This window comes from Pseudomonas sp. AK181, from assembly GCF_051122975.1.
In the GTDB taxonomy this organism is placed as follows: Bacteria; Pseudomonadota; Gammaproteobacteria; order Pseudomonadales; family Pseudomonadaceae; genus Aquipseudomonas; species Aquipseudomonas lactis.
Map to the genome: position 1 here is coordinate 3,428,079 of NZ_CP146348.1, position 57,671 is coordinate 3,485,749.

Genomic DNA, 57,671 nt, shown 5'->3' on the forward strand with positions numbered 1-57,671 from the left:
GCGCCGGTATTGCGCGCATTTTCACGGCCGGTGGCCTTGATCAATCGCGACAGGCTGTCGTATTCGAATGTGCTCACCGCCTCCACCTGCGCGTTGCCGGCCCAGCGGGTCGGCTGCGCCGCATCGCGGATGCGCAACACATTGCCGACCCGGTCGTAGCTGTAGAACAGGTCTTGCAGGCGCTTGCCTGCCGAATCTTTCAGGTGGGCGCTCAAGCGGGTCAAACGCCCATCGCTATCGGAATACTCCGCAACGCTGACCACGCCATTACCCAAGCGCTCACTCAACACTTGGGCCGAGGCGTTGACGCTGCGTTGATCCACCAGGGTCTTGCGCGTTCCGCTTTTGAACAGGATCTCGCTTTTCGTCAACTGGCCATCGACACCGTACTGGGACTGCTGGCGATTGCCGCGCGCGTCGATTTGCTCCAGCCGTTGCCCCAGCGCATCGTACTGCCAGGCGGTGGTGAAGGCTTCGGCTTGCAACTGCGCATCCCGCTCACTCACGGGCAGCGGCCAGTCGGGCGCGGTGTGCGACTTGCACAGGCGCCGGGTTTGCTCGGTGACGTTGCCTTGCACGTCGTAGCGATCCACGAACAGCGTGCCTGCCGGGTCATCGTGCCGAATCATGCGGCCACAGCGATTGCGCGCCGCCTCAGCGGACGTCATGCCCGCATAGGTCATGCGCTCCACGCAGTGTTCAGCCGCAGCCTCCTGGGCGCGCTCGAATACCGCCACGGGGCGTAGCAACGGGTCGTATTCGAACCGCTGGCGCGTGCCCCGGCTGTCCCACTGTTGCACGACCTGGCCGCCGCTGCCGAGCAAGCGCGTCTGGCGGCCTGCATCCACGCTGTCGGTGCTCAGCAGTTGCCCGCCCAAGCTATAACGATGAGCGAGATTGGGCAGCACGTCGGGATCGGCAGCGTGCAACTCAAACAGCCTGGGGTCCCACTGTTGCTGCAACAGGCCGCGAGCGTCGAACACCTGCCGCGTGACCTGGGCGGTGGGCGATTGCTGCGCGGTATTGCGATGGTACGCCACGCTGCGCACGGTCAACCCTCGCGGGTCGACCACCGTCAGCGTGGGCGTGTTGTGATGCAAAGAAGACATAACCTGATGACCTGAAAAACCAAAGAAGCCTAGAGCCTAGTCATCAGGTCGCTGCCAGCCTGCGGGCCGCGCACGCTGCGCCGTGTGCGGGGCTTCCGAGGGTGTCGTGAGGCTTACCGGGCGCGGCGCTTCATGGCACCGGCAGCCAGCCGCTGAATGCACCCTGCTCACTCAATGGGCACCAGGCAAAATCCCAGGCGGGTGGCGACAATGCCGGTCGCGGCGCGGCAATCGAAGGGTGGCCCTTCCAGTCGAACAGGGTGCAATCGCGCCAGCTCAGGACAACGCCTGCCGCCGGGCTGTCGTCGGTGAGCACCCAACGCGCGGCCGCGGCGGCCATGAAGGCTTCGATCGGTTCCTCATCGATCTGCGTGCGGTACGCCGAACTCAGTAACCAGCGGCATACGTTCAGATGGTAGGTCCAGTCCAGCGGCGGCTGGTTGCGATAGGCCCAGGTCATGAAGGCGCGAAACAGGTTCAAGCCCTCCGGTGGGTCGAGCTTGAGCAACGCCGGGCAGATGTCGAACAAGGTATGCCAGTGAGGCAGCAGGCGTGCATCCAGGTGCACGAAGCAGCGCGAATTACTCGGGTAATCAGACAGCGCCGGTTGCGCACGCAGGCGCCGCGACGCCTTGCTGACCAGGCGGCCGGCGCCGGCAGGCAATTGAGGGTTCATAGAGTGTTCTCACAATCGTGACGAGAGAATGCCTCCTGGTGACAGGAAGCCCAAGGCACACGTCAGGATGCGGGAGAAGCGCGAGGGTTGGCCGAAGGCCAGGAATAGCGCGGAGGCGCCTTGTTGCGCCGTTCATGGGCGACACGTGGGGTTTGCGTAAGACCGAGCAGCCAGGCCAGGCCGATCAGGAACACCAGGGCGACGGTAACCGCGTTGCACACCGGGCAGGCAAAGTAGTTCGAGATGTTGCTGGAAGACGGGTTTGCCAACCCTTTGTCGGAAATGGGCGACTGGCCGCCGTCCACCGAACAGAACAGCCCGCCGATGCCGTTGAGCTGCTGGCCCATCATCTGACCATGCCCCAAACCGCAGGCGAACAGGTTCATCAGCACGCAGAAGTACAGGGCCCAGGCGATCAGTGAGCGGTCAGAGTGGCACAATTTCATGGCGGCGACTCTACCACCGAAGCCACAAAAGCACGAAATGCGCCGCCCCCCTGTGGCAGAACGTCGCAGATTACGCGCACGGGCCAGGGTTGCTAGACTCTGCACCCTTCTCGTTACTCCTTTTCAAAGCCTGGTGGGGCAGCTCTACTGCCTTGCAGGCGTTTCACAGGATGCACAGTTGATGAGTACGTTATTCACCCGCCGCAAAGTGCTGACCGGCATGGGCCTGTTGGGCCTGGGCAGCCTGCTGGGCGGCTGTGACTACAGCCCCAAGCTGAACTTCAAGTACGGCAAGGACCTCAGTGACAAGATCATGGGCCGCACCTTCAAGCTCAAGAACACCGACGGCGAAACCGTCACCCTGAGCTCGTACCGCGGCCTGATGCCGGTGGTGTTCTTCGGCTTCACCCAGTGCCCGGCGGTCTGCCCGACCGCCCTGGCCCGCGCCGCCCAGGCCAAGAAACTGATGGGCCGCGATGGCAAGATCATGCAGGTGGTGTTTATCACCCTGGACCCCGAGCGCGACACCCCCGAGATTCTCAACAATTACGTCAAGGCCTTCGACCCCAGTTTCGAAGCGCTCTACGGCACCCCGGAAGAAATCGCCGTAGCCGCGAAGGAGTTCGGGATCTTTTATGAAAAGATCCCCGCCGGCGACACCTACACCCTCTCCCACACCGCCACCAGTTTCGTGTTCGACACCCGTGGCAACCTGCGCCTTGGCTTGCAGGCATCCCTTACCGCTCAAGAGTGCGCAGAAGACCTGCTCACCGTCATGGAGGTCTGCTAATGACTGCCGTTCAACACCTCAAGCGTCTCACCCTCGGCCTCACCCTGCTGGGCCTCGCCGCGCACGCCAGCGCCCAAGTACAAGTGACCGACGCCTGGGTTCGCGCCTCCGTACCGGGCCAGCCATCCAGCGGTGCCTTCATGACCCTCACCGCCGACAGCGACAGCAAACTGCTGAGCGTCGCTTCGCCAGTGGCCAAGGACGTGCAGATTCACGAGATGAGCATGAAGGACGACGTGATGCGCATGGGCCCGGTGGATGCGGTGGCCCTGCCGGCAGGAAAAGCCGTCAAGCTCGACCCGAACGGCTACCACGTGATGCTGATGGGCCTGACTGGCCAGATCAAGGAAGGCGACCAGGTGCCGCTGACCCTGACGGTGCAAGATGCCAAGGGTGAAAAGCAGGCTGTCGAAGTGAAGGCAACGGCGCGTGGCTTGGATGGCATGGACCATAGCAAGATGGACCATAGCAAGATGCATTGAGTAGGCCGCTTTTTCTCCCACGTCACCACGATGCGAAGCGAGCCGCTCTTGATCTGCTCTTGATCTGCTTTTGATCTTGATCTCAGGCGCCCCGTTAAACCACGCTGGCCGGAATTCGACAGGGATTTGGGGGGTAAACCGGCAGGGATGCCGGTTTAGCCGCCCCGCGCCATGGATGGCGCGTGGCGGCGGCCCCCCAAATCACTGGCGGATTACGGGCACACCGAGCCTAAGCGAGGTGCCGAGTGGTGGGGCAAGAGCCCTTTGGTTACTTTGGGGCTCTTTTCCAAAGTGACCCGCCGTCAGGCGGAACCCTAAGTAGCCGTTACCGCAGCAATGGATATGTACACAATCCAACTGCGTTGACTGCTAGGCCGCCTTCGCGAGCAAGCCCGCTCCCACAGGTTGATCGCAGGGTGTCAGGTAGATAGGTGTTGGCTGGCAGGCCGCTATCGCAGGCAAGCCAGCTCCCACAATTGGATCGTGCGGTATCAGGTAGATTGGTGTCGGCTGGCAGGCCTTCATCGCAGGCCAGCTCCCACAGTTGGATCGTGGGGTTGAACGCTTTCGGTACGCAATCCCTCGATCCCATGACCGATAACGCTGAACTGACCCAATTGCGCACTGCATTCAAGCGGGATTCATAACCCGCAACCGCTTCACCATCGGTACACACGCCAGCACCAACCCGGACGGGGAGCGATACACCGCCTGCTCATCGCCCACATACCCGCACGCTCTATAAAAACTCACCGCGTTCAGTGTCGCATCCAGCACAACCTGCTCAACCGCCTGCTGCTGCGCGTCGTCCGGAGTGGCGCGTTTTATCTCCAGCATCGCAAGCTCCTTCCATGACCTCAAACTGCCATTAGCCCATTTGTGCTAATCGACCCTACCTCATGGCGGCGCTATATTCCGCGGCACTTCCAACGTTCTCACCCACACCGCGCATTCAGTGCGCGTGGGTTTATTGCGCGCTGGAAAAACCAAAACAACCCCAAGGAAGAAGCACCATGAAACTCCTCTCCCCTGTCACTCGCCTTGCCCTGCTGGGCGCCTTGATCATCGGCGTCGCCGGTTGCAGCAATATCAAGCCCACCGAAGACCATCTCAAAAAACTGTCGGAAACCAATCTGGGCGAGCCCGTGAAGCGTATCTCCAATGTGCGCAGCGATTCCATGAGCACCTACTATGTAGCCAACACCGCGTCCGGCGAATACAACTGCTCCGTACCCAGCGGGGCCAGCGGCGGCCTATTTGCGGTCGCCAGTTTTGGCCTGATGAAGCCTGCCGCCTACTGCCAGCCAAAAGGCGCGCGTGGCAACGCAATGACGCCGTTCATGCAGTAATTTTTTCCTGGCTGAGCTCACGCAAGGTGCCGCGCAGTTCCGCAGGGCGTACCGGTTTGGACAGGATAGCAATCTGACGGTCGTGCAACGCCGCCTGGATTTTCTCCACGTCGTGCCCGGTGAGGATCAGCGCTGGCACCGCCCAGCCACGTTGCTCGCGTAGCTGGTCGATGCATTCGATGCCGGTGGCATGGTTGCCCAGGTCATAGTCGGCGACGATGATGTCACAGTCGCTGACCAAACCCTGTCCCGTGGACTCGGCCTGCACTTGGCACCCCCAGCGCTCCAGCAGGGCCTGGGTGGCGAGCAGCACGTTGTAGTCATCTTCCACCAGGCACACCTTAAGGCCGGTGAGCAGGCCGGCTTGGCGTGCATCGTCGCGCAACGCCGGTTGGCGCGGCGCGGCCGCCAGGGCCAAGCCATGCAAGCTGACAGAAGTGCCATGGCCAACGCGCGAGCGCAGGCTCACCTGCAACCCCATCAATTGCCCCAGGCGCTTGACGATGGACAGCCCCAGGCCCACGCCTTCAACGTCCTTGTCACGCAGTTGACGCACGCGATAAAACTCTTCGAAGACTTTTGAAAGATGCTCCCTGGCAATCCCCCGCCCCTGGTCGTGTACCTCGACTACCAAGCCGTTATCGCGCACACGCACGCCGATCAGCACCGGTCGCTGCGCGCCGTATTTGAAGCAATTGGAGAGCAGGTTCTGCACCATGGTCGCCAGCATGCCCGGATCGACCAACACCCAATGGGCGCAGGGGCGCAAGCGCAACTCCACCCCCGCCCAGCGCGCCGCCTCGGCGTTCTGGCGCACCAGGTCGGCCAGGAAGTCGCCCAGGTGGAGCACTTGGTATTTGGGCAACAGGCGTCCGTTGTCGAGGGTGTAAAGGTCGAGAATCGAACGGAACAATTGCGACACGTTAAGCAGCGAACGGTCGATATTGTCCACCAGGCGCTGTTCGTCATCTCCCAAGCGGGCTTCGCGCAGGCAGGCGGTGAACAGGCCGATGGAGTGGATCGGCTGGCGCAGGTCATGGCTGGCCTGGGCGAGGAAGCGCGACTTTTCCAGGTTTGCGGCGATGGCTTGCTCGGAGGCCTTGCGCGTGCGCTCCAGCAGAATATGCGCATACACCGGGATCACCGTGCTGGTGATCATCAGCATCAGTACCATGAACGGCTGCGCCTGCCACAGCGGCGTAAGCTGGTACACGATCAACAACGCCAGCAACGCCAGCGCCGTGGCTATCGCCAGGTAGCGCGAACCGTAGCGCATGCCATTGCCCAGGTTCACCCAGACCATCACCGCATACAGCGGCAGCGCCGCTTCCCCCCCCACCACCAGGCCGAACGACGTACCGGTGTAGTCGTGGATCATGCCGAAGATCCGCCGCGCCGGATAATGCCCGGGCCAGCGTGCGATCACCTGGCGAAGCACGATGGACGCCAGCAGGAACACAAAGATATAGAGGATCACCGGCAGGTAGGTGTCCAGCGATTGCCCAGGTAGGAAACCCAGTAGGCTTATATACACAATGGCGATGGTGGCCACCACAATGCGCAGGTTAGCCTGATCGAGTTCAGAGTTGGTCTCAAGACTCATCGTCATATCCCTGACCTATCATCTGTAGGAGCGAGCTTGCTCGCGAAAGCCGTTAACGATAACGCGTGTTGCCTGAATGAACGCAGCGCCTGTGAGTTCTTCGCGAGCAAGCTCGCTCCTACAGGCCCGGTGGTAAATTAGCATGCCTGGATACAACCTTGCCCCAGGAAGGAGCACACAATGACCGGCCGAATCATCATCGCCGACGACCACCCCATGTTTCGCGAAGGCATGACGCGCACCGTGCAGCGCCTGCTACCGGGCGCGGTGGTGCAGGAGGCCGGCGACCTGGCCACGGTGAATGCACTGCTGTGCGAAGCGGGCGAGGTCGATACCTTGATCCTCGATCTGCGTTTTCCCGGCCTGACCTGCATCAGCCAACTGGCCGAACTGCGCCAGCAACTGAAACGCACCACCTTGGTCCTGGTGTCGATGGTCGACGACCCCGCGCTGATCGAACAGGTCATGGCCCTGGGCGCCGACGGTTTTATCGGCAAGAACATCGCCCCGGATGAGATCGGCCAGGCCCTGCTGGCGATCCGCGAGGGCGAAGTGCTGGTCAAGTTCGCCCCTTCAGGCCTGCTGCCCCTCGACACGCACACCCTCACCCCACGTCAGCAGGAAGTGCTACGCCTGATTGCCCAGGGCAAGACCAACAAGGAAATTGCCAAGGCCCTGAATATCTCGCCGTTTACCGTGCGTATCCATGTGTCGTCATTGTTGCGCAACCTGAATGTTCCCTCACGCGCTGCAGCTGCGGTGAAGTATTCCGGCGAGTTCTAGGCGCCTGCGCGGCTCAGCGCTGCGTGGGAATACGAATATCGCCCCCACGGCACTGGCTTTTCACACTGCGCGGGCAACCCGCAAACGCCAGATCCTTGGTCAGGCACACCCGCACTTCCGACAGCACCTGACCCTTGCAGATCACCGCCATCCCGTGGTTGCCCATGCGTGGGTTGCTCTCGCGAAACAGCGCTTCGATCTCTTTGGCCTGCAATGACGGCGGCGTGTTGAACGGTTGCAACTGCTGCGGGATCACCACCGCGCCAAGCGCCACATCGGTCTTCTCCAGGTACTCCAACGGCTGCAGCCCACTGCAGGTGCCATGCTTGGCCCACTCATGTTTGAGCAATGCACGAGTGGGAAACAACACCGCGCCCTTGTCCATTTCTGCGTCGCTCAAGTGCGTTTGCGGCGTGCAGGACGCCGGCCACCCTCCCCGCGCGTATTGCGGCCACAAACCGTGCAGCACAAAGCCGTAGCCCTTGCCCGAACATTGCTCGTTGCCTGGGTGCGTCAGGCAAAACGTGGGTGACCACGATAGCGACAGCACATAGAAATCAAACTCGCCCGACTGCCCTTGGCTGCGTGGCGCCGCCGTTGCCGCGGTGGCGATCAGCAGCCACAACACCATCCAGTATTTCATCCCGGTATTCCTTTAAAAGAGTGAAGCCTTACGCTATCGCCACGACTAGGGATGCTGGGAGTAACGGTGTAACACCTTATCCAGGATGATATCGGTCTTCAGCGCCTCGATGGCCAGCGAGGGATGCTCGGCCTCGCCACGAATATGCGCGTTCATGTTCAGCACATGGTGCCATTGAATATGGGTGTGACACGGCACTTCCAACACTTCGGTGGTCTCGCCTTCAAGCCGCAGCGGCTGGTCGTCGAACACCGAAAATTGAATACGGCCGCGACTGCCGATCAGTTCGACCCGGTCTTCGCGGCGGTCTGCCACAAAGTTCCAGCAGCCCATGCCCAGCGCACCGCTGGCGAATGTCCAACAGGCTGTCACTGCGTCTTCTGCCGCGTAGCGTCCCGCCTGTCGCGCCGAAAAGCCTGAGACCTCAACGATATCGCCAGCCAGGTACTGGAACAGGTCAAACCCATGGCTGGCCAGGTCGGCAAAGTAACCGCCACCGGCAATGGCCGGATCGGTGCGCCAATTGGCGGCGTCGGTGTCTGTTGCGGCAGCTGGCTTGCACAAGGTCCAGGTCAGGTGGCGCAGCTCACCGATACGGCCTTCCTGCAGCCAGGTGCGCACTTGCTCAAAACGCGGCAATGAACGCCGGTAGTAAGAAACAAACAGGTGCAGCCCGGCGCGCTCAAAGGTGCGCTGCATTAACGCGCTCTGTTCAGCATTGAGCGACATCGGCTTTTCGACGCAACAATGCTTGCCCGCCGCGGCCACCCTCAGGGCGTACTCAAGGTGACTGTCGGGCGGGGTGGCGATGTAGACCGCCTCCACCTCGGGGTCATCGATCAAGGCCTGGGCGTCGGTATAGCAGCGGGCAATGCCATGGCGCGCCGCATAATCGCGCACCGCCTCGGCACGCCGCCCCATCACGGCGACCAATGCCGAACCTGACGCTTTATAGAAAGCCGGTCCACTCTTTAACTCAGTGACACTGCCACAGCCGATCATGCCCCAGCGTATGGTCTGCATTAAATGCCCTCGTTCAAATTCGTCAATCGGGCAGTATCCACATACCGACCCTGGCGCGCCATAACCACTTAGCATGACAATTGCATTACACTTTTATGACATTCATCCGGCGCGGGGGCACATTCGATGAAAACTAGGGCAACCGTCATTTGCGAACATGAGGGGCATATCCTCTTCGTGCGCAAGGCCAGATCAAAATGGGCATTGCCCGGCGGGAAAGTGGAAGCAGACGAGCGCCCAGTCGGCGCGGCGGAACGCGAGCTGGAAGAAGAAACCGGGTTAAACGTGGACGGCTTGCTGTACCTGCAGGAGCTCAAGGCCCGCGACACCGTCCACCACGTGTTTGAGGCCTCGGTAGTCAATATCGACGAGGCACGGCCGTGCAACGAGATTGTCGATTGCCAGTGGTATGCCTACAGCGCCCTGGATGAGCTGGACACCACAGACGCCACGCGCCACATCGTCAAATCCTTCCTGCGGCGCCTCTGACGCCCTGCACAGAACCCACCGCAGCAAACCCACGGCGCCCGGCCTTTATCTCGGTACGCAACTCACCAATCAGGTTGGCGATGGCACGGATGCTGTCCAGGCCCTCGGGCGATACGCGGGTCAGCAGCAAGTCGACACGACCGGACGTGGGCTCGAACACGCTGATGCGCAATGAGCCGTCGCTGTTAACGCAGCACTCACACGCAAGCGGCAGGAAGCCTGAGGCCATGATGCGGTTGAATTCGGTGATGGAAATCATGCTCAGCCCCCCGTCCCTGGGTTCTACCCTATTAAGGTGATGCAAGCAGCATAGATAAGGTTTTGCAGGCCACCGGACAATTAATGCAAAAGTGTTAGCCAGCCCTCATTTTGTCGGGCGTAACCGGCCATGAACGGGGGGCCGAGATTAAATCGCGGGCAAAAAAAATCCCAAGTAGCTGATGGAAACTTGGGATTTAAAAATGCATAAACCGTGGGAGGTGAACGCCCGGCTATAGTAACGACTGTAAAAACCTGTAACAAGATTAATTTAATCCTTTCGTCGGATTGAAAGCGTTGTAAGTCATTCAATAACCACATGTTTTTTAAGGTAGAAGGCAATAGCCGTGCTACTTTTTGGTGCAAGTAGCGCGTATAACCCTACCTATAAAAAGGGTTATTAGTCCGGTGCAGCACTTTCAAGTAACTGTTCACTTAACTGCTTGCACGTTTCTTCAAGGGCCTCACGACTGGAAGCGGTGGCACCCACCACGGCCTCCAAGTGACGACACAGCGTCAGGCGTTCAGCCGCCTCTGCACGTTGGCGGTCGACCTTGGCGTTGAGCTGAACAAAATAGAACCCCAGTAACACGGCGACAACCAGCACCCCCACCGCGAAGTAGCGCAAGCTGTTGGGCGATGGAGGCTCTGGGGCATTCATAGGATTATGGCGCCCTGCTCTTTTCATAGCGAACGTCATCACCATCGACAGGCCCCACGACGGACCAGCCCAGGCGCTGATAGAACCCATTGGCGCGGATTTCATCACGCCCATCAGTCACCAGGTACAGCGTGTCGTGGCGCGCAAACAGGGCCGCCTCGGCCACTGCCATCAGTTGACGGCCCAGGCCAAGCTTCTCGTGCGTGGGCAACACGAACATCGCGAATACTTCGCCTTCATCCAGATCGACCATGGAAAACCCCGCCGCCTGGCCGTCCACTTCCGCGATCCAGCCACAAGGGCCTGCGCGCAACGTATCGCTCAATACCTGGGGGGTAATCCCCAGGCCAGCCATCTGTTCCAGGCTCAGGTGGTTTTGCACCACCGCGGTGCGAATCGTGCACAGTGTGTCGACATCATCGGGTGTCGCCGTTCGAATCAGCACTTGCATATCGGCCTCCATGAAGAAGTGCGCAATTGTATGCAAATACTTACATAGGGTTTGTCGTGGATTTGTAAACAGCTCTTTGGAGAACTGCGATTGACCCTACGCTCACCACCTTCGATATCAACGGGATTCATCATGCCCGCTGTTCGTGTCATGGACGACCTTCAAACTATCAGCGCGTTACCGCTCGTCGCCACTGTCAATTCTCACAGCTAGACGCCCATGTCTCGTAGCGATTTGATTTCCTGGTTGACACGCACCACTGCGCGTACGTGTCCTCCTACCAGGAGTGTTCTTTATGTCTGACTATCCTCTTGATCCAGGCAGTGCTAGCGACCGGTCTCTCACTGACGACGCTTCGTCCCCGGTCGCCTGCCTGCCTCGCCAGAGAGAATCCATTGCCGCCGGCCCACAACGCGTGGAGGACCTGGACCATCCTTACTCGGCCTATCCGCATATACCTCTTCGGCATGTGCCCGGTGAGGTTGCGGTCTATGGCTTGGGCATCCGGCATGTGCGCCCTTACGCGCTCTATTCCTTTGAGAAGTGGGCCACTTTTAGTTCCAATGACTACTTCGCCATCTACTTTGACGATTTGGTTTACGCGGCCGCTGACGATGTCGTTGAGGATACCACCCTGGTTCGCCAGAACCTGGCCATTCCCGAGGAGCGTATGCCCGAGGGTGAGGTGGTGACCTATGGTCGAGTACGGCGGGCAGGCAGCGGCAACGAAAGCACATCCCCCCCGCAGATTATTCTGATCAAGACCACCCGGCCGGGTGGCACCGATACCGACCCGGGAAGCCCATGGCATACCGGGCTGGAGATGGAAGTCGAAGGGTTACCAGAAGGCGCTACCCTGCAGTGGAAAGATGTCGGGCCAGGCCTCGATTGCCTGATTTACCCGTACGAACACATCCGCAAGAACGATGTGATCGAATTGTCCTGGGATGGCATTTTTGTTGAGCATACCGTGACTCCCGATGAAGCGGACGGAGCGGGGCCGATCCGCGTGTTTGTGGATAAATCGATCATCGCGCAGGGCGGGCAACGGGGCATATTGACCCTGCGTTTTCGTGTGCGGGATGTGGTGGAGAATTTCTCCGGCGAAAAATATCAGTACTCCAAACCCTATTTCCTCAAAGCCGAACTAGACCCCAACCTGTTGGACGCGCCGATTTTTCTCGTGGATGACAAAGAGCTTGATCCCATCACGCAACAGATCGACTTCGACACCCAGAGCGGCTCGACCTTCGAACTCATCGCTCTGACAGAACGGCAGTTTCCAGCGCCTAAACCCGAGTATGAGATCACCGTTTCCTTGCTTTGCACGCGAGACGACGGCACCAGCGAGACTATCCTGTTGGGACCTGTGCCTGATTTGAACCGAGGGTTTACCTATATTCCTATTGATAACAAGCTCATTGAGCCGCTGGTGGGGGGCTCAATTCGGGCATCATTTATCTGGGAAACCGATGCGCCGCTACCGCGCGAGTCCGGTAGCATCACGATTACCGTGGTTGGCACCAAGGTTTCAATGCCTGTGCCCAGCGTCAGCCCTATCGAGTTGGGTTTGATTCCCGTAGGCGAGGACATCACGGTCACCATCCCGGCTTACGAGCCGCATAACCCCGGCTGGCTGGAAACGTTGTACATCACCCATGTACCGCCGGGAGGGGGGAGCCCAACTATCTTTCGTACAGAACAATTTGCAGGTTCGCAAGGTGGCACCTACACGGTCAAGGCCGCTGAGTTAGAGCAATTCAACGGGCGGGGTCCAATCCAGATTCATTACACCACCAATGACGGCGCCGCCCATATCCTGGGAGGCGGCGCGTTGGCGGTTCGTTCATCGGCGATACTCGGGGCGCAAGTCGGTGAGCGCACCGCCGACATGCCGGCGCCACGCTTGCAAGGCGCTATGGGTAACAACGTGGACCCGGCTGACGTGCCTGGCAAAGATGTGCTGGTGACCTTTACCTACTTGGGAACACAAAACGGCGACACGCTTCACTGGTCGTGCATTGGCTCGAGTCTTGACGGTTCGGCCGATGGCACTATCGAGATCAATAACGCAACCGCCGGCAAAGAGTTGCCCTATCCGGTCAGCCGCGACATTCTTGATAAAAACCTTAACGGTAGCCTGCGCATTTCCTACAGTCTGGAGCGCACTGGCCCGCCGAAAGTCGTGCTGCGTTCAGAAGTACTGATGCTCACCGTGGGCAAAGGTGTGGAGTTGGACCGGCCGATCATCGAGGGCGCCTCCACCTCTCCCGATGAACTCAACCCGTTGGCGGCAATAAGCGGCACACGGGTAATCGTGAAATTCCGGCCGATGTTGGCCAGTGACTTTATTACCGTGGACTGGATCACTGCCGATCATCACGGTAGCTTCGCAGATAATGTCGCGGGCGACCCAAGTACTCATGAAGTCAGCGTGTGGATCGATGCTCGCACCATCGCCCGCGGGATCCGTGAGGGCGGCAACACCATCAATGTGCAATATCACTTCCATCGCGGCACGTTACCGTACGAGTCCGTGATCGTGCCCCTGCGGCTGCTGCCGCTGACCGGATTGCCGACGCCGACTATCGAAGGTATCAGCGGGCCAATTCTGGACTTTTCACAACTGAGCCCCACCGCGCGGACCTACATCCCAGTGTGGAGCTTCATCCATGCCGAGCAATTGATGTGGATGACGTACGAAAGCAAAGGCGTTGTGCTTGAAGACACCTATACCGCCAACGAGGTCACGGAGGACGGCGTGTTGAAGGGTATCAACCCGCCCACCCCCGTGGATAAGATCAAGCTGCTGGAGGACGGTGCGGATTTGACAATCAAGTTCTGGGTCAGCCTGGCGGAACGCTCTGACAAGAACACCGCCGTGCTGTTCGGTATACGTTCTTACACCATAAAAAAATTACCGGAACTGGATGACCACACTAACTTCGAGATGGGTTGGAACGGGTGGAGAAACTTAATTAACGGTAACGGAGTCATTCGAAATATAGCAAACAATAATTTTTGGTATGCAGAAAAACTAGCCAACCAGAACAATAGGCCAGGACTGATAAAAAGATTCAAGGACATCCAAGAAAACACAACTTATGAAATCCGTTTCGATTTCAAGTTTGAATATGATCCCTACCAACCATTGGCAGTTTTCACATTCGGAAGCGATGCTAAGGGAGTATTTGTTTCCCATGGTAAAAACTGGATCACCGTTGCTCAAGTATTTACACTACCCAGCGGTTTCCCCACCCAAGACCTAGATGCATCAATCTATTTTTCCACCTCAAGCACATCCGGATTTTGTGTTGACAACCTACGAGTGCGTAAGCTGCAATAATCCGCTATTGAGTTCTTGGTCTAACTAAAATGCCTGCAGACAGCTTGGCGAATCAACCGAAACACTTCAATGTTCTCGACAGGACCACCACTGATAAGCCTCCTGCTGGAGGCTTATAGCTAAGAGCCATGAAGTCAAACTGTCCAATGACAAAACTACTGGATAGAGTGATTTTTCAGACAGAAGTTGATCCAAGCTCACTCCCTGTGGGCCGGCTACAAATTACTTGCGCGCCACCTTGTAGCGCAGGCAATCCTGGTAAAAGCTTTGACGAATCGCCTCGGGCTTGAGCCGTGAGCGGCTGTCATAGGTCTGTTCGGTGATGCCCATGGCCATCATGCGCATCCACGATTTGCTGAACTTGAGGGTCTGGATCTTCTGCCGGGCTGCGTACAGCGACACACCGGATAACTTGAGTTCCTGGGCCCTGGCGGCCGTGCCGGCGCCCCAACTGCACATGTACTTGTCACCTTCGCGCAATTCCCTGGCCTGCGCGACAGTCGCGCCGCCGGCCAGGGAGCAGGCAATCAGCATCATTCCCACAGAGCGCATTTGCATCCTCACCTAACCACCTGAAAATAAAAGTGATTTTGGCGAGGATTTTGTTACAAAGGGGCCATTAAATTGCCTTACTGCGCAACGCAATGCCCGGATGGCTCATATCAAGGCTTGAGTTCGAACAGCGCCGGCATTGGCGGCCACTCCGAGGGCACTTTGCGGAAGCGGCTAAACCCGGCCGCTTGCGCCATCTGGCGGGCACGCTTCTCGCCCATGAACGCCCCCAGCCCCGCCCCACCATGGGACAGTGAGCAGGTCATGCAATAGAGGGTGCTCTGCGGATACATGACGCGCCCGAACAGGTTCATGTTCTCGTGCAGCTCTTCGGACAGGTTGAGCTCCACCATCAGGTAAGTGCCGTCCTCGGCCGTTGCTGCGCGTAAATCCTTGAGCATCTGCTGAGGGTCGGTGGCATCGTGGATCACCACAAAGGTGGTCACGAAGTCGAATTGCTGGCCGCGCAAGGCATCGGAGTCGTTCACCTCGAATTGCACCCGGTCACCCACACCAGCCGCCTCGGCGTTGGCCCGCGCCAACTCGATGGAAGGCAGGTGGAAGTCGCAGCCGACAATGCGCGCCTCGGGGTAGGCCTTGGCCATGGTGATCGCCGCCAGGCCCGCGCCGCAGCCAAAATCCAGCACACTGCCGCCGGTCTTGAGCTTCTCTTCGACGCCGTCCAGGGACGGGATCCAGTGCTGGACCAGGTAGTGTTTGTACCAGGGCATGGTCATGCGCTCCATGCCTTTCCAGGTTTCCAGCGGGAACGCCTCTTCAGCGCACCCCCCGCCGTGGCGGAAGGCCTCGATGACCTTGGGCGCCATGCTCACGAACGGCACGCTCAGCTGGATGATGCCGCCGGCGAAATACGGCGAGTCTTCATCGGCCAGCACTGGCACAAATTCAGCCGGCATCTGGTAGCGGCGAGTTTGCGCGTCGTAGCTCACGTAATTGCCGGTGGCCATGCTGCCCAGCCATTCGCGCAAGTAACGCGCGTTGTAGCCGGTCTTGTGCGCCAACTCTTCCAGCGTCACCGCCTGGCCGTCGGCCAATGCCTTGAACAAGCCGAGCTGGTCGCCGATGTAGAGCATGGCACCGCGCAGCGTGTTGCCGTAATCCTCCATGATGCGCGCCGAAAATTGCTGGACCTTGGCTTTATCAACTTCCATAACGTTGGACATCTGTCGCTCCTTGATGAATTTACAAGTCTGTTCAGAGATCAATGATCAGTGGCCGGCGAGCTTGGCCAGCACGTTGTCAACGATGCGTTCGGACATGCCCAGGTGCGTCCGGGGTTCGAACAGCCGGGCCAGGGCGCCGTCATTCATGACCGCAAGCACCCGCGCATCGGCCTCGATTGCCTCGCGGATCGACACGTGGTTGCGCTGGCTGGCCTGGGACACTTCGAAGATGATCTGGTAGGCGCTGCTCTTGCCCAGCTTGCGCGCCATTTCGAACACCACCGCTTCGGTGCAGATGGCATCGCCATAGGCCTGGGCGGTGCCTTCCATCTTCTGCACATTCACGGTGAGCCCGTCGATGGTCTCGGTCAGAATCGAGAGCGCCATCAGCGCATAGTGGGAAACGTCCGCGACCGCGCACCACTCCAACCGCGTGCCGCGGTAATCGCGCTCATGCTCAAGAATCATCGCGTCCAGCGCGAGCATGACCTGGGCCTTGGCCAGCCGCGCCAATACCACCACCTGCTCGCAACCTTCGGGGTTGCGTTTGTGCGGCATGGTGCTGCTGCCGATCTGCTGGTCGCTCCAGCCCACCTCCACTTCAGCGATTTCCCAGCGATTGAGCGTACGGATTTCATCGGCTACGCGAGCCAACGAGGCGGTGACCATGGCCAGGGTGCTGACAAACTCCGCAACGCGGTCACGGGACACATGCCAGCCCGTCAGAGGCACTTGCAGCGACAGGCGCTGGGCAAAACGCTCCAGCATCGGCATGGCGTCCGGGCCGAACGCCGCCATGGTGCCGACCCCGCCGAACAACTGCACCACCAGCACCCGCTGGCGCGCCTCGGCCAGGCGCTGACGGTGGCGCAACAGCTCATCGATCCAGCCGGCGACCTTCAACCCGAAGGTGGTTGGCAACGCGGGAATCGAGTGAGTCCTGGCGACCATCAGCGAGGCACGGTGCGCATCGGCCAGAGTCGACAACTTGCCCAGCAACGTCTCCAGGGCCTGGTCCATGGCATCAAGCACATCGCGCATTTCCAGGGACTGAGCGGTGTCCTGGATGTCTTGGGTGGTAGCGCCGTAATGCACGTATTCACGGGCACTGGGGCTGCAGTTTTTTTGCAGGGCGCTGAGCAATGGCATCAGCGAATGCCCAGTGGCCGCCACGCCCTCGGCCAGTTGGCGCACATTGATGCCCGACAGCAACGCGGCTTTTTCGATCTCTAGGGCCGCCTCGCGCGGGATGATGTTGACGTCGGCCTGGGCCATGGCCAGCGCCGCTTCCACGTCCAGCCAGCGTTGCAGGCGACAATGACTGCAGAAGATCTTGCGGCTCTGCGGGCCGGCATAGCCTGAACCGTGGGTTTTCGAATCGAGAATGTGGCTGTGTTCGTGGCGGCATTGCTCACCGTCATGATCAAAGCCCGGGCGGTCCGACCGTGCGGTGCAAGATGCACGGGCGGTCATTTCCAATGTTTGCGCATCCATCACATACCCTCCATCGCGTACTGGGACTGACTGGTATTGCCTGGGGTTGCCTGCGTCGCTACAAAGCCATGGCCGCAAGCGCGAGGCAGTGCTTTAGTTGCCACCAAATCGACCATCTCGGCCGCCAGCCCCGTGTAGGTCGTCGGGTCAAGCAGCTCATCGAGCGTTTGCGCGCTGAAACAACCCTGCAGCCGCGAGTCGCCAAGCAGCGCGTCGCGAAAGCAGACGCCTGCGTCTTGGGCTTGCAAGGCGATGTCGTGCACCAAGTGGTGGGCCGTCTGCTTGCCACACCGAGGCGCCAGCGCGAGCATCACGCGCTCCGACAGGATCAGCCCGCCCAGCATGTCCAGGTTGCTGCGCATGCGCGCTTCACGCACCTCCAGCCCAGCCAGCAGCAAGCCTTCCATACGGGCAAGCAAGGCGCCGGCGTAAATGAACAGCTCCGGCAAGGCCGCCCATTCGATGCGCCAGGTGGTGCCGTCACGCTCGTGCAACTGGAACGCGGCGTCGGTCAGCGCAACCATCTGCGCACGCACCAGCCGCGACAGCGCACTGATCAGGTCCACCGTCGACGGGTTTTGCTTGTGGGGCATGGTGCTGCTCCCCACCTGCCCTGCCCGCCGGCCTTCGCGCACTTCGTCGATCTCGGTGCGCTGCAGGTGGTAGATCTCATTGGCGACACGGCCCAACGTTGCCGACGCCTGCACCAGCAACCACGCCGCCTCCAGGATGCGGTCGCGGGCGCTGTGCCAACTGCTCAATGGCGCCGCCAGGCCGAGGCTTTCCAGGGTGCGGCGCTGCACCTCCAAACCCTGCGGGCCCAGCCCGGCCAGGGTGCCCACGGCGCCGGTCAAGTTGCCGACCATCACCCGCGCATAGGCTTCGTCAAAGCGTTCAAGGTGCCGATCGATCTCATCGACCCACACCGCCACCTTGTAGCCAAACGTGGTGGGCAATGCCTGCTGCCCATGAGTCCTGGCGACCATCGGCGTGTGCTTGTGGCGCAAGGCGAGCGTGAGCAAATGCCCACGGATCCCGCGCAAACGCTGCACCACCAGGCCCCAGGCATCGCGAATTTGCAGGATCAGCCCGGTGTCGAGGATGTCCTGGGTGGTCACGCCGTAATGCACGTACTCACCCAGCCCATCGGCACATAACCCCTGCAAGGCGCGCAGGGTCGGCACCAGGATGTGCCCGGTTTCCAGGCTCTCGCGCCCCAACGCGTCGAGGTCCAGCAGTTCCACACTGGCCACCCGGGCAATTTCCCGGGCGGCCTCGTGGGGGATGATGCCCATCTGCGCCTGGGTCGTCGCCAGCGCCGTTTCAACATCAAGCCACTTCTGCACCTGATTGGCATCAGAGAAGATCGCGGCAAATTCCGGGGACGAGTAAGCGCCCCCGTGGATACGGGATTCAGTGATATGACTTGGCATGTCGAGTTACTCGCGTTGTCCTAAGGAGGGCTACTTCACGCGTTGCACTTGTTCCCAGACTGCGTCGTAGTAAGCCCGCTCCAGCCGGAAGTGCTCGGCCAAAGACGTCAGGAACGCGTTCTGGAACCCGAGGTCCGGAATACGCCGTGAGATCAGTGCCCATTCACGCTTGGCCCGTGGCGGCACCAGGCTGATATGCACTTCGTAATACTCCGCGTCGTCCTGGCTCAAGCCCGCATTGCGCAGGGCGTTGTACAGCTTGCCGTGGTTGCCCGGCACCACCAGTTCGGTGATGTAGAACACCGCCAGGCCCCAGCCAACATCGGGGTTGCGGAAACAGCGGGCGCGGTTGTTGAGGTAGGCGATTTCCTCGGGCATCGTCGAGAGCGCCTCGAAATCGGCATTCAGGCCCACGGCGGCAAGCAGCTTGGCCAACAGCTTCGGGTGGGAACGCTGCTCATCCTCTTCGCCCAACTCGCCGTAGAGATAACGCGCCAGGGCAGCCGCCTCGTCCACGTCAGTCAGGTTGACCAGCAGATCGGCGGCGTCCCGGTACAGGCGGTACGTGCGGAACCATTGGTGGCGCAAAAACACCTGCAGTTGCTCGCGAGAGGCTTTGCCTTCAAACACATACTGCGACATCGGATGGTTTTCCCGCGACTGCGCGGCAATCTGCTCTTCCAGGCGCTGCTGGAAACCGGCCTCGGACAAGGGCGATGCCAGGTCGGCTGACGGCATGAAACGCTCTTGCACGCTATAGACGGCATTGGCCAGCCAGCGCCGGGTGGAGGCGGTGGCCACGTCATCGCTCAGCGACAGGATGTACAGCAATTGCTGGCACTGCGCTGCATTGGCGGCGTCACCTCGTTGGCCGCTCTCGCACAGGGCGCGCAGCATATTGGCGGCAATTTCGATGCGATTGAACGTCGCGTCCGGCTTCAAGGCTTCCGCCAACAGACGGGCTTCGGCCGTGTGAATATTCTGCAATTGCGGCAGGGAAAAATTACGTGGGCTCATCATGTGCTCCATTATTTTTGTTCTGGGATCGCAGGTCGTTCAGGCAGACAGGCGTTGGGCCTGCATCTGTTGCCACAGGCTGTCGAAGTAGGCCTTGTTGATTTCGAAGTGGCGCTTGAGTGCACGCATGAACGTGCGCTGAAAGCCCTCCTCGCTGGCGAATTTGGCAATCAGTGCCCACATTTCCTCGGTGTCGATCTCATCCTGGGTGCCATGCAAGCGGTGGAATTCACTGGGCTGCTCTGGAACGTCGAGGCGCTGCAACAGCTCGTAGATGCGCCGATGGTTGACGCAACTGACAGACTCCACCGCATAGAGCAGCGCAAGGCCCCAGGCGACATCCGTGTGGCGCACACAGCGAATGCGATTATTCAGGTAGGCCTTTTCCAACGGATGCAGCGCGGGGAAGTCGATGGCCAGCGGAATATCGAAATACTCCATCAGATGAGCGAGCATCGCCGGGTGCGAACGCTCCGGTGTCTCAGCCCCTGCTTCACCGTACAGGTTGCGGTAAAACACCGAGGCGTCTTCGATGGCTTCGAAGCGAAAGGCCAACTCGGCCAGCAAGCTGTAGAAGTTGTAGGAACGGGTCCAGTGATGCTCCAGGAAGAAGCGCACATCCTGCACCGGCGGCGTCCCTTGGAACAGATGCACCGACATCGGGTGATTGACCCGGCTGCGCGCAGCGATTTCAGCGTCTACCTGCTGACGGAACTCCTCCACCGGCAACGCGGAGAAGCCCGGCACGTCGGCGGCGAACTCATCTTCGACGCGGTAAACCTCGCTGGCCATCCAGCGCCGGGTCGGTTCGGTGCGTGGGTCACCGGGAATGTGCAATTGCAGCAGGGCTGACTGATAGTGCGCGTAGGCGTCGGCGTCTCCCGCCAGGCCTTGCCGAGCCTGTGCGAGCAGCGCTTCCAGCGCGCGGGTGACCTGGGTGTAATTGGCGCCAGGTTCCAAGGCATTCGTCATCAGCCGCGAGGCGGTGGTGAAGGAATCGGAATCCGAGCGTTGTTGCAGGGCAGCAGTATCCATTGATAACCCCTGAATCTTGTTTTTGTGGTTGGGCGTACTCGGAAAAAAGCCTAAAGGTTCCCGTAGTGGCAAGGTCAACACCTGTAGGAAAATTCTTTCAAAGGCTTGGAGATAGGGGGTTGGCGCCACCAAACCACAGGTATAAACACAACCTAGTAACAACCGACGCTAACCACGATGCGAAGCGAGTAGCTCTTGCTCTTGATCTGCTTTTGATCTTGATCTCAGGCGCCCCGTTAAACCACGCTGGCCGAACGCAGGCTTGAATTCGTGGGTAACCCGGCAGGACGCCGGGTTAGCCGTCCTGGGCCAAGGATGGCCCATGACGGCGGCCCACGGATTCAAGCCGGAGTGAGGGCACACCGAGCCTAGGCGAGGTGCCGAGTGGTGGGGCAAGAGCCTTTTGCTTACTTTTGGGCTCTTTTCAAAAGTGAGCCGCTGTCAGAGCGGAACCCTAAGTGGCCGTTACCGCAGCAATGGATATGTACACAATCCAACTGTGTCGCCTGTCAGGGCGTCATCGCAGGCAAGCCAGCTCCCACAGTTGGACTGCGGGGTGTCAGGTAGATAGGCGTCGGCTGGCAGGCCAGCTCCCACAGTTGGACCGCGAGGTATCAGTTAGATAAGCGTCGCCATCACACCAACGCCCTGCGCTCCCGCACAAAGCGTGGCAACTGATCCCCAGGCAGTGCCTTACTGAAATACCAGCCCTGAATAAACAACTCAGGCCCATGACTCAAGAACGCCAACTGCTCAGCCGTCTCAACCCCCTCCACCACAACCCCCAGATCCAAGGCCTCGCAGAAGCGCAACATACCGGTCAGCACCTGGGCGCCTTTAGGGTCACGCTGGGCCACCACAAAACTGCGGTCAATCTTGATGAAATCCACAGGAAACTGGTGCAAGTAACTCAGCGCAGAAAACCCAGTGCCAAAATCATCCAGATAGACCTTGGCCCCCAGGGCCTGCAGCTTCTGGATGGTCTGGCGAGTGGCCGGGATATCACTGACCAACGCGTCTTCGGTAATTTCCACCGACACCCGACCTCGGGCCTGGGCCAGAATTTCTACCAGGCGGTCGCCATAGGCGGCGTCCTTGAGCGTGGTGCTGGAAATATTGATGGTCATCGGCAGTTCAAAACCCACCTTCTGCCATTTCTGATACTGGCGCACGGCCTGGGACGCCACCCACACGTCCACGTCCGGCATCAGCCTGGCGTGCGCCAGCCATTGCAGGAACTCCCAGGGCGAATGCACCGTGCCCTGGCTGTCCCGGGCGCGCATCAGCGCCTCGCAGCCGGTGCACAAACCGGTACGGGTGGAGACCTGGGGTTGAAACTCAAGGTAGAACTCGTAATCACTGATCTGCTGGATGCGGTTCAACTCAGCGGCCTGGCGGGCCAAGGTCTGGTGAGTGGCCAGCACCGGGTCGAACTCCAGCAGGCGGCCTTTCTCTTCGAGGCCGCGAAACGTCATGTCCAAAGATTTAAGGTACACCGTACCGCCATCGCTGGACTGGCGATGTATCGCCCTGACGTAGGGCGCATACACCAGCGTACCGGCCGCCAGCAGAAAGACCTGCAACACCACCGCTGCCACGTCGCCATGGGTGCTGAGGTAGGCATTGAGCAGCACCGGGGCGGTAAACGGCACGCTGGCCACCGCTGGCGACACCCAACCTAATTGCACCACCATCAACGCCACCATCGCGTTGAACGCCGGTACCAGTAGAAACGGTATGAACAGGCGCGGGTTGAGAATGATCGGCAAACCGAACAACAACACCTCGCTCACATTGAATAACGACAACGGCAAACTGGCCACCGCCAGCAAGCGCATGGACTGGCTCTTGGAAAACAGCAGGATCGCCAACAACAGGCATAAGGTTGCGCCCGAACCACCGATAAAGGCAAAACTGCCCAGCAAGCCGTTGTTAAGCAGGTACAGCACCGGCTCCCCCGCCGCCAACGCTGCGCCATTGAGCGCCACCGCCTGGTCCAAGGCATCGAATAACGGCTGCATGGCATACACGCCGTGAATGCCGAAGAACCACAGCAGCGAATTCATCAGGGTGACAAACAACCCGCTGCCGTAAGGCGCCTGCAACGCATCAAGCACCTGCGGCCCCTGAATTTGCGCCACATGGGGGATCAACAGCAGCAACGACAACACCGCCACCAATGCCAAGGCTGTGAGTGCGCCGGGCACCACCATGTTGATGGTGCCCTTGAGGTTATGGCCGACCAGGTCTTGGTTGACCAGGCGCGTCCAACGAAAGCGATGCAGCCAGGCAATGGCCGGCACATTGATCAAGGGCGAAGCAATGGCAATAAACAATAAGAACGTGGCCGAAGCACGCGGGTACTCACGCAGCACGAAGGTGGCGACCACCACATGGGCCAGGCACAGAAAGGCCACCGGCAGCTGTGGCAGACGGTGTTGAATCGCCAACATATAACCGATGGAAGCTGCGACCAGCAGTGGGATCACCGAACTGATCTGTTTATGCAACCCCGCCAGGAAACTCACCACCTGCGGATCGAAACCCAGCGCCTGGGCGCATTCGGACAGAATCAAGAAACCTGCCGACACTAGCAGGCACGGCAGGATCCACAGCAGCCCCTCACGAATCGCACGCAACGACTCCGTACTGGCCAGGACTGCCAGGCGCTGGGTCAGGAAAAGTTTGAACAGGGTGTGCGCCATGGGCCGTCCTCTGCCTGTCACCGACTGCCGCTGAAGATCAGGGCCGGAAACACCCGCTAACGCTACACGCCCTGATAGCCGAAGCGAAAGCCTTTATGCCCGTCCCTGACCGGCTTTTTTGCCAGTGAATGCCGGGTTGCTAGACTAAATCCTTACAGATTTATCGAACTTTCTGACTTGAATCATCCCCTAAGGCTGTCTGAGTCGGTATCATCCGCACGTTTTGTGCGTGTTATACGATGTTACAACCTGTCTGATAATGGGTACGCACTCAGGGAATCTTGCCTGGAACGACAACAGGCCAAAGGAGAGAACCTCACTATGCAAGACAAGCGCTCAAGTAACATGCGTCCTCTATTTGTCACCATCCTGCTGTGGTTGTGCAGCGTGGTGTTGCTGTTTGTGATCAAGAACGTCATTGAATTGTTTACCGGGCCTGTGGCTGAAACCTGGGTAGACCTGGCCCTGGTGCTGGTCGCCTACCTGATGTTTTTCTTGCTCGCGCCGTTGCAGAACTGGATGCGGCGCAGGTCGCGCAAGCGTGCTCGCCATCACCTCAACGCACGCACGTCCGATAGCAGCTCCCACCCTTCTCATTAAGGTGTCTACCTATGTCGGCACCCAACGATACTCACCAGCTCGCCCTGGACAGATTCCTGCGCGAACAACCCCGGGTCGCTGCCGAACTGGACAGCCTTAACCCGCTGGTAGCCCAGGCCAGGGGCGAAACCCTGGCGCAGTATCGCGCCGAACGCCTGCATGAGGCTTTCGAAGTACATGCTGAACAGCAAAAACTGTTCGCCTGGGAATTGACCCTCAAGCTCACGGCCGATTCGACCGAAGCCTTCGAGGCCCAGCGGCGCGAAGTGCATAAAGAAGTCGCACAGATGGCAGGCATGAACTGGACGGAGTACTGCCAGTTGCACGGCTTGACCGTTTGACCTTTACCCTACAAGCACCAGCGTGCTCGGTTGCGCCCCATGACGTGACGCAACTCGGCGACCGTTATGCTTCGGTGCTGCGGGTCTATTGCCAACGCGGCCTGTAACGCTGCCCAGCAATGCCTGGGCAACTGCGCGGGCCGGGGCAGCCGGTCTGTAGAGGCGCGCTTGCCAACGCGCCTGCCGTGGGCCAGTTCGTACAGGATGCAGGCCACGCCGTACAGGTCGGCGGCAGCGGTCAGCGCACCGCCGGCCAACAGTTCCGGGGCGGCGTAGGCAGGTGTCCAGGCATTGAAACGACTGCGGCTGACACTCGGCAACCCTACCGCAGCCTCTGCTTGAGCATGACCCAGGCCAAAATCGAACAAGCGCACGCCCTCCTCGCCCACCATGACATTGGCGGGTTTGACGTCACCGTGCAGAACATCTTGCTGGTGGGTGTAAACCAGCGCATCCAGCAGCTGCAAGGCGATGGGGCGCAACTCCCGCCAGGGCAAGCCCTGGGGGCACTCCAGCAGCAGGCGGTCCAGCGTCATCCCTTGTAGCAACTCCATGGTGAAAAACGCGACGTGGCTGTGTGTATCGACCTCAAACGAAAACACCCTTACCACGCGCTCATGCCGAAGGCTGCGGGCCAAGGCAAACTCGCGGTACAACAACACATGCGCGTCAGGGCACTGGGAAATGGGTTCGTCGAGTAGCTTGATCGCTAACTTGGAACAGGGTTCGCCCAACTGCTCGTGCAACAGGTCGCGCGCGCGATACACCCTGCCCATACCACCGCTGCCCAAGACACGTTCAAGGTGATAACGCCCAGCCAATAAACGGGAAGATGAAGCTGTCGAGTTCAAGGCTGCACCACGACCGCGGTCAGGTCATCACGTACCGGCCTGCGCAACGCCCCTGCAAATAACCGTTCCACTGCCCGCTGAGGCGTGCCCATGCTCAAGGCCCGCCCCAGGTCAACGTGGCTGAGGGCCTGATACAAGCCATCACTGCACAATAAAAACACGTCCCCTGGGCGGGTGCGCAGTTCCAGTACTTCAAGGTGCAAACGCGAACGCGCGCCAACGGCCCGGGTCAAGGCCCTGGCACCCGGGTAGGCCTGGGCTTGCGCCACACTCAACTGACGCTCGTCCATAAGGCGCTGCAGCAGCGAGTGGTCCTTGGACAACTGATAAAGGCTCTGGTCGCGCCATAAATAGCAACGGCTGTCTCCCGCCCATAGACAGGCCGCGCGGCCCTTCTCCAGCAACAGGGCAACCACGGTGCTGCCCATCGTCACGTCACCGCTTGCGCCAGGCTCTGTCCACGCGCGCCTCACCCCTTGGTTGACGTCCTGCAACCTGTGGCGAACCGCCTGGATACGTTGGTCAAGGTTGCCGTCCGCCGACACTGACGCCAACTGGCTGACCACCCACTGGCTGGCGACATCCCCGTGCCGATACCCGCCCATGCCGTCGGCTACCGCCCAGCAACCCGCGCGCGGGTTGTCCAGGAACGCATCCTCATTGCGCAACCGCGCCTGGCCTCGCTGCGTGCGCCCGGCGCTGCGCCACGGGGCCTCCAGCGGGTTCACAGCTGCTCCGGCAGGCGAAAGGTACGCCATGAGTCCATGTCAAACGGGCCAGGCGTACGCTGGCTGGTGAGCCGGTAATTGGCACGCAGGCCGGCGAGGTCTGCCTTGAGGATCTGTATATTTCGGCCACTGGCGGGCTCTTTCTGCAGCAGATCCAGAAACCGGAACAACGACCACGCCCCGGTGTTCTTTTCGATACCCAAGGGTCGCTGCTCCGTGCCTCTCTCCAGAACGAGGCTGCTGCGCCCATTGTCCGCATCGGTGGGCCAATGGAACGCCATGGGTACGATCGGACCGTGGCGATACTCCAATTGCTGGTCGCCAAACCGCAGGATCGCACGGCTGACCGATGGGTCCAGGCTGTAGGGCGCCAAGGTGAATCGCACAGATAACTCCCCCGCGTCTTCGGTAAAAAAGCCGCGGCGGATGACCTGAGTTTTCATCAATTGCTCCAGCAGCGCACGCGAAACCGGCAAACTCTGGCCATCCAGCCCACGCAGTCGGTAGCGGCTGCCGTCGACGCTGATAAACGGCCGCAGGTAGCCCTCATAAAAGCGCGCCATCACCCCGCGTGGCTTGAAGAACTCCTGAAAATCGTGAAGGGCGACCTCACTACTGGCGTGCGCATTGAATGGGTAACGTCGGCCAATGGCCTTGGCGTAGAGGCTATGCACCTCGCTCTGATAACGTTGGTTGACGTGCACATAGGCCTGCTCCAGCAGATGCCGCCAACTGTCATCGGCCACACCTTCGAGCCAGCCGGCAACGGGCAGCGGCAGGCGCGCGGCGGCGTCACGCAGATTGCCCAATGCATCCTGCTGGCCCTCCATGCGCTGCCTGGCACGCAGGAAGGCCGCCTGCTCGGGTGCGCTGTCACGGTTCAATGCCGTCAGTTGCAGGTGTACTTCATCCAGCAGGCGCAACGCCTGAGTCAGCTCTACGCCGGGGTTGTGCTGCTCATCCAGCAATTGATGCAAAGGCTCAAAGCGGCGCTGCAAGGCGCGCCGCGGCGCCTCGACAATAGCCGTCTGCCCTGCCGTCAACCGCGACTTGGCCATCTCGCCCAGGTCTGCCGACTGCTGGGCCACTTTGTCCAGCAGCCCAGGGACTGGCAACAGACGCGTGTTTTCACGCACCTGTTGCAACAGACGAATCAAGGGCGATTGTGCCGACGTCAAGTTCATCAGTTGCTCGGCATCCTGGCGCAGGCTGTCGGTCTCTTGCAGCCTGACTCGCCCAAGCGCATCGCTCCAGGCATCGGCATACTCGCTGAAATAGCGCTGCTGCAGTTCAGCCATCAGGCGCCGCAAGTCCTGAGGCCCCAGGTCGGAGCCCTGCCCGAGCACCCAGTTGTCCTGGGTGATGGCGTTTACCAAGCGCGGGCCCTGCGCATCGAAGTACTGCACATAGCGTTTGGTATAGAACCCCGGCACAGGCGGGTCGATAGCGGCGAACACCTTACCCTCGGCCAGCCGCAACGGCTCCAGGCTGCGCGCTTGTTCGCGCAATACCCGGTAGACCCCATCGGCCAACGATTCGCCCCTCAGCGCTTCACGGGCCTGCGCCACCCGCTCTTCGTTGAGCGGCACCACAAACGGTTGCTCCAGCAGCCGCGCCAGGTGCGTATTAAGGCGCCTCTGTGTCGGCATATCCCCGGCAAAGCGTACCGACCAAAGGCTTGCGATATGTTCTGCCAGCCAGGTCGTGTCACGGCGCTCGCGCAGATTGAGCATCAGGTAGGCACGCAGGTCGTCGAGCAGTCGTTCCCGGTCCCCCAGGCTGGCGTCTATCTGCTCTTCCAACTGGTGGGTTATCCAAGTCAACAATGGCTGTAGCAGCGCCTGTTCATAGGCTTGATCGACGCTGGGACGGCTCAGTTCGCCCTGATACAGCCCGGTGCGCTCCACCAGGCGTACATCTGCCGGCCCTGGAAAAACCTGGGTTGCCGCCAGTCGCGCGTCCAACAGCGCCAACAGCGCCGTGCTTTCATCGTTGGCCGCAAGGGCGAGCGGCGGGTGTGAGGTCAGCGCCGACAATTGCGCCAAGCGTTGGTGATTGACGGAGTAACTGTGCCCCCATAGCCCGCCGACACCGCCAATAACCAGCGCCGCAGCCAGCGCCTGCGCGCCCTGGCGCCAACGCAAACGTTGCTGTTCGTGGGCTTGCAAGCCCGCCAGGTCAGCCTCGGCGAAGATCACTTGGCTGAACAGGCCCTGCACAAAGCGCGGGTGCCTGCCATCGGCGCAGGTCAAGAAGAACCCTCGCAAACCGTTGATGGGTTGGTAGCGATGAGCGCAAAACGCCATGTCAACGAACAGACTGACCTGCTCCCCCATTCGTGCTGCTTGTTGGGGAAACTCGAGCATCTGTCCACGCCGCTCGACATTGCGCTCCTGATGCAATCGCCCAATCAGCTCACTGTTCAAGCGTTGCAATAATCGCTCGACCGCCTGACGAACCTGTGTCGTGTCAGTGCCCTCGGCGCAGGTATCCAGGTGCTGCCCAAGCACGCTGTCGGCACTTTCTCCAAGGGGTGAGTCGAAGTATTCAGCGAATCCCGGCAACTGGTCGGCGTGGGTCAACACCAGGTAAATCGGCACATCCACATGCAATGTCTGTTGGATCTCCTGCAAGCGCGAATGGACACGGCGGGCATGCTGATCCAGGTCGTATTCAGTGGCGCTCGCCAGCGTATCAGCCGACAACGTCACCACCACACCGCTGAGCGGGCGCACTCGGCGACGCCGCCTGAGCAGTTGCAGCAAGGTGGCCCAGCCTGCGGCGTCCACTGAACGGTCGGGCTGGGTAAGGTAGCGCCCCGGGGTGTCGATCAGGACGCCTTCGTCGCCGAAATACCAGTCACAATGGGCACTGCTACCGATCGGCCGCGCTTGCGCGTGATCCAGCGCCAGCGGTAAGCCCGCTGCCGCCAGCAACTGCGTCTTGCCACTGCCCGGTTCACCGATCAACAGGTACCAGGGCAACTCATGACGCCAACGTGCGTTACGCTCTCCATAATGGCGGGACGTCTTGAGCAGGTGCACGGCTTTCTTGAACCGACTGCGCAGGTGCAGGCGTTCGTCCTCCACCCCCGTCATCGGCTGCTGGCGCGCCTCGCGTTCCGGCCTTTGGCGCCAGGCGGCAAAACCGGGCCCCGCAAACGCCATCGCCAGTCCCCATAGCAAGAACACACTGCTAATGGTGACCAGCCGCGCAGTCGCCCCGGCCCAGATACGGTGGTCATCCACCGCCAGCAGCGGCCCCAAAAACCACACCATTGCCGCACAGGACAGCACCAGCAACAGGCTCCACACCCAAATCCTGCCCAGCACGGTGCCCATCCCCTTGAAGAATGCAATCATTCAATGCTCCCAGCGTTTACAAAGGCGTGCGGAGCAGATCCGACGCCGACAGTTGAAGGGGTTGCAGCGCGTGCGTACGCTCGTTGCTCAGTACCCAGGCAAACCCTGTGTACATCGCCAGCACACATACCAAGGTGAGGCCGACCCACCAGGTGGCAGGGATGACACGCACCCGCTTGCGCCGTTCGGCCTTTGGCTGGGCAGGCAGTAGTGCTACCGCCGCCGGTTCCCCGCGTACATGCCTGATCTGGCGATACAACGCATCGCGCACCGCCTCAAGTTGCGGCACACCCCGTTCCATCACCCGGTATTTGCCTTCGAACCCCAGAGACAGGCACAGGTACAGCAACTCCAGCATCGCCAGGTGCTTCACCGGGTCGCGCGTGAGGCGCTCCAGTAACTGGAACACTTTTTCGCCGCCAAAGGTTTCGTTATGAAAGCGGCTCAACAGGCTCATCTTCGACCATTCGCTTTGCGCCCCCCACGGGGTCGTCACCACCGCCTCATCGATCACGCTGCACAACACATAGCGCGCCGACATGACCTGGCTGTTCTCCACGCCGCCCTGCAAGGCGCGGGTCTCGAACTGAGTCACCGCCAACGCTAACCGATCGTTGAGCGTGCCCAGGTTTTCACGGCCGGAGCAGACCCTGAGCCCTATAACTTCAAACAATACCGCCCAGGCTGCGGCAACCAGCGGGTTGAGCCCTGCCTGAAAGCTCTGGGTATCGAGCCGGTGGCCCGCGTAGATCATGCGGTCTTCCAGCTGTTCATAGCGCGGCGGCGACGGGAAATCCGTCAACGGCCCCTGGGCAGGCTCATGAGTCTCCCGGTCGAGCAGGACGGTTTTTTCATCCTGGGTGTATTCACTGTCCATGGCATTCAGTTCCTGATGGCCCAGAAGTCGAGTTCAAGCCCGGTGAATTCACCCCCTACGTGGAAAGCGAAACCACCCGACTGCTCCAGCTGCGCGATATCACGGGGGCTCATATCGAGCATGAAATAGGTCTTGCCGGCATGGAACGGAATCTGTCGCGGCGCCACTGGCAAGGGTTTGACCTTGATACCGGCCAAGTGCAGGTTGACCAACTCGCGTATGCGCTCAACCGGCGCGACTTTCAGGTGTGCCGGCAGGCGCTGGCGTAGTTCATGCGCCTCACACTGCGCGGTGGCTGCCAGGATGAAGGTGGCGGTGCCCAGCAGTTTCAACTCGCTGACCGGGCATACCAGAACGCCGTATTGGCGTGGCTGCAATGTCAACTCCATCGCCTGTTGCTCCAGCACCACCGACAGCGCCATACGCAGCTGCGCCATCAGAGCGCGAAAACTGGCGCCCTGATCACCGTGCTGGTAATGAACATTCAACTGCGCGCGTTTGCTGTCAGTGGTGAAGGTTGATAGCTCCCCAAGCAGCGACACCAGCGCACGGAACACCGCTTCGGGTCGCACCCGCGCCTGGCTCAGGCAGTGGCGCAGTTCCAGCTCGCTACGATTGATCACTTGCAGCATCAGGAAATCGGCGATGTGCGTGCCTGCGGCTGTGCTTTCGCCACGAATGCGCGCCGCGATGGCATCGCCCCGGCTGGCAAGCAGGCCAATTACCTCCTTGAGGCACGACGCCACGTACCCGTGCTCCTGCACGAAGATAAACGTCGGGATGAACGCCGTATCCAGACTCACGCCGCCTTCACTGCTGGCGTCCAGTACCTGGGCCACCTTGAGCTTGACGAAGTGCTGGTCACCCGGCTGTTCACCCAGCACAAGACGTAAATCCGGGCGCGCGCAGTGGATTCGGCAACGCGTATCCACGCCCACGTTGGAGTCTCCCACTTCCACTTCACAGCTGAGGTAGCGCGCCAACACCTCGCTTTGCGCAGGCTGGCGGACCTCAAGGTGACTGCCGCTGGCCAGCGGCAGCGCCAGGTAAACCCCTTGCGTGCCTGCATCCTTTGGCACCTGCAGCACCAGCGGCTCCATGGCGGCATTCAATTCAAACAGGCTGCCGTCCGGTAACACGCCACTGGCCTGGTTGACCACCAGCTTGCCCAGCTTGAGGTACTGCATATTGAGTTCAAGCGTGAGTAAACCCCAGGTGTCACTGCCCAGCAGGCGGGTCTGATTGAGCTGCTGCTGGTAATAACGGTCGTTGTGCTGCAAGTGCTGTGGCCGCAACAGCATGCCTTCCTGCCAGATGACTTTATGAACCTGCATGTTATTGCGTCTCCACAGCAGCGAGCGGCTCAGCAACACGTATACCGCCCTGGTCCAGCACCAGCTCGGCATGGTTGCGTTGCTGCACCGTCAAGGGCACCAGCAGCCGCCATTGCACATGGGGCAAGTCTCGATAAGCGGCCAGCACTCCCACAAAACGGCTCTCAGGAGCGATGCGCAGTTTGAGCGCCAGCCGGTCACCCGGGCGCAGTTCAACCTCCTCGCTGGCGACCCAGTCCTTGGGCAGCGCCTGCTGCGCATTGCCATACAGGCTGAAGAAGTCGGCATGTTCAAAGGCGACGCCATGGCGCAGTTCGATCAACTGCACCACCACGGGAGAAGGACGACCGTGCAGGTCCGGGTTGACGTGCTCGCTGGCGGTCAGCGCCACATCCAGCTTGGTCAGCGTGGAGAATGGTGAGACGGCGCTGCAGCCCGCCAATAGCCCGCACAAGAGCAACAGCGAAACAAGGGTGGCTCGATACATGACTATCATCCTGGAAAATCAATGTGCAGGCTGGAGAGCAGGCGCAACTGCTCCTCATAGGCTTTGGCGAAGTCGCCGCCCAACGGGCGATCATTCAACTGTTCTTGCTCCACCACACGCTGGTAGTGACGCTGGTAGGCCCGCCAATGCCCGCCATCGGAGAAAAACCCGGCCGATTTGCCCTGGGACTCAAAGCACCCCAACAGGTGGCTGGGCTCAAAGGCCGCGCGGGCGTTACGTATGGCGCTTCGACAGGCGGCCAGCAGCGCAATCTGATGCACCTGCAGTTCTCGGTGCACCTGGGCAATGGCGCGCACGGCAGGCAGTTGCCCCAACTCCCGGGTATCGAGCATCGCGGCCAACGCAGCATCGGTGTCGCGATACACTTTCAAGGGGTTCTGGCCCATGCCCTGACTGGCGAACGCCGCCGTACCCAATTCGTTATTCAGTTCTTCCCGAGTGCGCAAACCGTGTTGCAACCCTTCGATCGTCACCCGAAACAAGCGTGCCACTTTGATCGCCAGTGCCTCCCGGGCCAGCGGGTCGAGGGCCGTAAGGTCGACGCCCAGGACCGCGGCAAATTGTGACCAGAACACCTCGTCGGTCGCCGGTGTCATCGCAACAGCGGGTACGGCGCCAACCTCTATCGAAGGGGCTTGCTGACGCGGCAATGCCACGTGCTCGCTATCGGCCCCAAAGTGATCTGCCCATATCGCTTGCTCATCGGCGCTCTTGTTCAAGGCCTCCAGATCATCCGAGGTGGCCTGCATCTGGCGATCAAGCTCCAAGCCGTGCAGCGGGTCCAGCGACAGGAAAGCGTCATCGGGGATCGGTACTGCCGCGGGCGTCAGCAACTCCTCGCTAGGTCGCGTCGATTCCAGCAGGCGCGCACGTATCGTCAACACCCCCAGCTCGAAGACGTCACCGTCACTGATCAATCGCGCCTGCCCCTTGCGCAGGCGCTCAGGGCTGTTGGCCAGTCCTATACCGTTGCGGCTGATATCCGTGAGGAAATAACGGCCTTCACGGTAACCGATCAACCCATGATGGCTGGAGAGTACGCGGCTGGCGTCAGGGATCACCCAGTCACATCCAGGGCCGCGCCCGATCACGCCGCCTGCACCGTCAAATACTTTGCGGGCCAAAAGTAGGCTCTTGTCGCTTTCGCACGCGCAGACCTCAAACACAAGCTGCAGCTTCATGCCCTCTCCTTTCAGCGGCCACGAATGATCGCCTGCGGATCACCCAAGGGGTGGTACTCGGCATCATCGAACACATAGTTGGCGTTACAGCCCCCCAACAAACACATCACCAGCACGACGACGTGCCACGGACGATCAGGCATCAGGCTTCTCCTCCAGTAAAAATCGAGTGCGTCATTCAGCGTTCCTCCCGGGCATCACCAAAGGGAATGTTCAAACGGGCCAGACGGTAAAGCAGGGTACGCCGGGCGACCCCAAGCTCCCGCGCGGTACGGGTGCGATTGCCGTGGTTCTTGTGCAGGCAGTCGAGCAGGAACGTGCGCTCCACTCGCTCCATACGTTGGCGCAGCGTCACGTCATCGGGAGTGGCCGGCTTTGGTGCCAGGGGCAGCGCCAGGTGCTCGGGCCGAATTACGCGGTCGTCACACAACAACACGGCGCGCTCCACCAGGCATTTGAGCTCGCGCACGTTGCCGGGAAAACCGTGGCTGGAGAGCTGATCGAGGGCGGTATTCGACCACTCGACAGGTGGCCTGCCCAACGCTGCGCACACCTTGCCCGTGAAATGGCGCGCCAGTTGCAGCACATCGCCGTCTCGCTCGCGCAGGGCCGGCAAGGTGATGGGAAACTGAGCCAGTCGGTAATAGAGGTCTTCACGAAAGCGCCCTTCGGCGACCATCGCCGCGAGGTTGCGGTGGGTCGCGGCAATGATGCGCACGTCGACCTTGTGTGCCGCACTGGCACCCAGCGGGCGAACCTCCCCCTCCTGCAATACCCGTAGCAATTTGGCTTGCAAGGGCAGCGGCATATCGCCGATCTCATCCAACAGCAACGTACCGCCATGTGCGGTGTCGAACAGCCCCGCGTGATTGCGTTCGGCACCCGTGAACGCGCCTTTGCGGTAACCGAACAGCTCGCTTTCAAGCAACCCTTCCGGGAACGCCGCGCAGTTTTGCACCACAAAAGCCTTGGCCTTGCGCGGCCCGGCCGCGTGAATGGCCCGGGCCACCACTTCCTTGCCCGTGCCGGTCTCGCCCTGCAGTAGCAAGGTGTAAGGGGTATTCAAGACTTTATTGATCAGCCGGCACGCCTGCTCCATCGCCGCGCTGGTGCCAATCAAGCCGTATGCGCCAGCCAAGGGTGTGTTGCATTCGGGCTGTGTGCCAACGTTGGGCTGCCCATCGCGCAGTGCGCGCAACTGGTTGACGGCGAAGCTGCCTAAATGCCCCAAGGAGGGAGCGTAGCTTTGCAGCTGGGCCGGGTGTTGGCTGGCGCATACCAGCACACCAGTCATGCGTTCGCATCGGTTGAACAGCGGCACGCTTAATAGTGCCCGCCAAGGTGTCGCCAATGCTGGCAGGAAACCCGTGTCATGGCCGCTGCCTTGCACATCCTCCAGGCTCAACGCTGTGCCCTGGGTCAAGGTGTCGTGCAGCAACTGTCGGGAATGCTGACCAGGCCGTGAAGGCACTACGGCGAGTGACGGCACCTGGGCAAGATGTTGGCCGATCAGTTCAAGCCCGCCGGTCACTTCATCGAGCAGGTACAACTGGCTGACGTCGCACTGGCTCAGCCGGGCCGCCGCGCTGACACATACGTCAGGTAACGCGTGTTCATCACGCTCGAACCCCAAGCGTGCGAAACAGGCAGACAGTGCGTCGATCATGTGTTGCAAATCCCTGTTCATCATGTCCATTTATCCCTAATGAAAATTGCCGGTTAGCGTGACGACGCCATCGGCCCGCTCGCGCCCCAACCAGGTGGTCCAGCCCAAGCGGCAAACCGTGTTTTCGCCAATGTGCAGGGCTCTGATCTGCGCCTGTGCCATTACCAGACGCAGGTCGTATTCCAATGGATCGCGCAGGGTCAGGCGCACCAGCGAGCGCAGCGGCTGACAGGCCTGTCCCGTGGGCAGGAAGTCGTGAAAACGCTGCCACCCCAACGCGCGGACATGCACCCTGAACTTGCCACTGCGGTCAGCGACGCGTCGCCCCAGCACCAGGTCCTCGCCAAGCACACTGTTGGCCCGTCCCAGGTCATTGCGCTGTACCTGGCTGACCTCGACCTGGCGTTCAACCCACTGCTCGATAAACAACGCGTCGTGCTTGAAGTAGTAACGCAGGACCGACTCGATCAACGCCGCCGAGTGCACACGCACACTCAGCAGGCCCAGGTAGGGCAGCAAGCGCTTGCAATCGAGCTGGCAAGCGCCACGGATCGCGGCACCACCCAGCCCCGTCAAGGCAAACATCTGCTCGGAAAAACCATCATTGGCGCCTGCCCGGAAACACGCCCGATAGCGGTACTTGCGCCAGATCGGGAGCATCAGCCGGTGCAGGCGATGATGGAACAGATCGAGGAAGTCTCGAGTCGGGTTGCCGCCCGGCTGTTCGGCAAATGCCTGCTCACCATAAAACGCAGGCAGTGGGGACCCGGCGCCAAATAACCCCAGCACATTGAGGCGCAGGCGTGCGCGCAACTGTCCGTGCTCCATAAAGAACTCCACTCGGTCAATATCGTGCGCGGCAAACCCCAAGCCAGGGTTGGCCTGGAACTCCAACTGGTCGTACAGCGCGTCCTCATCCAGCAGCGGATGAGCCTCACGCAATCGCTCGGTGACCTGTAAAACCGCTTGGAATAGCGTGTATTCACGGATACCCCGGCAAAGTTGATTCAGAGCAGGGGTTGCTGCCCGATCCGGGATGGCCATAGATACACGTCTCCTTGTGTGCTGATGACACGCAACTCGTGATGAGAATTGAGGCTGGCATAAAGCGCAAAGAACTGATTGAGGACCGAAGCGAATACAAACAAGTCGCCCTGACCGACAAAGCCCTGGGAATCGACGGTCAGATCGACCCGCACACCTCGCACGGGTAACCCACGATGCAGGCGATCAATCGCCTCATGACGGATGGCGCGCAACGCCCCGAGTCTCTTCTGGCTGACCTTCAGCGCCTGGCGATCGTAATAACGCGGCAGGTCGTAGGTTTCGAGAATCACTCTCAAGGCGTTGATATCGGTCAACGACAAATAGTTGAGCGACATGTTGCTGATGAGCTTCCACAGAAAATTCTGGTCCAGGGGCGGCGCGTAGCTCGCCGTTGGCGCGGTGATATTGCGGAACGTCAACGACTCCGGTGTCTGTTCGCCGGGCTGGTTGATGTCGCCTGCACGTAATTGCCGTGGCAGATTGCAATTGGTACAGGTCAGTTCGACCGACAGGGTTTCCTGGCCCTGTTCGCGGCGATTGCCGAACCCCATCCAGGTGTCGAGCCCGGCATGTTGGACCGACGAACGTTGGCGAATGCTGTAGCTGGGCGGTGCCGCCAAAGGCTCACTGTTGCAATCATGTTCAAACGACTCGAACGGCACGTAGGTTTGATAGCCCAAACCACCAGGGCGCCAGCCGGTGACCTTATCCACGGAAAATACGCTGGCATTGCCCGGCGTGTATTCCCCAGGCACCAGAAGGTACTCGTCCTGTTTACCGTCCAGGCGAATGGGAACGGCATCCTGGGTAAACAGGTTGACGATGGGCGTGCAATACAGCTTTACGTTATCCAGGGTAGGACGCAGGGGCTCACGGCCCTGGGTGCGAAGTTCGAAACGCATCACCAGGCCGTGCGCCTGCCGGAGCAACTCGTGAGACAACGTGTGCAACACCTCCAGGCCTTCGACATCGACAAACAAATACTTCTCGGGAAACGCGAAGTACTCCTGCAGGTGCCGATAACCCTCCAGGGTGTTCTGCGGATAAGGAATCAACGCCTGGTCCGGGGCAAACCCCACCGGCCGGACCTGGTTGGCATTGAGCCGCAGCGTCACGGGTTGGCCATCGCCGGCGTTGATCGGCAGACCATCGTGATCCACGAGCTGCAGACTGATGCCCTCCAGGTGGCGCAGTAGGCTCAGATACAGGCCCTGACTGATGTAATGGTCACCGGCCAGGTGCAGTCGCAGCGAATCGAATATCAACTCACTGAGGCTGCCGTCGACACTCATGCGCAGGCGCAAGTCCAACCAGGCCCCTTCGCCCTGGCATCTGTATTCCAGGCCATTGAGCTGCAACGGCATGACGTCGGTGGCATAGCAGGTGCGGAACCGGCAACGCTCTCCCTGGATGGGGGCGCTTTGCACAGCGGTGTCCCGAGCCACCCGGGCGCTGGGGCCGGCACGTTTCAACGGGTCGAATTGCAGGATGCTGAAGGCCGGTATCGGCCGCATGTAATGGGGCCAGAGCAGGTGCATCAATGAGTGCGTCAACTCCGGCAGTTCGTCATCCAGCTTCTGGCGCAGGCGCCCGGTCAGGAATGCAAAGCCCTCCAGCAAGCGCTCGACATCCGGGTCCTGGCCGGCTTCGCCAAGAAACGGCGCCAGGGCGGGATTACGCTCCGAAAAACGACGCCCCAGTTGGCGCAGCGCGCTGAGTTCGCTTTGGAAATAAAGGTCAAGCGCCATCGGCACAGACCTCAACCCGCCCGGTATCGGTAAGGCGCGCGTGGAACACCACAGGATGCAGGGCCCCCTCAATCATCCGCTCAGCCTCAATGGCGAATGCCAGGGACAAGGAGTCACGCACAACCGGCAACAACCTGACACGGACATTCGTCAGCCGCGGCTCATAGGCCTGGATAAACCGTTCGATATGCAGGCGCGACTGACTCAAGGATTCATGCAAGCTGAGCCGCATGTCATTGAGGTCAGGCAAGCCATAATCAGGCAGCGTCCGGACACTGCCCGCACGAGTGCTGAGCATTTTCCCCAAATGTGCGGCGATGGACGCCACGGCGGCGCCCGGGTTAGACGCACCACGCTCAAGGCGTTCGAAAAGGCTGTTGTGCTCAAGCATGCCCTGGCCTCTGCTCATTCTTTATCGAGCTTGCCGACCAGGGACAACGTGAAGTCTGCCCCCATGTATTTGAAATGCGGGCGTACCGTGACGTTGACCCGATACCAGCCAGGCTCTCCCTCGACATCGCTGACCACAATGCGCGCGGCACGCAAGGGGCGACGCCCACGCACCTCGGCACTGGGGTTTTCCTGGTCCGCCACGTATTGGCGAACCCATTTGTTGAGTTCCAACTCCAGGTCCGTGCGCTCTTTCCATGCGCCCAACTGCTCCCGTTGCAGCACCTTGAGGTAATGAGCCAGGCGGTTGACCACCATCATGTAGGGCAATTGAGTGCCCAAGCGGTAATTCAGCTCTGCCGCCCTGCCCTCCTCACTGATGCCAAAAGATTTGGGTTTCTGCACGGAACTGGCGGAAAAAAACGCTGCGTTGTCACTGCCCTTGCGCATGGTCAAGGCGATGAAACCTTCTTGTGCCAGCTCGTACTCACGCCGGTCCGAAATCAGCACCTCCGTAGGAATCTTGGTTTCGATCTCGCCCATGCTCAGGAAGTGATGCAGCGGAAGGTCTTCGACCGCCCCGCCGCTTTGCGGGCCAATGATGTTGGGGCACCAGCGAAAGCGCGCAAAGCTATCGGTCAGGCGAGTGGCGAAGGCGTAGGCGGTATTGCCCCACAAATAATGCTCATGGCTGTTAACCACATTTTCCTGGTAGGCGAAGGTCTTGACCGGGCATTCAAGGGGGTCATAAGGGGTGCGCAGCAGAAAGCGCGGTACGGTGAGGCCAATATATCGGGCGTCTTCGCTCTGCCGGAAACTTTGCCATTTGGCAAACTGCGGGCCTTCGAAATGGTCCCGCAGATCCTTCAGGTCGGGCAACCCGGTAAAGCTTTCCAAGCCGAAGAAACTCGGCCCCGCCGCAGCGATAAAGGGTGCGTGGGCCATGCCGGCGACGCTGGATGCGTATTGCATCAGTTTCACATCGGGTGCACTGGGCGAAAGAAAGTAGTTGGCAATGATCGCGCCCACCGGCTGGCCGCCAAACTGGCCGTATTCGGCGCTATAGACGTGTTTGTACAACCCGGACTGGGTAATTTCCGAGGAGTCTTCAAAATCATCCAGCAGGTCCTGGCGCGAGACATTCAACAGTTCGATCTTGATGTTCTCGCGAAAATCGGTGCGCTCAACCAGCAACTGCAAGCCTCGCCACGAAGCCTCCAGTGCCTGGAACTCCGGGTGGTGAAGAATCTCATCCATTTGCTCGCTGAGCTTGGTATCGATCTCGGCGATCATCCGGTCGACCAGGCGTTTCTTTACCGGTTCGTCACAATTATGAGGCTTGACCAGCTCTGCGATAAACGCCGACACCCCGCGCTTGGCGATGCCATAAGCCTCGTCGTCGGCGCTGAGCAATGTCTGGGAAATGATGTTATCGAGGATGCTACCGCCTTCGATAACCTGTACGGGTTGCGGGCCGTGTTGAATCGTGGTCATGGTGTCAGTGTCCTTTTACTGAAAATGTCAGGCTTGGGGCCTATCCAGCCCCAATTCGGCGAGCACTCGTGCGCGCGAGTCGCCATTGGCCAACGTCCGCTCGATAGCGTTGCGAAAGCTGGGCGTATTACCCAGCGGGCCCTTGAGCGCCACCAATGCCTCACGCAATGCCATCAATTTTTGCAATTGCGGGATCTGCTCTACCAGGTTCGCGGGGTTGAAGTCCTTCATCGCGCTGATCCGCACCTGGACCGACAACTCTTCCACATCGGCTGCCTCCTGGAGGCGGTTGGGCACGCTCAGCGTCAGGCTCAATGCTTGCTTGGCCAACACCTCGTCAAAGGTGTGCTTGTCGATGCCGATGGGCTTGCGATCTTCAAGTTTGCGCGGGTCCGCGCGCAGGGAAAAATCCCCCAGCACCAGCAGCTTCAACGGCAGTTCGACGTCTTCCTGAGCGCCACCGACGGCGGGTTTGAAGGTAATGTTGATGCGTTCCTTTGGGGCTACCGAACCGTCTTTGGCCATGGTGCTTTTCCTTTTTGATGAGGCACTATTCAAGTACTGCTTCCAGGTCGAAATGGCACAACCGGCGATGCAGGGTGTCTTTTGCGTCTTGTACGGATTGGTTTTGTGGCAACAGGTCGTAGCAGCGATACAGCAGATGGCCGACTTGCACGGCCAGCTCCGGCTCCCAGTTTTCCAGGCCCGTGCGCTGCAACTGCAGGTCGAGTTGTTCCAGCTGGATCCTGGCCAGGTCATGCTTGCCGGCCGCCACACACAACCTGGCCAGCGCCAGGTGCCAATGAAAGCGCGCTCGATCACCGCACGCCGCCCGCAGCCCTTGCTTGAGCACACCCACCGCAGCCTTGAGGCCGTCCTTGCGCAGGCAGGGCATCACCGCTTGCAACGCCGCTTCCCAAGGCTGGGCTACGCTGTCGACGACAACACTGGAGGGCTCGGGCTTGCGTACGTGACGCATCACGTGAAGCGCGATCCACTCGCTTGTCGCGGGGTCGGCAAAGGGTGTGCCGTCCTCGAACCGATACTCAGGCAGGTTCGGCAGGCGATGCAGCAGCAGAGCGAATTGCATTTCCAGTTCGGTCATGGCCAGCTCTGCGTACAAGGCCTCCAGGCACTCCCAGGCCATGCGCAACCCATCGAACCAGAACATCGCACCGGCCAGGCTGACCTCAAGCTCAAGCAACAGATCGGCGTAATGGCCTTGGCTGAAGCGGTCTTGATAGCGCTTGCGCTTGTCGCCAGCCAATGGGCGCAGCGCCGTGACCCGCTCACTATTGGCATCGGGATAATTGACGAGCATCAGCCACGCCAGAGTGCGGCCCAGGCGCAAGGCACGCGGGTCGGTGGCATCCTGACGCAACCACCAGGCACATAAAGGCCGAGCCTGCTCCTGCAATGCGCGCAGCCGTTTGTGCGCGTCTTTTTCGTTATTGAGCGGTTGCTCGGGCTCTAGCAGCGCAGTTCGCGTTGGCTTGACCTGCGCAATGACGCCCGCGACGCCGCCAGGTTCGGCTGTAGCCTGGGCCAAACGCGCCGACAGCTGCCGGCGAACCGGCAACAGCAACGGCGCCTCGCTGCCAAGCTGTTCGCCCCATAGCCGATCAAGACACTCCAAGTGTTCTAGAAGCGCTTGGCATAAAGGTCGTTGATCCTCGAGTGGGACGTTGTGCGCACACGCTTGTTCAAGGCGCGACACCAACCAGCCAAACGCCGCAATGCGGGTACGCAGCTTAACGGGATAAACCTGCGCCCAATGATGCTCGCAGAGTTCACGCAACACACCGAGCCCCGCCAGCAACCCAGCAAATGAATCACGCTGGTACAGGGCCCAGGTCAACCAGGCGGCGACGCGCAGATCCTTGGAATGCTCACGCAGAATGCCCTCACTGATTTCGCTGATCTTCTGCCAATCCGGCAGGCCCGCCCCATGAATGCAGTGCGCCTTGCCCAGCTCGGTTTCCAGCACCTCAAACTCGCTTGAGAAACGCATATCGCAGCCAACAAAACTACTTGGCGAACACGCTGTCCGTGCAAGGTCTAAGTAATAGGCATATTGCTTTTCTGAATAAACCATTTTCGGGCGCACACAACCATCCAAGGTAAAGTAGGCAAAATTAACGTCATTGTTAAACCGCCCTTTAACTTCCGCTCAAAACACATCGAAGTGAGCGAACCTTAGCCACGAAAAAAACAATCAGCAAGTAACAGAACGGAACTTAAGAAACATCCTACATCACCTGAAAATAAAGGCCTGCGCAGCTATTTGCGCAGCCAACCCAAGCGAAACCCATCATCCACAGCCTAAAACCATGCATTTACCAAACATATGACGTGAGCAACTAAATGCGCATATACGTGCAACTAATTACGCTAAAAACCACCCGCAGCACTACAGCAAACGCTCAATAAGGGACGCTGAGTCTTTTTCACCCTTATTTCATTGAGCCTCACACTTTCAGGCACGTTTCTTGTTATAGACCTCTACCCGCTCAGCGCTCTCGCTGCCCGGCAATACCTACTCAATCAGGCAAGGAAACCCGTCATGCCCACACCCGCGTACCTCTCCATCACCGGTGTCAAACAAGGTTTGATTACGGCAGGCACATTTACCCAGGACTCGGTAGGCAACATTTATCAGGAAGGCCATGAGGACCAGATTCTGGTACAGGCGTTTGCTCATCAGGTGATCATTCCCCGCGACCCGCAGTCGGGCCAGCCGACCGGTCAGCGCGTGCATAAACCGCTGATGATCAGCAAGGTTTTCGATAAATCCTCACCCTTGCTCTTCAGCGCCCTGACCACCGGTGAAGAAGTGTCCTGCCGCCTGGAATGGCTGCGCACCTCCTCGGCCGGAACCCAGGAGCACTACTTCACGATTGAACTGGAAGGCGCCACCATCGTCGACATCCAATCGCGCATGCCCAACTGCCAGGACCCAGAAAACGCCCACTTCACCCACCTGGAAGACGTGCACTTCACCTATCGCAAAATCATCTGGACTCACGAAGTCGCCGGAACGTCCGGCTCGGATGACTGGCGCAGCCCAGTGACGGGTTAACGGTAACCACGATGCGAAGCGAGCCGCTGTTGATCTTGATCTGCTTTTGATCTTAGGCGCCCCGTTAAACCACGCTGGCCGGAATTCGACAGGGATTTGGGGGGTAAACCGGCAGGGATGCCGGTTTAGCCGCCCCGCGCCATGGATGGCGCGTGGCGGCGGCCCCCCAAATCACTGGCGGATTACGGGCACACCGAGCCTAAGCGAGGTGCCGAGTGGTGGGGCAAGAGCCCTTTGGTTACTTTGGGGCTCTTTTCCAAAGTGACCCGCCGTCAGGCGGAACCCTAAGCGGCCGTTACCGCAGGAATGGATATGTACACAATCCAACTGTGTTGACTGGCAGGCCGCCTTCGCGAGCAAGCCCGCACAGTTTGATTGTGGGGTGTCAGATGGATAGGCGTCGGCTGGGAGGCCGTCATCGCAGGCAAGCCAGCTCCCACATTTGGACTGTGGGGTATCAGGTAGATAGGTGTTGGCTGGAAGGCCGCCATCGCAGGCAAGCCAGCTCCCACATTTGGATTGTGGGGTGTCAGGTGGATAGGCGTCGGCTGGGAGGCCGTCATCGCAGGCAAGCCAGCTCCCACATTTGGATCCTGGGGTGCCAGGTGGATAGGCGTCGGCTGGCAGGCCGTCTTCGCAGGCAAACCCACTCCCCCAGGCTCAGCGTCGCGACACACAGGCCCCATCACAACCGGACAAACCAGCTCAATCGCAGTATGGTTGCCCTCTCACCACTCCCCAGGAAACACCGGTAATGCTGTTTGTCGTCATGCTCGGGGGCAAGCACCCACGGGCCAGGATCGAAGTACACGATGTGGTATTCGCAGTGGCCGACACCCTGCAAGCCACCTACCCGCAATTACGCGACGCCTGGTTTGGCAGCCCCAAAGGCGTACACATCGATTCATGGATGGCCGTCGATGGCGTCGACGGCTGGAAGGTTGAACTGAGCCACCTGGCGCCCCACGGCGATGCGCCGCGCCTGTACTTCATCAACCTCGGCGGCTACGAGGCCAATAGCTTCGGCGAAGCCCATCACTACCTGCTGGTGGTCGCCCATCACAAACAGGAGGCCATGCGCAAAGGCAAGCAGCAGATGCTCAGCCACTGGTCCCAGGCCCACACCGACGCCGTGCTGGATATCGACGATTGCCTGCCCATCGACCTGGTGGACGGCCGCTATATTCACCTGGTGCAAGCGGCGCACCGACCGATCGTGCAGCGCAACGACTATCTCGTGCTGCCTTGAACCGGCAGGGTCTAAACAGTGGCGACTGAAAACCCAGTGGAACTTTGCCGAGAAATAACCGCCTGAATCCGGTACGCTCACCGTTTTTTACTCTAGGAGTTACTCACCATGGCCAAAGCCACCGCCCGTCACATCCTCGTTGCCACTGAAGACAAGTGCAACGAACTCAAAGCCCAAATCGAAGGCGGCGCTGATTTCGCAGAAGTCGCTAAAGCCAACTCCAGCTGCCCATCCAGCCGCCAAGGCGGTGACCTCGGTTCGTTCGGCCCAGGCCAGATGGTCAAGGAATTCGACACCGTGGTCTTCAGCGCCCCGGTCAACACCGTGCAAGGCCCGGTGAAGACTCAGTTCGGCTACCACCTGCTGGAAGTCACCAGCCGCCAGGATTGATTCAATCTGCGCTGATGCTATAAACAACGGCCCGCCCTTTGGTGGGCCGTTGTGCATCTGATGACTGGCGATGCCCAGGCCGTTAGCGTACAAATCCTTATTATTCTTTACCCGGCGCTCAAGGCTGATAATGCGATTGGCTTTTTCATCTCTGCTCTGTTCCACCCTGGCCTTGCTAATGGCCAGCACTGCGGTGATCGCGGCCCCGCAAACCTACTTGACGGTATACGGCGAGCCGGCCAAGTACGCCGAAGGTTTCAGCCATTTCGACTACGCCAACCCCAACGCCCCCAAGGGCGGCAGCCTGCGGCGTTCGGCGCTGGAGGTGGGGCGCTTTGACCATGTGCTGCCCTATATCGACAAAGGCATCGGCGTGTCCCAGGTCGACGGCTGGGTGTACGCGCCCTTGGCGTTGCGCTCGCTGGATGAGCCTTACACTGTCTATGGCCTGGTGGCGCAAAAGATGGAACGCGCAGGCGACGGCCTGTCGCTGCGCTTCTACCTGAACCCCAAGGCGCGTTTTGCCGATGGCACGCCCATTACCGCGCAAGACGTGCGCTACAGCTTTGACGTGTTGATGACCCAAGGCAGCCTGCGCTATCGCACGTTGTTTGCCGACGTCAAACACGTCGAAGTCGAAGGCGAACGTCAAGTGCGCTTTGACTTCTCCAGCAACGAAAACCGCACCCTGCCCCTGGATATCGCCACCTTGCCGGTGTTCCCCGAGCACTGGTGGAAGACCCGCGACTTTGCCAACGGCGGCGGCTACGAAGCTCCGCTGGGCAGCGGCCCTTACAAGGTCAGCAAGATCGACTCCGGCAGCACCATCACCTTCACCCGCGACCCCGACTGGTGGGGCAAGGACTTGCCGGTCAGCCGTGGCCTGTACAATTTCGATCACCTGAGCCTGGAATACTTCGGCGACACCGAAGTGGCACGCCAGGTGCTGCGCGGCGGCGCCTACGACTTCAACCGAGAGTTTTCCGCCACTGGTTACTCCATCGGCTACAACGGCCCGGCCCTGGACGATGGCCGCCTGCAGCGCGCGCACCTGGCCAAGGAGATGCCGCAGCCGGCCCAGGGCTATGTGTTCAATGTGCAAAAACCGATGTTCAAGGATCGCCGTGTGCGCCAGGCCCTGGCGATGCTTTGGGATTTTGAATGGGCCAACCGCCAGATGATGCGCAACCTGTACATCCGCCAGCAAAGCTATTTCTCCAATAGCCCGCTGGCCGCCAGCCAACTGCCCACCCCGGAAGAACTGGCGATCCTCGAACCCCTGCGCGGGCAGGTTCCCGACGAGGTGTTTACCCAGGTGTTCAAGGCCCCGGTCACCGACGGCAGCGGCATGATCCGCGATAAACAGCTGCAAGCCTTGGCCCTGCTGGAAGACGCCGGCTGGAAACCCGTGGGCGACAAACTCGTCAATGCCCAGGGCGAGCCGCTGGAATTCACCTTTCTGAATGTCCAGAACGGCCTTGAGCGCCTGTTGCTGCCCTACAAACGCAACCTGGCGCAGATCGGCATCACCCTGAATATCCGCCGCATCGACTCCTCGCAATACGTCAACCGGCTGATGGCCCGCGACTACGACATGATCGTCACGGGTTTCCCGGTCACCACCTCGCCCGGCATGGAGCTGTACAACTATTTCGGCTCTGCCGCCGCGTTCGATTCGGGCGCCAACAACTACATCGTGCTCAAGGACCCGGCCGTCGATACGCTGATCCATGGCCTGGTCAAGGCTGACACCCAGGCGAAGATGCTCACCTATGCCCACGCCCTGGACCGCGTACTGCAATGGAATTACCTGTGGATCCCCAACTATTACCCACCGGGCACCTCCGCCGCATGGTGGAACCGTTTCGGGCGCCCGGCCATCGAGGCGAAGAACGACGAAGCCCTGGAAACCTGGTGGGAAGTCAGCCCCACCCCGCTGACGAACGAACAAATGCAGGCTGAGTTGAAAAAACGCGGAGAGGCCCACTGATGTTTGCCTATATCGTACAGCGCCTGCTGCTGATCATCCCGACGCTGGTGATCATCCTGTTGGTGAACTTCGTGATCGTGCAGGCCGCGCCCGGCGGGCCGGTGGAGCAAGCCATCGCCCACTTGCAAGGCATTGGCGGCGGTGGTGTGGCGGGCGCATCCGGCGAAGGCATCAGCGGCTCGCGGGCCAGCCGCGGTCTGGACCCGAAGCTGATCAAGGACATCGAAAAACAATACGGCTTCGACAAATCCGCGCCGGAACGCCTGTGGTTGATGCTCAAGAACTACGCCCAGTTGGACTTCGGCAACAGTTTCTTCAGAGGCGCAACGGTAACTGACCTGATCCTGGAAAAGATGCCCGTCACCATTTCCCTCGGCCTGTGGGCCACGTTGATCACCTACCTGGTGTCGATCCCGCTGGGCATACGCAAGGCCGTGCGCCATGGTAGTAGCTTTGATATGTGGAGCAGCACGGCCATCGTCATCGGTTACGCGATGCCGGCGTTCCTGTTTGCGATGTTCCTGATCGTGGTGTTCGCTGGCGGTACCTCGCTGAACTGGTTCCCGGTACGCGGGCTGGTCTCGGAAAACTTCGCCGAACTGAGCACCGTGGGCAAGATCGCCGACTACTTCTGGCACCTGGTACTACCGGTCACGGCACTGGTGATCGGCGGGTTCGCCACCTTGACCATCCTCACCAAGAACTCGTTCCTCAATGAAATCACCCGCCAGTACGTGGTCACCGCCCGCGCCAAGGGCTTGAGCGAACGCCGGGTGCTGTACGGTCACGTGTTCCGCAATGCGATGTTGCTGGTGATCTCGGGGATTCCCCAGGCGTTTATCAGTGTGTTCTTTGCCGGCTCGCTGCTGATCGAGGTGATCTTCTCCCTCGATGGCCTGGGCCGCATGAGCTACGAAGCTGCCGTGTCCCGCGACTACCCGGTGGTGTTTGGCTCGCTGTTTATCTTCACCCTGTTCGGCCTCCTGATAAAACTCATCGGCGACCTTTGCTACACCCTGGTGGACCCGCGTATCGACTTCGCCGCGAGGAACGCCTGATGCTCAATCTCTCTCCCGTGGCCCGTCGGCGTTTCGAGCGTTTCAAGAAAAACAGGCGTGGCTGGTGGTCGCTGTGGCTGTTTATCGGCCTGTTCATACTGACCCTGGGTGGCGAGTTGATCGCCAATGACAAGCCGCTGGTGCTCAGTTTCAAGAACGAGCTGTATTTCCCGGTGTTCAAGCGCTACACCGAGCAGCAGTTCGGCGGGCAATTGCCGTTCCAGGCGGATTACCGCAGTGACTACGTGCAAAAGCTGATCAAGCAGGATGGCGGCTGGATGCTGTTCCCACCGATTCCGTTCAGCGATGACACGCCCAACTACGAACTCACCCGCCCTGCCCCGAGCCCGCCGTCGGCGGTGAACTGGCTGGGCACCGATGACCAGTCCCGCGATGTGTTGGCGCGGGTGATCTTCGGTGCACGGGTGTCGATCCTGTTTGCCCTGGCGCTGACCGCCATCAGCGCCGTCATCGGCATTGCCGCCGGGGCGTTGCAGGGGTACTACGGCGGCTGGGTGGACTTGCTCGGCCAACGCATCCTCGAGGTGTGGTCTGGCCTGCCGGTGCTGTACCTGCTGATTATCCTGTCGGGGTTTGTCGAGCCGAATTTCTGGTGGTTGCTGGGGATCATGGCGCTGTTTTCCTGGCTGGCCCTGGTGGACGTGGTGCGCGCCGAGTTCCTGCGCGGGCGCAACCTGGAATACGTCAAGGCCGCACGTGCCCTGGGTTTGGGCGACGGCAAGATCATTCGTCGGCACATCCTGCCCAACGCCATGACCGCGACCCTCAGCTATTTGCCGTTCATTTTGACCGGGGCGATTTCCACTTTGAGCGCCCTGGATTTCCTGGGCTTCGGCATGCCCGCCGGCAGCGCGTCCCTGGGCGAGCTGATCGGCCAGGGCAAGCAGAACCTGCAAGCGCCGTGGCTGGGGCTGACGGCGTTTTTCACCCTGGCGCTGATTCTGTCGTTGCTGGTGTTTATCGGCGAGGCACTGCGTGATGCCTTCGACCCCCGCTCATGAGTGACTGCGTATGAACCTGATCGAAATCCGCGACCTGTGCGTCGCTTTCAACGGCCAGACCGTCGTGCGCAACCTGAGCCTGGACGTGCGCCCCGGCGAGTGCTTGGCGCTGGTGGGCGAGTCGGGCTCGGGCAAGTCGGTGACGGCCCATTCGATCCTGCAACTGCTGCCGCAAGCCGGCACCGACACCCTGGGTTCGATCAAGTATCGCGGCCAGGAACTGATCGGCGCCTCACCAAGCACCCTGCAAAAATTGCGCGGCAACCGCATTGCCATGATCTTCCAGGAGCCGATGACCTCCCTGAACCCGCTGCACAGCATCGAAAAGCAGATCGGCGAAACCCTGCTGCTGCACAAGGGCCTGGGCGGCAAGGCGGCGCAGGCGCGTATCCTCGAACTGCTGGAGCTGGTGGGCATCCAGAAACCCCAGGAACGGCTCAAGGCCTACCCCCATCAATTATCTGGCGGCCAGCGCCAGCGGGTGATGATCGCCATGGCCCTGGCCTGCGAGCCCGAACTGTTGATTGCCGACGAGCCCACCACGGCGCTGGACGTGACAGTGCAGCGCAAGATCCTGTTGCTGCTCAAATCTTTGCAGCACCGTTTGGGCATGTCGCTGCTGTTGATCAGCCACGATCTGAACCTGGTGCGCAGTATCGCCCAGCGGGTTTGCGTGATGCGTGCCGGGGAAATCGTCGAGCAGGCCGACTGCCAGGCCCTGTTCACCGCACCGCAGCATCCCTACAGCCGCCTGCTGCTGGACGCCGAGCCCTCGGGCGATGTGCTGTGCAGCGAGCCGCGTGAGACGGTATTGGAAGCGAATGACCTGAGCGTGCAATTCCCTCTCGGCGGCGGGCTGTTCCGGGCCAAGACCTACCTGCGCGCGGTAGACGGCATCAGCCTCAGCGTGCAGCGCGGCAAAACTTTGGGGATTGTCGGTGAGTCCGGTTCCGGCAAGTCGACCCTGGGCCAGGCGATCCTGCGCTTGCTCGACTCCAGCGGCAGCATCCGCTTTCAGGGTGAGGCCCTTGACCCGCTCAACCATCAGCAGATGCGCCCATGGCGCAAGCAGATGCAGGTGGTGTTCCAGGACCCTTATGGCAGCCTCAGCCCACGCATGTCGGTGCAGCAGATCATCAGCGAGGGCCTGGAAGTGCACGCACCGTGCAGCCTGGCCGACCGCGAAGCGCAAGTGATCCAGGTGCTCAAGGACGTGGGGCTGGACCCCGCCAGCCGGCATCGTTACCCCCATGAGTTTTCCGGTGGCCAGCGCCAACGCATCGCCATTGCCCGCGCCCTGGTGCTCAAGCCCGCGCTGATGCTGCTCGACGAACCCACCTCGGCTTTGGACCGTACGGTGCAGAAACAAGTGGTGGCGCTGCTGCGCGAGCTGCAGGACAAATACGGGCTGACCTACCTGTTTATCAGCCATGACCTGGCGGTGGTGCGGGCCATGGCCCATGACATGATCGTGGTCAAGGATGGCAAGGTGGTGGAGCGTGGCGCGAGCCATGATGTGTTCGAATCGCCCCAACACCCGTACACCAAAGAACTGCTGGCAGCAGCCCACATCCCCTTGTGATGATTAACAGGATTTGAAATTGTTCCCACGCTCTGCGTGGGAACACAACCCGGGACGCTCCGCGTCGTGCCCTGGCCCTACGCCAAGTGACGCAGAGCGTCACGGTAGGCATTCCCACGCAGAGCGTGGGAACGATCATTAACAGGATTTTGTTTCCATGAGTACCAGCCTCAAGGATTACCAACAGGTTCGCGGCCTGGCCATCCAGTCGCTGTTTGAGATCATCGAGCAGTCAAGCGAAGGCACGGTCATCGTCGACCGCGATGCGAATATCGTGTGGATGAACGAGCGTTACGCCAAGCGTTTTGGCCTCAAGAGCGCCGACCAAGCCATCGGCCAGCCGTGCGAGCAGGTGATTTCCAACAGCCTGCTGCGCCAGGTGGTGCGCAATGACCGGCCGATCCTGCTGGACATCCAGGACACCCCCAAGGGCCCGCTGGTGGTGATGCGCCTGCCGATCCACGACGAGGCCGGGGCGGTAATCGGCGCGATTGGCTTTGCGCTGTTCGATGAACTGCGCAATCTGTCGCCACTGATCGAGCGCTACCTGAGCATGCAGCAGGAGCTGGCTTCCACCCGTTCGCTGCTGCGTTCGCGGCAGAGCAAGTACAACTTCGCGCACTTTATCGGCACCAGCGCCGCCAGCCTTGAGGTCAAGCGCCGGGCGCGGCGCAGTGCGAGTGCCGAGTCGCCGGTGTTGCTGCTCGGGGAAACCGGCACCGGCAAAGAGCTGCTCGCCCAGGCTATCCACGGCGCATCGCCCCGGGCGCACAAAGCCTTTGTGAGCATCAACAGCGCAGCGATTCCCCATGATCTGCTTGAAGCGGAATTCTTCGGCACCGCACCCGGTGCGTTTACCGGTGCCGACCGCAAGGGTCGCCCCGGCAAGTTCCAGATCGCCCAGGGCGGCACGTTGTTTCTTGATGAAATCGGCGATATGCCGCTGCCCCTGCAAAGCAAATTGCTGCGGGTGTTGCAGGAAAAGGAATTCGAACCGGTGGGTTCCAACGAGATGCTGCACAGCGACGTGCGGGTGATTGCCGCCACGTCCATGGACCTGGAAGCGGCGATCAAGCGTGGCGAGTTTCGCGCCGATCTGTACTACCGCCTCAACGTACTGCCTATCCAAGTGCCGCCGTTGCGTGAACGCCTGGAAGATATTCCAGCGTTGAGCGAGGCGATCCTTGAGGAGTTGCGCAGCCAGCACGAACTGGACCGCGATGCTCTGGCGCTGTTGGCCCAACATGCCTGGCCGGGCAATATCCGCGAGCTGCGCAATGTGCTGGAGCGGGCGGCGCTGTTGAGCGATGACCTGATGCTCAATGCCAACGACCTGCGCGCAGCGATTGGCACGTTCAGCCCGGTGCAACGGGGCGCGGTGGCGGCGGTCGAGGGTGAAACCTTTGCGGCGGCGCGGGAGCGGTTTGATCGGCAGGTGATTGCGGGGGCGCTCAAGGCCTGCGACGGGAATGTGGTGGAGGCAGCCAAGCGGTTGGGGCTTGGGCGGTCGACGTTGTATAAAAAAATGCTGGCGCTTGGACTCACTTAGTCTCAAATTAGAGACACCATTCCCAATATCAAGACACTCTTATGTGGGAGCTGGCTTGCCTGCGATAGCGTTCTAACAGTGCCCTACAAGCCAGCTGAACCACCGCTATCGCAGGCAAGCCAGCTCCCACAAGGATCTCCACTCGTCTCCAGATTGAGACTGCCGTCTCGAAAATCACTTTAAATCCATAATAAATCCATACATATCAACAAGTTATAAATATGGCACACATCTCGCTATAGCTCCCTCCCAAAGCCTCACCCACAACAATAACAATCCGATGGAGACACACCATGAGTGTGATCATTGCCCTGGCCGCGCTCGCGCTGCTGATGCTGGCCGCCTACCGTGGCTATAGCGTTATCCTGTTCGCCCCCATCGCCGCCCTTGGCGCCGTCCTGCTCACCGACCCCTCCGCCGTCGCCCCTGCCTTTACCGGGGTGTTCATGGAAAAGATGGTTGGTTTTATCAAACTGTATTTCCCGGTCTTCCTGCTCGGTGCGGTGTTCGGCAAGCTCATTGAGCTGTCGGGGTTTTCGCGCTCAATCGTCGCCGCTGCGATCCGCTTGCTCGGCACGCGCCAGGCGATGCTGGTGATTGTGCTGGTCTGCGCCCTGCTCACCTATGGCGGCGTGTCGCTGTTCGTGGTGGTGTTTGCGGTGTACCCGTTTGCCGCCGAGATGTTCCGCCAGAGCAATATCCCCAAGCGCCTGATCCCGGCAACCATCGCCCTCGGTGCGTTCTCGTTCACCATGGACGCCCTGCCCGGCACGCCGCAGATCCAGAACATCATCCCCAGTACCTTCTTCAACACCACCGCCTGGGCAGCGCCGTGGCTGGGGCTGATCGGCACGATCTTCGTGTTCTGCGCCGGCATGCTCTACCTCGCACGCCAGCGCAACAAGGCCCAGCGGGCCGGTGAAGGCTATGGCACCGAGTTGCGCAATGAGCCGGAAACCGCCGACAACTTGAGCCTGCCCAACCCGTGGCTCGCGCTGTCGCCGCTGATCCTGGTGGGGGTGATGAACCTGTTGTTCACCCACTGGATCCCGCAGTGGTACGGCAAGACCCACAGCCTCAGCCTGCCGGGCATGAGCGCGCCGGTGACCACCGAAATCGCCAAGCTCACTGCGATCTGGGCGGTGCAGGCGGCGTTGCTGGTGGGGATTATCGTGGTGCTGGTGTTCGGCTTTTCGGCGATCAAGAGCAAGCTGGCCGAAGGCAGTAAAAGCGCGGTAAGCGGTGCATTGCTGGCGGCGATGAACACCGCCTCGGAATATGGGTTTGGCGCCGTGATCGCCTCGCTGCCGGGCTTTCTGGTACTGGCGGACTGGCTCAAGGGCATCCCCAACCCGCTGGTCAACGAAGCGATCACCGTGACCTTGCTGGCCGGTATCACCGGCTCTGCTTCCGGCGGCATGAGCATCGCCCTCGCCGCGATGTCCGAGAGCTTTATTGCAGCCGCCCACGCGGCCAATATTCCCCTTGAGGTGCTGCACCGGGTCGCGGCCATGGCCAGCGGCGGCATGGACACCCTGCCCCACAACGGCGCGGTGATCACCCTGCTGGCGGTCACCGGGCTGACCCACCGCGAAGCCTACAAGGACATTTTTGGTATCACGATCATCAAGACCCTCGCGGTGTTCGTGGTGATCGGCACTTTCTACGCCACCGGCATTGTGTGAGGTTTTCATGACGACTTTGAATGGCAAGACCGCCCTGGTCACCGGTTCCACCAGCGGCATCGGCTTAGGCATTGCCCTGAGCCTGGCCAAGGCTGGGGCCAACCTGATTCTCAACGGCTTTGGCGACGCCAGCGCGGTGATCGCCCAGGTGCAGGCGTTTGGCGGCAAGGTCGGGCATCACCCGGCCGACGTCAGCGACCCCGCGCAGATCGCCGACATGCTCGCCTACGCCGAGCGCGAGTTCGGTGGCGTGGACATCCTGGTCAACAATGCTGGCATCCAGCATGTGGCGGCGGTGGAAGACTTTCCGGTGGAACGCTGGGACTCGATCATCGCCATCAACCTGTCCTCGGTGTTTCACAGCACTCGGCTGAGCTTGCCGGGCATGAAGGCCAAGGGATGGGGGCGCATCGTCAATATCGCCTCGGTGCACGGGCAAGTCGGCTCAGTGGGCAAGGCGGCGTATGTGGCGGCCAAGCATGGGGTGATCGGCCTCACCAAGGTGGTGGGCCTGGAAACCGCCACCAGCAATGTGACCTGCAACGCCATCTGCCCGGGCTGGGTGCTGACGCCGCTGGTGCAAAAGCAGATTGATGATCGGGTGGCCAGTGGGGTCGACCCACAGCAGGCACAGCAGGATCTACTGGCGGAGAAACAGCCGTCGCTGGAGTTTGTGACGCCGTCGCAGTTGGGCGAGCTGGTGTTGTTTTTGTGCAGCGAAGCCGGCGCTCAGGTGCGCGGCGCGGCCTGGAACATAGATGGTGGCTGGCTGGCCCAGTAAACCCGTGATGATCGTTCCCACGCTCTGCGTGGGAACGCAGACCGGGGCGCTCCGCGCCCCAAAAGCGGACGCAGAGCGTCCAGTCAGGCATTCCCACGCGGAGCGTGGGAACGAGAAGAGGCAGCTTATGTCCGACATCCTCTGGCAACCCTCCCCGGAACGCATCGCCAACACGCGCATGGACCAGTTCCGCCGCTTCATCAACCAACGCCACGGCGTGCAGCTCCACGACTACCCCGCCCTGCACCAATGGAGCATCGACCAGCGCCCGGACTTCTGGCAGGCGATTGTCGCGTTCTTCGACGTGCAGTTTCGCAGCCCGTCCAGCGTCACCCTGATCGAAGACATCGAGATGCCGAGCGCCCAATGGTTTCCCGGCGCCACCCTGAACTTTGCCGAACACCTGTTGCGCCGCCGCGATGATCACCCTGCTGTGGTAGCCATCAGCGAAGACGGCCAACGTGAACAGTTGAGCTATGCGCAACTGGCGGAACACGTGGCCGGCCTGCAAAAAAGCCTGCGGGCGGCCGGGGTCGGCATAGGTGACCGAGTGGCCGCCTGCATGCCCAACACCTGGCAAACCCTGGTTGGCATGCTCGCCACCACCAGCCTCGGCGCGATCTGGTCGTGCTCCTCGCCAGACTTCGGCACCCAGGGCGTCATCGACCGCTTCGGCCAGATCGAGCCCAAGGTGCTGATCACCTGCGCAGGCTACCGCTATGCCGGCAAGCGCATCGACCAGAGCGCCAAGCTCAATGAAATCCTTGAACGCCTGCCCTCCCTGCAACAGCTGATCATCGTGCCTTACGCCAAGCCCGAGGCTAAGGCTGGGGACTACACCACCCACGCCCACGTCGCGCTGTGGGACGACTTCTACAAAGCCTGCGGCGAACCCGAATTTGTCGCGGTGCCGTTCGATCACCCGCTGTATATCCTCTATTCCAGCGGCACCACCGGCATCCCCAAGTGCATCATCCATGGCACGGGCGGCGTATTGCTGACGCACCTGAAGGAACACGGCCTGCATGCCGACCTGAACCGCGAGGACTGCCTGTTCTACTACACCACCTGCGGCTGGATGATGTGGAACTGGCTGGTGTCGGTGCTGGCGATCGGCGCCACCGCGGTACTGTACGACGGCTCGCCGTTCCACCCCGGCCCCGAACGCTTGCTCGACCTGATCGATGCGGAAAAAATCAGCGTGTTCGGCACCAGCCCCAAATTCCTCGCCACCCTGGAAAAATCCGGGTTGCAGCCGCGCCTGAGCCACGATTTGGGCAGCCTCAAAGGCCTGATTTCCACTGGCTCGCCACTGTCGCCCCAGAGTTACGACTACGTGTACCGCGAGATCAAGGCTGAGCTGTGCCTGTCGTCGATGTCCGGCGGAACCGATATCGTCTCCTGCTTTGTGATCGGCAACCCTGTGCTGCCGGTGCGGCGCGGTGAGATGCAATGCAAGAGCCTGGCCATGGCCATCGAAGTGTGGGACGACCAGGGTCGACCCCTGATAGGAGAGAAAGGCGAACTGGTGTGCACCCGGCACTTCCCGGCCATGCCCATCGGGTTGTGGAACGACCCGCAGCAGCAAAAACTGCGCGCTTCGTATTTCAGCCAGTTCCCCGGCGTGTGGGCCCAGGGCGACTATGCCGAGCAACGCGCCAACGGCAGCCTGTTGATTCATGGGCGTTCCGACGCGGTGCTCAACCCCGGCGGCGTGCGTATTGGCACCGCCGAGATTTATCGCCAGGTGGAAAAAATCCCGCAGGTGCTGGAGAGCCTCGCCATCGGTCAACGTTGGCAGGACGACGTGCGCGTGGTGCTGTTTGTACGCCTGGAGAACGGGATCGAACTGGATGAGGCGCTGCAGCAGCAGATCCGCCAGGTGATTCGCGCCAACACCACACCGCGCCACGTGCCGACGAAGATCCTCGCTGTCACGGATATCCCCCGCACCATCAGCGGCAAAATCGTCGAATTGGCGGTGCGCAATGTGGTGCATGGCGAACCGGTTAAAAACACCGATGCCCTGGCCAACCCCCAGGCGCTGGAGCAATTTCGCGACAGGGCTGAGCTGGCCGATTAGATGAAAGGTTTCAGCGCTGATGCAGCGTTTTGAAGAAAAACCCTCAAGGCGTGCTATTTTTCGGGGGTAGTCACCCGTTGTCTTTCCTTGGGACAATGGGTGTTGTCATTTTTCAAAGCGTCATGCTCAGGGCTTTTTATGAATGGAACATCCACCGGTAGCGAAGCCGCTGCGTTGATCAAGCGGCTGGACTGGGCACAAAGCCCGCTCGGTGAGGCCAGTGAGTGGCCGCAAAGCCTGCGCACTGCCGTCGATATCGTCGTGCATTCGCCCATGCCGATGGTGCTGCTGTGGGGCCCGCAGCTCACGCAACTCTATAACGATGGCTTTGCCCAACTGATAGGCAGCAAGCACCCCGGCGCCCTGGGCCAGCCGGCGCACCACACCTGGCCGGAGCTCGAAAGCTTCGCCGCGCCGGTCTACGACGCCGTGCTCGGCGGCCAGGTGCGCACCTTCAGCGAGCAACGCTTTGTGCTGCACCGCCAGGGCTGCGATACCGAAATCTGGCTGGACCTGACCTACAGCCCGGTGCGCGATGAAAGCTGCCAGGTGGCCGGCATCTTGGTCACGGCCATTGAAACCAATGAACGGCGCAGCAAAACCCTCGAACTGCAACAGCGTTCCGAAGCAAGCCTCAAGGCCCAGCACAACACCGAGCAACGCCTGCAACTCGCATTGGCAGCCACCGACGCGGTGGGCACCTGGGATTGGGATATCGGTGAAGACCGCTTCATTGCCGACGCCCATTTCGCCTACCTGCATGGCGTCGACCCCGACGATTCAAGCCTGCTGCCTATCAGCGCTTACCTGCACGGCGTGCACCCCGAAGACCGGGGCACGGTGACGCGCAGCATCAAGCATTGCATCACCCACGGCACCGAATACGCCGAGGAATACCGCCTGCAGCAAGCCGATGGCCAGGTGCGCTGGGTATTCGCCCGTGGCCGCTGCTACAAGGATCATCACGGCCGGCCGGCGCGGTTCCTCGGCGCCGCACTGGACCTCACCGAGCGCAAAAACACCGAGCAGGCCTTGCGCCAGAGCCAGACCGAGCTGCAACTGATCATCAACGCCATGCCGGTGTTGATCGGCTACGTTGACCACGACCAGCGCTTTCGCCTCAACAACAGCGCTTACCTGGAGTGGTACGGCAAGACGCCCCAGGAACTGTACGGCAAGACCATCCGCGAAGTGCTCGGCGACGAGGTGTATGCCGGGCGCGCAGACAAGATCGCCGCCGCGCTCAAGGGCAAGGCGTGCAGCTTCATGACAGTGACGCCTCATCGCGATGGCCGCCCGCGCCATGCGTTGATGAAGTACCTGCCGCGCTTTAGCAGTGACGGCTCGGTGAATGGTTTCTACATCTTTGTGATCGACGAGACCGAACGCAAGCTCACCGAAGAAGCCCTGCGCCACCTCAACGAGAACCTTGAAGAACGCGTGGCCCAGCGCACCCAGGCGCTGGCCGAAGCCAACCAGCGCCTGCAAAACGAAATGTTCGAGCGCGAACGTGCCGAAGATGCCCTGCGCCATGCGCAGAAGATGGA

General features: G+C 60.5%; 51 protein-coding genes and 1 pseudogene (2 of these 52 cut by a window edge). 20 read left to right on the forward strand and 32 right to left on the reverse strand.

Annotated features, from left to right (window positions below; all coding sequences use genetic code 11):
• The 3 genes from V8689_RS15640 to V8689_RS15650 form a co-directional block, all read right to left on the reverse strand.
• Nucleotides 1–1,109, reverse strand: partial view of an RHS repeat-associated core domain-containing protein gene (locus V8689_RS15640; protein WP_056787371.1) — the 5' end (the start) only. The gene continues 1,786 nt to the left of window position 1, outside the view; 1,109 of the gene's 2,895 nt are visible here — the first part of the coding sequence; its start codon is at nucleotides 1,107–1,109; the stop codon falls past the left edge of the window.
• A 130-nt stretch (nucleotides 1,110–1,239) separates the two neighbouring features.
• Nucleotides 1,240–1,785, reverse strand: coding sequence for a putative natural product biosynthesis protein (locus V8689_RS15645; protein ID WP_056787369.1), 546 nt, complete (start codon nucleotides 1,783–1,785; stop codon nucleotides 1,240–1,242).
• 62 nt (nucleotides 1,786–1,847) lie between these two features.
• Nucleotides 1,848–2,231, reverse strand: a complete 384-nt coding sequence (locus tag V8689_RS15650; protein ID WP_056787366.1) for a DUF2946 domain-containing protein — start codon at nucleotides 2,229–2,231, stop codon at nucleotides 1,848–1,850.
• Nucleotides 2,232–2,412: 181 nt separating this feature from the next.
• Between V8689_RS15650 and V8689_RS15655 the strand changes: the two genes are divergently transcribed.
• Entirely contained in the window at nucleotides 2,413–3,021 is a 609-nt protein-coding gene (locus V8689_RS15655; protein ID WP_003191741.1) for an SCO family protein, read from the forward strand.
• Complete coding sequence (locus V8689_RS15660) at nucleotides 3,021–3,503, forward strand: copper chaperone PCu(A)C (protein WP_056787363.1); 483 nt, start codon at nucleotides 3,021–3,023, stop codon at nucleotides 3,501–3,503. Before V8689_RS15655 ends, V8689_RS15660 begins: the two co-directional genes overlap by 1 nt.
• Nucleotides 3,504–4,133: 630 nt before the next feature.
• On the opposite strand, the pseudogene V8689_RS15665 reads toward V8689_RS15660, so the two are convergent.
• Nucleotides 4,134–4,307: pseudogene (locus V8689_RS15665) on the reverse strand (GNAT family N-acetyltransferase); the annotation flags it as partial.
• A 209-nt stretch (nucleotides 4,308–4,516) separates the two neighbouring features.
• On the opposite strand from V8689_RS15665, the gene V8689_RS15670 reads away from it, so the two are divergent.
• Nucleotides 4,517–4,852 (forward strand): hypothetical protein, encoded by a 336-nt coding sequence (locus V8689_RS15670; protein ID WP_032896950.1) that lies wholly within the window; start codon nucleotides 4,517–4,519, stop codon nucleotides 4,850–4,852.
• On the opposite strand, the gene V8689_RS15675 is transcribed toward V8689_RS15670, so the two are convergent.
• Nucleotides 4,842–6,455, reverse strand: coding sequence for an ATP-binding response regulator (locus V8689_RS15675; RefSeq protein ID WP_056787360.1), 1,614 nt, complete (start codon nucleotides 6,453–6,455; stop codon nucleotides 4,842–4,844). The two genes, V8689_RS15670 and V8689_RS15675, sit on opposite strands and share 11 nt — an antisense overlap.
• 180 nt (nucleotides 6,456–6,635) lie before the next feature.
• Here V8689_RS15675 and V8689_RS15680 point away from each other — a divergent pair, with 180 nt between their 5' ends.
• Nucleotides 6,636–7,238: a LuxR C-terminal-related transcriptional regulator gene (locus V8689_RS15680; RefSeq protein WP_056787359.1), complete on the forward strand. Its 603-nt coding sequence runs from the start codon at nucleotides 6,636–6,638 to the stop codon at nucleotides 7,236–7,238.
• A gap of 13 nt (nucleotides 7,239–7,251) precedes the next feature.
• Here V8689_RS15680 and V8689_RS15685 read toward each other — a convergent pair whose 3' ends face one another.
• Nucleotides 7,252–7,881: a ribonuclease T2 family protein gene (locus V8689_RS15685; RefSeq protein ID WP_056787356.1), complete on the reverse strand. Its 630-nt coding sequence runs from the start codon at nucleotides 7,879–7,881 to the stop codon at nucleotides 7,252–7,254.
• A 45-nt stretch (nucleotides 7,882–7,926) separates the two neighbouring features.
• Complete coding sequence (locus V8689_RS15690) at nucleotides 7,927–8,904, reverse strand: Gfo/Idh/MocA family protein (RefSeq protein WP_060765694.1); 978 nt, start codon at nucleotides 8,902–8,904, stop codon at nucleotides 7,927–7,929.
• A gap of 126 nt (nucleotides 8,905–9,030) precedes the next feature.
• Here V8689_RS15690 and V8689_RS15695 point away from each other — a divergent pair, with 126 nt between their 5' ends.
• Nucleotides 9,031–9,393, forward strand: coding sequence for an NUDIX hydrolase (locus V8689_RS15695; protein WP_056787351.1), 363 nt, complete (start codon nucleotides 9,031–9,033; stop codon nucleotides 9,391–9,393).
• Here the strand turns inward: V8689_RS15695 and V8689_RS15700 are convergent.
• The 3 genes from V8689_RS15700 to V8689_RS15710 form a co-directional block, all read right to left on the reverse strand.
• Nucleotides 9,368–9,652, reverse strand: coding sequence for a DUF1652 domain-containing protein (locus V8689_RS15700; RefSeq protein ID WP_056787349.1), 285 nt, complete (start codon nucleotides 9,650–9,652; stop codon nucleotides 9,368–9,370). The two genes, V8689_RS15695 and V8689_RS15700, sit on opposite strands and share 26 nt — an antisense overlap.
• Before the next feature lie 399 nt (nucleotides 9,653–10,051).
• Nucleotides 10,052–10,312, reverse strand: a complete 261-nt coding sequence (locus tag V8689_RS15705) for a hypothetical protein (protein ID WP_056787347.1) — start codon at nucleotides 10,310–10,312, stop codon at nucleotides 10,052–10,054.
• Between the two features lie 4 nt (nucleotides 10,313–10,316).
• A complete protein-coding gene (locus V8689_RS15710; RefSeq protein WP_056787344.1) occupies nucleotides 10,317–10,763 on the reverse strand; it encodes a GNAT family N-acetyltransferase in 447 nt (148 codons plus the stop codon).
• A 295-nt stretch (nucleotides 10,764–11,058) separates the two neighbouring features.
• Here V8689_RS15710 and V8689_RS15715 point away from each other — a divergent pair, with 295 nt between their 5' ends.
• Nucleotides 11,059–14,109 carry a hypothetical protein gene (locus V8689_RS15715; RefSeq protein WP_434520567.1) on the forward strand — a complete coding sequence of 1,017 codons (3,051 nt, stop codon included), beginning with the start codon at nucleotides 11,059–11,061 and terminating at the stop codon, nucleotides 14,107–14,109.
• Nucleotides 14,110–14,331: 222 nt separating this feature from the next.
• On the opposite strand, the gene V8689_RS15720 is transcribed toward V8689_RS15715, so the two are convergent.
• The 7 genes from V8689_RS15720 to V8689_RS15750 all read right to left on the reverse strand — a co-directional run bounded on the left by V8689_RS15720 (nucleotide 14,332) and on the right by V8689_RS15750 (nucleotide 23,529).
• Nucleotides 14,332–14,661 (reverse strand): hypothetical protein, encoded by a 330-nt coding sequence (locus tag V8689_RS15720; protein ID WP_003191756.1) that lies wholly within the window; start codon nucleotides 14,659–14,661, stop codon nucleotides 14,332–14,334.
• 110 nt (nucleotides 14,662–14,771) lie between these two features.
• A complete protein-coding gene (locus V8689_RS15725; RefSeq protein WP_056788202.1) occupies nucleotides 14,772–15,845 on the reverse strand; it encodes a class I SAM-dependent methyltransferase in 1,074 nt (357 codons plus the stop codon).
• Nucleotides 15,846–15,890: 45 nt separating this feature from the next.
• A complete protein-coding gene (locus tag V8689_RS15730; protein ID WP_056788199.1) occupies nucleotides 15,891–17,339 on the reverse strand; it encodes a class-II fumarase/aspartase family protein in 1,449 nt (482 codons plus the stop codon).
• On the reverse strand, nucleotides 17,339–18,772 hold the full coding sequence (purB, locus tag V8689_RS15735) for an adenylosuccinate lyase (RefSeq protein ID WP_056788197.1): 1,434 nt from the start codon (nucleotides 18,770–18,772) through the stop codon (nucleotides 17,339–17,341). Before purB ends, V8689_RS15730 begins: the two co-directional genes overlap by 1 nt.
• A gap of 30 nt (nucleotides 18,773–18,802) precedes the next feature.
• Nucleotides 18,803–19,789, reverse strand: coding sequence for an HOASN domain-containing protein (locus V8689_RS15740; RefSeq protein WP_032896929.1), 987 nt, complete (start codon nucleotides 19,787–19,789; stop codon nucleotides 18,803–18,805).
• 39 nt (nucleotides 19,790–19,828) lie between these two features.
• Nucleotides 19,829–20,824: an HOASN domain-containing protein gene (locus V8689_RS15745; RefSeq protein WP_056788194.1), complete on the reverse strand. Its 996-nt coding sequence runs from the start codon at nucleotides 20,822–20,824 to the stop codon at nucleotides 19,829–19,831.
• 635 nt (nucleotides 20,825–21,459) lie between these two features.
• On the reverse strand, nucleotides 21,460–23,529 hold the full coding sequence (locus V8689_RS15750; RefSeq protein ID WP_056788191.1) for an EAL domain-containing protein: 2,070 nt from the start codon (nucleotides 23,527–23,529) through the stop codon (nucleotides 21,460–21,462).
• Between the two features lie 345 nt (nucleotides 23,530–23,874).
• On the opposite strand from V8689_RS15750, the gene V8689_RS15755 reads away from it, so the two are divergent.
• Nucleotides 23,875–24,129: a hypothetical protein gene (locus V8689_RS15755; RefSeq protein ID WP_223816885.1), complete on the forward strand. Its 255-nt coding sequence runs from the start codon at nucleotides 23,875–23,877 to the stop codon at nucleotides 24,127–24,129.
• 11 nt (nucleotides 24,130–24,140) lie between these two features.
• Nucleotides 24,141–24,470 carry a DUF6388 family protein gene (locus tag V8689_RS15760; RefSeq protein WP_434520568.1) on the forward strand — a complete coding sequence of 110 codons (330 nt, stop codon included), beginning with the start codon at nucleotides 24,141–24,143 and terminating at the stop codon, nucleotides 24,468–24,470.
• Nucleotides 24,471–24,478: 8 nt separating this feature from the next.
• Here V8689_RS15760 and V8689_RS15765 read toward each other — a convergent pair whose 3' ends face one another.
• The 15 genes from V8689_RS15765 to tssA are packed head-to-tail and all read right to left on the reverse strand — an operon-like array spanning nucleotide 24,479 to nucleotide 41,751.
• Nucleotides 24,479–25,321: a serine/threonine-protein kinase gene (locus V8689_RS15765; RefSeq protein WP_434520569.1), complete on the reverse strand. Its 843-nt coding sequence runs from the start codon at nucleotides 25,319–25,321 to the stop codon at nucleotides 24,479–24,481.
• Entirely contained in the window at nucleotides 25,318–26,049 is a 732-nt protein-coding gene (locus tag V8689_RS15770) for a PP2C family protein-serine/threonine phosphatase (RefSeq protein WP_081089272.1), read from the reverse strand. Before V8689_RS15770 ends, V8689_RS15765 begins: the two co-directional genes overlap by 4 nt.
• Complete coding sequence (tssM, locus tag V8689_RS15775) at nucleotides 26,046–29,411, reverse strand: type VI secretion system membrane subunit TssM (RefSeq protein WP_056788182.1); 3,366 nt, start codon at nucleotides 29,409–29,411, stop codon at nucleotides 26,046–26,048. Before tssM ends, V8689_RS15770 begins: the two co-directional genes overlap by 4 nt.
• Before the next feature lie 16 nt (nucleotides 29,412–29,427).
• Nucleotides 29,428–30,288, reverse strand: coding sequence for a type IVB secretion system protein IcmH/DotU (gene icmH / locus V8689_RS15780; protein WP_056788179.1), 861 nt, complete (start codon nucleotides 30,286–30,288; stop codon nucleotides 29,428–29,430).
• A gap of 5 nt (nucleotides 30,289–30,293) precedes the next feature.
• Entirely contained in the window at nucleotides 30,294–31,622 is a 1,329-nt protein-coding gene (gene tssK / locus V8689_RS15785) for a type VI secretion system baseplate subunit TssK (RefSeq protein WP_056788176.1), read from the reverse strand.
• 1 nt (nucleotide 31,623) lies between these two features.
• On the reverse strand, nucleotides 31,624–32,109 hold the full coding sequence (gene tssJ / locus V8689_RS15790; RefSeq protein WP_056788173.1) for a type VI secretion system lipoprotein TssJ: 486 nt from the start codon (nucleotides 32,107–32,109) through the stop codon (nucleotides 31,624–31,626).
• Nucleotides 32,110–32,114: 5 nt separating this feature from the next.
• Nucleotides 32,115–33,311 (reverse strand): type VI secretion system-associated FHA domain protein TagH, encoded by a 1,197-nt coding sequence (gene tagH, locus V8689_RS15795; RefSeq protein ID WP_056788171.1) that lies wholly within the window; start codon nucleotides 33,309–33,311, stop codon nucleotides 32,115–32,117.
• 11 nt (nucleotides 33,312–33,322) lie between these two features.
• On the reverse strand, nucleotides 33,323–33,454 hold the full coding sequence (locus V8689_RS15800; RefSeq protein ID WP_032896909.1) for a hypothetical protein: 132 nt from the start codon (nucleotides 33,452–33,454) through the stop codon (nucleotides 33,323–33,325).
• 35 nt (nucleotides 33,455–33,489) lie between these two features.
• Nucleotides 33,490–35,001 carry a sigma-54-dependent Fis family transcriptional regulator gene (locus V8689_RS15805; RefSeq protein ID WP_434520570.1) on the reverse strand — a complete coding sequence of 504 codons (1,512 nt, stop codon included), beginning with the start codon at nucleotides 34,999–35,001 and terminating at the stop codon, nucleotides 33,490–33,492.
• A 12-nt stretch (nucleotides 35,002–35,013) separates the two neighbouring features.
• Nucleotides 35,014–36,021: a type VI secretion system baseplate subunit TssG gene (tssG, locus tag V8689_RS15810; protein WP_056788168.1), complete on the reverse strand. Its 1,008-nt coding sequence runs from the start codon at nucleotides 36,019–36,021 to the stop codon at nucleotides 35,014–35,016.
• A complete protein-coding gene (tssF, locus tag V8689_RS15815) occupies nucleotides 35,985–37,772 on the reverse strand; it encodes a type VI secretion system baseplate subunit TssF (protein WP_056788165.1) in 1,788 nt (595 codons plus the stop codon). Before tssF ends, tssG begins: the two co-directional genes overlap by 37 nt.
• Nucleotides 37,762–38,163, reverse strand: coding sequence for a type VI secretion system baseplate subunit TssE (tssE, locus tag V8689_RS15820; protein ID WP_056788163.1), 402 nt, complete (start codon nucleotides 38,161–38,163; stop codon nucleotides 37,762–37,764). The genes tssF and tssE overlap by 11 nt, the downstream gene beginning before the upstream one ends.
• A gap of 14 nt (nucleotides 38,164–38,177) precedes the next feature.
• Entirely contained in the window at nucleotides 38,178–39,656 is a 1,479-nt protein-coding gene (tssC, locus tag V8689_RS15825) for a type VI secretion system contractile sheath large subunit (protein WP_434520571.1), read from the reverse strand.
• A gap of 27 nt (nucleotides 39,657–39,683) precedes the next feature.
• Entirely contained in the window at nucleotides 39,684–40,181 is a 498-nt protein-coding gene (gene tssB, locus V8689_RS15830) for a type VI secretion system contractile sheath small subunit (protein ID WP_056788156.1), read from the reverse strand.
• 25 nt (nucleotides 40,182–40,206) lie between these two features.
• Entirely contained in the window at nucleotides 40,207–41,751 is a 1,545-nt protein-coding gene (gene tssA, locus V8689_RS15835) for a type VI secretion system protein TssA (protein ID WP_056788153.1), read from the reverse strand.
• A gap of 468 nt (nucleotides 41,752–42,219) precedes the next feature.
• Between tssA and V8689_RS15840 the strand changes: the two genes are divergently transcribed.
• From V8689_RS15840 to V8689_RS15895, 12 genes are all read left to right on the forward strand, one after another.
• Entirely contained in the window at nucleotides 42,220–42,735 is a 516-nt protein-coding gene (locus tag V8689_RS15840; protein WP_056788150.1) for an Hcp family type VI secretion system effector, read from the forward strand.
• 754 nt (nucleotides 42,736–43,489) lie between these two features.
• A complete protein-coding gene (locus V8689_RS15845; RefSeq protein ID WP_056788147.1) occupies nucleotides 43,490–43,984 on the forward strand; it encodes a DUF1543 domain-containing protein in 495 nt (164 codons plus the stop codon).
• A 108-nt stretch (nucleotides 43,985–44,092) separates the two neighbouring features.
• On the forward strand, nucleotides 44,093–44,374 hold the full coding sequence (locus tag V8689_RS15850) for a peptidylprolyl isomerase (RefSeq protein ID WP_003208024.1): 282 nt from the start codon (nucleotides 44,093–44,095) through the stop codon (nucleotides 44,372–44,374).
• Between the two features lie 130 nt (nucleotides 44,375–44,504).
• Nucleotides 44,505–46,364: an extracellular solute-binding protein gene (locus tag V8689_RS15855; RefSeq protein ID WP_056788144.1), complete on the forward strand. Its 1,860-nt coding sequence runs from the start codon at nucleotides 44,505–44,507 to the stop codon at nucleotides 46,362–46,364.
• Nucleotides 46,364–47,422: a microcin C ABC transporter permease YejB gene (locus V8689_RS15860; protein ID WP_056788142.1), complete on the forward strand. Its 1,059-nt coding sequence runs from the start codon at nucleotides 46,364–46,366 to the stop codon at nucleotides 47,420–47,422. Before V8689_RS15855 ends, V8689_RS15860 begins: the two co-directional genes overlap by 1 nt.
• On the forward strand, nucleotides 47,422–48,444 hold the full coding sequence (locus tag V8689_RS15865; protein WP_032896898.1) for an ABC transporter permease: 1,023 nt from the start codon (nucleotides 47,422–47,424) through the stop codon (nucleotides 48,442–48,444). Before V8689_RS15860 ends, V8689_RS15865 begins: the two co-directional genes overlap by 1 nt.
• A gap of 10 nt (nucleotides 48,445–48,454) precedes the next feature.
• Nucleotides 48,455–50,026, forward strand: coding sequence for an ABC transporter ATP-binding protein (locus V8689_RS15870; RefSeq protein WP_056788139.1), 1,572 nt, complete (start codon nucleotides 48,455–48,457; stop codon nucleotides 50,024–50,026).
• 157 nt (nucleotides 50,027–50,183) lie between these two features.
• Nucleotides 50,184–51,575, forward strand: coding sequence for a sigma-54 interaction domain-containing protein (locus tag V8689_RS15875; RefSeq protein WP_056788137.1), 1,392 nt, complete (start codon nucleotides 50,184–50,186; stop codon nucleotides 51,573–51,575).
• Between the two features lie 293 nt (nucleotides 51,576–51,868).
• The gene (locus tag V8689_RS15880; RefSeq protein WP_003191810.1) at nucleotides 51,869–53,260 is read left to right on the forward strand and encodes a GntP family permease; all 1,392 of its coding nucleotides are present in this window, start codon (nucleotides 51,869–51,871) and stop codon (nucleotides 53,258–53,260) included.
• A gap of 7 nt (nucleotides 53,261–53,267) precedes the next feature.
• Nucleotides 53,268–54,041, forward strand: a complete 774-nt coding sequence (locus V8689_RS15885) for a 3-hydroxybutyrate dehydrogenase (RefSeq protein ID WP_056788134.1) — start codon at nucleotides 53,268–53,270, stop codon at nucleotides 54,039–54,041.
• A 127-nt stretch (nucleotides 54,042–54,168) separates the two neighbouring features.
• Nucleotides 54,169–56,124: an acetoacetate--CoA ligase gene (locus V8689_RS15890; protein ID WP_056788131.1), complete on the forward strand. Its 1,956-nt coding sequence runs from the start codon at nucleotides 54,169–54,171 to the stop codon at nucleotides 56,122–56,124.
• A gap of 138 nt (nucleotides 56,125–56,262) precedes the next feature.
• A protein-coding gene (locus tag V8689_RS15895; protein ID WP_056788130.1) for a PAS domain-containing hybrid sensor histidine kinase/response regulator crosses the window boundary here: on the forward strand, nucleotides 56,263–57,671 show its 5' portion. It continues 1,129 nt past the right edge of the window; only the first 1,409 of its 2,538 coding nucleotides appear in the window; the start codon lies at nucleotides 56,263–56,265; its stop codon lies off the right edge, out of view.

Bases quoted from the DNA above. Each gene is read 5' to 3' on its own strand.
- V8689_RS15885 (WP_056788134.1), top strand. From the start codon at position 53,268: ATGACGACTTTGAATGGCAAGACCGCCCTGGTCACCGGTTCCACCAGC.
- V8689_RS15715 (WP_434520567.1), top strand. From the start codon at position 11,059: ATGTCTGACTATCCTCTTGATCCAGGCAGTGCTAGCGACCGGTCTCTC.
- V8689_RS15730 (WP_056788199.1), bottom strand. From the start codon at position 17,339: ATGGATGCGCAAACATTGGAAATGACCGCCCGTGCATCTTGCACCGCA.
- tssK (WP_056788176.1), bottom strand. From the start codon at position 31,622: ATGCAGGTTCATAAAGTCATCTGGCAGGAAGGCATGCTGTTGCGGCCA.
- V8689_RS15695 (WP_056787351.1), top strand. From the start codon at position 9,031: ATGAAAACTAGGGCAACCGTCATTTGCGAACATGAGGGGCATATCCTC.
- V8689_RS15855 (WP_056788144.1), top strand. From the start codon at position 44,505: ATGCGATTGGCTTTTTCATCTCTGCTCTGTTCCACCCTGGCCTTGCTA.
- V8689_RS15845 (WP_056788147.1), top strand. From the start codon at position 43,490: ATGCTGTTTGTCGTCATGCTCGGGGGCAAGCACCCACGGGCCAGGATC.
- V8689_RS15645 (WP_056787369.1), bottom strand. From the start codon at position 1,785: ATGAACCCTCAATTGCCTGCCGGCGCCGGCCGCCTGGTCAGCAAGGCG.
- V8689_RS15740 (WP_032896929.1), bottom strand. From the start codon at position 19,789: ATGAGCCCACGTAATTTTTCCCTGCCGCAATTGCAGAATATTCACACG.
- V8689_RS15650 (WP_056787366.1), bottom strand. From the start codon at position 2,231: ATGAAATTGTGCCACTCTGACCGCTCACTGATCGCCTGGGCCCTGTAC.
- tssE (WP_056788163.1), bottom strand. From the start codon at position 38,163: ATGCTTGAGCACAACAGCCTTTTCGAACGCCTTGAGCGTGGTGCGTCT.
- V8689_RS15725 (WP_056788202.1), bottom strand. From the start codon at position 15,845: ATGTCCAACGTTATGGAAGTTGATAAAGCCAAGGTCCAGCAATTTTCG.
- V8689_RS15865 (WP_032896898.1), top strand. From the start codon at position 47,422: ATGCTCAATCTCTCTCCCGTGGCCCGTCGGCGTTTCGAGCGTTTCAAG.
- tssG (WP_056788168.1), bottom strand. From the start codon at position 36,021: ATGGCCATCCCGGATCGGGCAGCAACCCCTGCTCTGAATCAACTTTGC.
- V8689_RS15760 (WP_434520568.1), top strand. From the start codon at position 24,141: ATGTCGGCACCCAACGATACTCACCAGCTCGCCCTGGACAGATTCCTG.
- icmH (WP_056788179.1), bottom strand. From the start codon at position 30,288: ATGGACAGTGAATACACCCAGGATGAAAAAACCGTCCTGCTCGACCGG.
- tssM (WP_056788182.1), bottom strand. From the start codon at position 29,411: ATGATTGCATTCTTCAAGGGGATGGGCACCGTGCTGGGCAGGATTTGG.
- V8689_RS15690 (WP_060765694.1), bottom strand. From the start codon at position 8,904: ATGCAGACCATACGCTGGGGCATGATCGGCTGTGGCAGTGTCACTGAG.
- V8689_RS15705 (WP_056787347.1), bottom strand. From the start codon at position 10,312: ATGAATGCCCCAGAGCCTCCATCGCCCAACAGCTTGCGCTACTTCGCG.
- purB (WP_056788197.1), bottom strand. From the start codon at position 18,772: ATGCCAAGTCATATCACTGAATCCCGTATCCACGGGGGCGCTTACTCG.
- V8689_RS15675 (WP_056787360.1), bottom strand. From the start codon at position 6,455: ATGAGTCTTGAGACCAACTCTGAACTCGATCAGGCTAACCTGCGCATT.
- V8689_RS15720 (WP_003191756.1), bottom strand. From the start codon at position 14,661: ATGCGCTCTGTGGGAATGATGCTGATTGCCTGCTCCCTGGCCGGCGGC.
- V8689_RS15860 (WP_056788142.1), top strand. From the start codon at position 46,364: ATGTTTGCCTATATCGTACAGCGCCTGCTGCTGATCATCCCGACGCTG.
- V8689_RS15710 (WP_056787344.1), bottom strand. From the start codon at position 10,763: ATGCAAGTGCTGATTCGAACGGCGACACCCGATGATGTCGACACACTG.
- V8689_RS15890 (WP_056788131.1), top strand. From the start codon at position 54,169: ATGTCCGACATCCTCTGGCAACCCTCCCCGGAACGCATCGCCAACACG.
- V8689_RS15660 (WP_056787363.1), top strand. From the start codon at position 3,021: ATGACTGCCGTTCAACACCTCAAGCGTCTCACCCTCGGCCTCACCCTG.
- V8689_RS15670 (WP_032896950.1), top strand. From the start codon at position 4,517: ATGAAACTCCTCTCCCCTGTCACTCGCCTTGCCCTGCTGGGCGCCTTG.
- tssF (WP_056788165.1), bottom strand. From the start codon at position 37,772: ATGGCGCTTGACCTTTATTTCCAAAGCGAACTCAGCGCGCTGCGCCAA.
- V8689_RS15800 (WP_032896909.1), bottom strand. From the start codon at position 33,454: ATGCCTGATCGTCCGTGGCACGTCGTCGTGCTGGTGATGTGTTTGTTG.
- V8689_RS15875 (WP_056788137.1), top strand. From the start codon at position 50,184: ATGAGTACCAGCCTCAAGGATTACCAACAGGTTCGCGGCCTGGCCATC.
- tssJ (WP_056788173.1), bottom strand. From the start codon at position 32,109: ATGTATCGAGCCACCCTTGTTTCGCTGTTGCTCTTGTGCGGGCTATTG.
- tssB (WP_056788156.1), bottom strand. From the start codon at position 40,181: ATGGCCAAAGACGGTTCGGTAGCCCCAAAGGAACGCATCAACATTACC.
- V8689_RS15685 (WP_056787356.1), bottom strand. From the start codon at position 7,881: ATGAAATACTGGATGGTGTTGTGGCTGCTGATCGCCACCGCGGCAACG.
- V8689_RS15745 (WP_056788194.1), bottom strand. From the start codon at position 20,824: ATGGATACTGCTGCCCTGCAACAACGCTCGGATTCCGATTCCTTCACC.
- V8689_RS15850 (WP_003208024.1), top strand. From the start codon at position 44,093: ATGGCCAAAGCCACCGCCCGTCACATCCTCGTTGCCACTGAAGACAAG.
- V8689_RS15680 (WP_056787359.1), top strand. From the start codon at position 6,636: ATGACCGGCCGAATCATCATCGCCGACGACCACCCCATGTTTCGCGAA.
- V8689_RS15755 (WP_223816885.1), top strand. From the start codon at position 23,875: ATGCGTCCTCTATTTGTCACCATCCTGCTGTGGTTGTGCAGCGTGGTG.
- V8689_RS15700 (WP_056787349.1), bottom strand. From the start codon at position 9,652: ATGATTTCCATCACCGAATTCAACCGCATCATGGCCTCAGGCTTCCTG.
- V8689_RS15870 (WP_056788139.1), top strand. From the start codon at position 48,455: ATGAACCTGATCGAAATCCGCGACCTGTGCGTCGCTTTCAACGGCCAG.
- V8689_RS15840 (WP_056788150.1), top strand. From the start codon at position 42,220: ATGCCCACACCCGCGTACCTCTCCATCACCGGTGTCAAACAAGGTTTG.
- V8689_RS15880 (WP_003191810.1), top strand. From the start codon at position 51,869: ATGAGTGTGATCATTGCCCTGGCCGCGCTCGCGCTGCTGATGCTGGCC.
- V8689_RS15805 (WP_434520570.1), bottom strand. From the start codon at position 35,001: ATGATGAACAGGGATTTGCAACACATGATCGACGCACTGTCTGCCTGT.
- tssC (WP_434520571.1), bottom strand. From the start codon at position 39,656: ATGACCACGATTCAACACGGCCCGCAACCCGTACAGGTTATCGAAGGC.
- tssA (WP_056788153.1), bottom strand. From the start codon at position 41,751: ATGGTTTATTCAGAAAAGCAATATGCCTATTACTTAGACCTTGCACGG.
- tagH (WP_056788171.1), bottom strand. From the start codon at position 33,311: ATGAAGCTGCAGCTTGTGTTTGAGGTCTGCGCGTGCGAAAGCGACAAG.
- V8689_RS15655 (WP_003191741.1), top strand. From the start codon at position 2,413: ATGAGTACGTTATTCACCCGCCGCAAAGTGCTGACCGGCATGGGCCTG.
- V8689_RS15750 (WP_056788191.1), bottom strand. From the start codon at position 23,529: ATGGCGCACACCCTGTTCAAACTTTTCCTGACCCAGCGCCTGGCAGTC.